This window comes from Ensifer adhaerens (assembly GCF_001270265.1).
Taxonomy (GTDB): Bacteria; Pseudomonadota; Alphaproteobacteria; order Rhizobiales; family Rhizobiaceae; genus Ensifer; species Ensifer adhaerens_B.
In genome coordinates this window covers 1-56,377 of sequence record NZ_LGAP01000026.1, presented here as the reverse complement: position 1 = coordinate 56,377, position 56,377 = coordinate 1, and the positions used below count along the sequence as shown (strand labels likewise).

Genomic DNA, 56,377 nt, shown 5'->3' with positions numbered 1-56,377 from the left:
GCAAGCTGCTCGACGAGCAGCCTGTCCACGTCGTCGGCAAGCGTCGCATCGACCTTGACGTCGGCCTTCAAGGCCCGGGCGAAGAGCTTCTTCGCCATGGCCTTTTCGACCAGCGCCCGCTCCGCCTTGATCCAGCAGCCGCGCCCCGGAAGCTGACGCTTCAGATCGGGAACGATGCGGCCGTCGGGTCCGGCGACGAAGCGGATCAGATCGTCGGGCGAGCCACTCTCGCGCGTGACGATGCAAGTCCGGGTGCTGCCGCTCTTGTCCTTCGGACCCTTGTCCGAAGGCAGAGCGTCAGCGTCAGTCGATGCGGTGGTCGCCATCAGGCGTCCTGTTCCGCGCCTTCGGCAACCTCGATCGCCTCATCTTCTTCCTGCTCGACGGCAAGGTCGTCTTCCGTGATCCAGCCGGCAGCAAGGCGGGCCTGAACGATCATGGCTTCAGCGTCGGCGCGCGAAACCTCGAACTTCGAGAACGTGCCCTCGAAGCGCTTGGTCTCGCCGTCCTTGCGTTCGCTCCAGCCGACCAGGTCGTCGGCGGCGCAACCGGCAAAGTCCTCGATGGTCTTGATGCCTTCCTCGCCGAGCGCGACCAGCATCGGGCTGGTCAGACCATTGATCGTGCGCAGTTCGTCGGCAACGCCGAGTTCCTTGCGCTTGGCATCCATCTCGGCTTCCAGCTTGTCCAGATACTCGCGAGCGCGGGTCTGGATTTCGGTGGCCGTTTCGTCGTCGAAGCCGTCGATCGAGGCAATTTCGTCGAGATCGACATAGGCAAGCTCCTCGACGGCCGCGAAGCCTTCGGAAGCCAGAACCTGGCCGACCATCTCGTCGACGTCGAGCGAATCCATAAACAGGTTGGTGCGCTCGTTGAATTCCTTCTGGCGACGTTCGCTCTCTTCCTGCTCGGTGAGGATGTCGATATCCCAGCCGGTCAGCTGCGAGGCGAGGCGAACGTTCTGGCCGCGGCGGCCGATGGCCAGCGACAGCTGCTCGTCCGGAACCACCACTTCGATGCGCTCAGCATCTTCGTCGAGAACGACCTTGGCGACTTCCGCCGGCTGCAGCGCGTTGACGATGAACGATGCCGGATCCTGCGACCACGGAATGATATCGATCTTTTCGCCCTGCAGTTCGCCTACAACGGCCTGAACGCGCGAACCGCGCATACCGACGCAGGCGCCGACCGGATCGATCGAGCTATCGTTCGAGATCACGGCGATCTTGGCGCGCGAACCCGGATCGCGGGCAACCGACTTGATCTGGATGATGCCGTCGTAGATCTCAGGCACTTCCATGGTGAAGAGCTTGACCATGAACTGCGGATGCGTGCGCGAGAGGAAGATCTGCGGGCCGCGCTGTTCGCGGCGAACGTCGTAGACGAAGGCGCGGACGCGGTCGCCGTAGCGCATGTTTTCGCGCGGGATCATCTCGTCGCGACGGATGATGCCTTCGCCACGGCCGAGATCGACGATGACGTTGCCGTATTCGACGCGCTTGACGGTGCCGTTGACGATCTCGCCGACGCGATCCTTGAATTCGTCGAACTGACGGTCACGCTCGGCTTCGCGAACCTTCTGCACGATGACCTGCTTGGCCGACTGGGCGGCGATACGGCCGAAATCCATCGGCGGCAGCGGGTCGGCGATGAAGTCGCCGAGCTTGGCGTCCGGGTTGCGGTCGCGGGCCAGTTCGAGCGGGATCTGGGTGGAATAGTCTTCCGCCTTCTCGACCACTTCCAGGAGACGCTGCAGGCGGATTTCGCCGGTCTTGGAATTGATGTCGGCGCGGATGTTCGATTCCGAACCATAGCGGGAACGCGCGGCCTTCTGGATCGCATCGGCCATCGCGGCCAGAACGATCTCGCGGTCGATCACCTTTTCGCGTGCCACTGCATCTGCGATCTGCAGAAGCTCGAGCCGGTTAGCACTGACTGCCATCTCATGTCTCCGTCTGGTTGCAGGGGGCCTCAAGCACCGCCCCGGCTTTTATTCTTCGATAGGTGAATCTTCGTCTTCGAAATTCTCGTTCGCGGCGCGCGCTGCCTTGGCCTTCTTGTCGGCTGTCAGGGCGTCACGGATCAGGTCGTCGGTCAGGATCAACCGCGCTTCCGCAAGCGTGGTGAAGGGAATGACCACCGTCGCTTCCTCGCCATAGGCCGGCTGATCGCGCTCGAGCTGGAAGCCATCTGCATCCACCGACACGATCTTGCCACGGAAACGCTTGCGGCCTTCGACCAGCACCGAGGTCTCGCATTTCAGCAGGTGACCCTGCCAGCGGAAGAAATCGGACTTGCGAACCATCGGGCGGTCGATGCCGGGCGACGACACTTCCAGATGATACGCCTTGTCGACCGGATCTTCCACATCGAGAACCGGGGAAATGGCCATCGAGATCGCTTCGCAATCGTCGACGGTCATGGTGCCGTCGTTGCGCTCGGCCATGATCTGCAGCGTCATGCCGTTCTGGCCGGACATGCGCACGCGCACCAGGCGATAGCCCATCGGCGTCAGCACCGGCTCGATGATGTCGGCGATGCGCTGATCAAGACCGGTCTCGGTGATCAGGCGGGGTTCATATTCATTTTCAGCCGTTGTCGGATCGGACAAACGATGTCTCCTCATGGGACCGGCTAATAAAAAAGAGCGGGTCCTGACGGGCCCACTCTTCATCTACCGATCAAGAATTTGAGGCCCATATACGCCTCGTTGCCGCAAATTGCAAGGTGTTCGACCGGTGGCGGCCGAAGCCGCCAGAGAGATGCGGGCGACAGGCAATCGATGCGACGGCAAGTTTCAGCGGCTGGCACTTCGGTCTTCGAGGTTTATAACAGGCAACGAACCGCTTCGATACCGCAATCAAAAGACACGAGAGAGAAGACGAGGTGCCCACCCGAATCTCGCCACTGGCCCCCTTCAAGCATGACATCTTCCGCACCATCTGGATCGCGAGCCTCGCATCCAACTTCGGCGGCCTCATTCAGACGGTCGGCGCCGCCTGGCTGATGACCTCGATTTCCTCGTCGGCCAACATGGTCGCGCTGGTACAGGCCTCGACCTCGCTTCCCATCATGATGTTCTCGCTGGTTTCGGGGGCGCTTGCCGACAATTTCGACCGGCGGCGGATCATGCTGGTGGCGCAGTGTTTCATGCTGACGGTGTCGGTGCTTCTGACCGTCTGCGCCTATCTCGGCATCATCACGCCGTGGCTGCTTCTGCTCTTCACCTTCCTGATCGGCTGCGGCACCGCGCTCAACAATCCCTCCTGGCAGGCTTCGGTCGGCGACATGGTTCCGCGCGACGACCTGCCGGCGGCAGTCGCGCTGAACAGCATGGGCTTCAACATCACCCGCAGCGTCGGCCCGGCAATCGGCGGCGTGATCGTCGCGACCGCGGGTGCGGCGGCAGCCTTTGCCGCCAATTCGCTCAGCTACTTCGCCATCCTCTTTGCGCTGGTGCGCTGGCGGCGCGAAGTGACCATGAGCCCATTGCCGCGCGAAACACTCGGCAGGGCGATCACGGCCGGCCTGCGCTATGTCGTCATGTCGCCCAATATCGGCAAGGTGCTGGTGCGCGGCTTCCTGTTCGGCCTGTCGGCCAGCGCCATTCTCGCGCTTCTGCCGCTGGTGGCGCGCGACCTCGTCCGGGGCGGCCCGCTCACCTACGGCCTGATGCTCGGCGCCTTCGGCCTCGGGGCGATCGGCGGCGCATTGCTCAGCGCAAGGCTGCGTGAAATGATGTCGAGCGAGGCGATCGTTCGCCTGGCCTTCGGCGGCTTTGCCCTGAGCACGCTCGTCATTGCGTTCAGCCCCTATGCGTGGCTCAGCTGTCTCATGCTGCTGGTCTCCGGTGCATCCTGGGTGCTGGCGCTGTCGCTGTTCAACACCACCGTCCAGCTTTCGGCGCCGCGCTGGGTGGTCGGCCGGGCGCTGTCGCTCTACCAGACCATGACCTTCGGCGGCATTGCCGGCGGCAGCTGGCTCTGGGGCACGACGGCCGAGCTCTATGGCGCCACCAACGCGCTTATTGTCTCCTGTCTGCTGATGCTGGCGGGGGCGGCCATCGGCCTGCGCCTGCCCTTGCCTGAGTTCAAATCGCTCAACCTCGACCCGCTCAACCGCTTCAACGAACCGTTGCTTGAGCTGGACCTGAAACCGCGCAGCGGTCCGATCGTCATCATGATCGATTACGAGATCGACGATGCCGACATACCGGAATTCCTGGAGACCATGGCCGAACGGCGGCGCATCCGCATCCGCGACGGCGCCGGCCATTGGGCGCTGATGCGCGACCTGGAAATTCCGACGACCTGGACGGAAACCTACCATGTGCCGACCTGGGTGGAGTATGTGCGCCACAACCAGCGCCGCACGCAAGCCGACGCCTCGGTCGGCGACAAGCTGACGGCGCTGCATCGCGGCGGCGCACCGCCGCGGGTGCACCGCATGATCGAGCGCCAGACGATCGTTCCGACCCATTACGAGCGCTACAAGCGACAGGTGAACGTCGACATGCACTGACGCGCTGTCCCGCGCGGACGCATAGCGCCCGATGCCATGAGACAAGCGGGGGCCGTCGGGAACGGCCACAAACCCGGGCGCCGGTGGGCGGAAAATTACCGAAGCTTCGCCTTCAGCGAAGCGTCGGGAAAGCAGGTCGGCGCCAGGCCGTTCTTGGCCTGCCAGTCACCGAGCGAGCGGCGTGTCTTGTAGCCGGCAAGCCCGTCGGCCTTGCCGACGTCGTAGCCCTTGGCAACCAGGGCCTTCTGCATCGCCAGGACATCGGAGCGCAGCATGTTGCCGACGTCGCCCCAGGTGCCGCGGAAGGTGCCGCCACCCGAGCCGATGCGATCGGCAAGATTGCCGATGAACAACGCATAGAGGTCGGAGTTGTTGTACTCCTTGAGCACGTAGAAATTCGGCGTGACGATGAACTCCGGCCCATGCGTGCCGGCCGGAACCAGCATCATCGAGGGTGCCGAAAGCTCATGCGATGGGAACGCCTTGCCGGAAATGCGGGTGATGCCCTTGGTCGCCCAGTCGGACATCGGCTGGGCAAGATCCGGCCCTTCCTGCGCGCAGGAGACGCCAGCCGGGATCGACACTTCAAAACCCCAGTCACGGCCGCGCTGCCAGCCCTTCTTGACGAGATAGTTGGCGATCGAGGCCAGGCTGTCAGGAACCGAGTTCCAGATGTCGCGGCGGCCGTCGCCGTCGAAATCGACGGCATATTGCAGGAAGCTCGACGGCATGAACTGCGGCTGCCCCATGGCGCCGGCCCAGGAGCCGCGCATCGACGCCTCTTCGACGTCGCCGCTCTCCAGAATGTGCAAGGCGGCGATCAGCTCGCGGCGGAACAGATCTGGCCGGGTCGACATGAAGGCCTTCGTCGCCAGGACGTCGACGACCGGATAGGGAATTTTGGCGCGGCCGAAGCCGGATTCACGGCCCCAGATCGCCACGACCACCGAGGCCGGAACGCCATAGGCCTTCTCGATCCGCTTCAAGGTGGCGGCATGCGTCGAGGCAAGGCTTCGTCCCGTTGCCGCCAGTCCCTGCAGGCGCTTCTCGGAGAAATAGCTGCCGGGCGAGGAAAACTCCGCCTGGCTCTGCTTCTGCTCCTTCGGCTTGGGGAAACCGGGCGGCGCCAGATCGGGCAGGTCCCAGTTCAGCTTCACGTCGGCAAATGCCGCCTTGAACGATCGCGCCGAAACGCCCGACTTCTCGGCTTCCGGCCAGAGATCGCGCTGCAGCCACTGGCGAAACTGGTTCTCGACATCGGCCTTGGAGGCGGCCTGGGCGAAGCCCGCGAAAACGCAGAACAGCAAGGTCGACAGTGATAGAAATCTCAGCATCCGGCTTCCCTATCGGTTGGATCGCAGGCGGTTGGAGCGGTAGGTCCGCTCAGATCAAGGTGCGGGCGCGAAGGGCGGCAGCCAGCGTACCCTCGTCGAGATAATCGAGTTCGCCGCCGACAGGCACACCATGGGCAAGCCGGGTGATCTTCACCTCCATGCCCTCGAGCTGGTCGGTGATATAGTGGGCAGTGGTCTGGCCCTCGACTGTGGCGTTGACGGCGATGATCAGTTCGCGCACGCCGCCATTGGCAACGCGCTGCACCAGTCCCTTGATGTTGAGATCGTCGGGGCCGACGCCGTCGAGCGGCGACAGCGTGCCGCCGAGCACGTGATAGGCGGCGTTCATGGCCGCGGCGCGTTCCAGCGCCCAAAGATCGGCGACATCCTCGACGACGATGATCACCGACTGGTCGCGGCGTTCATCGGCGCAGACCGTGCAGGGATCGATCGTGTCGACATTGCCGCAGCACGAGCAGATGCGCACCTTGCGGTGGGCCTCGCCCATGGCTTCCGCCAGGGGGCCAAGCAGCTGGTCCTTCTTCTTGACCAGGTGGAGCGCCGCGCGCCGCGCCGAACGCGGCCCTAGCCCCGGCACCTTTGCCAGAAGCTGGATCAGTTTTTCGATTTCGGGACCGGTGACTCGCTTTGCCATGCGGCGCTTTTAGCTCATATCGCCGACAAACGGAATCGCCTTGCCGGAATATGACGGGGCGCCGGCCCTCAACAGAGCAGGAACCCGCCGACGCGCGGAAGCAAAAACTCAACGGGTGGCGATGACGACGGCCGCCCCGGCAATGGTTCCGGCACTGGCGCGATTGGCGATGCGCACGGCGCGCTTGCTTTTCAGGAGTTTGCGGGCATTGGCGGCCATGGTTACCCAGCCCAGATCGACCACGACCAGAACCACCAGCATGGTCGCAACCAGCTCCATCCAGCCGATCAAGGTGACCGAGCGCAGGTCGATGATCGAGGGCAACAGGGCGACGTAGAACATCATCACCTTGGGATTGCCGAGCGTCACGGTCAGGCCGGCGAAGAACAGCTTGGAGGCCGAACGCGACTGCGGCAGGCTGTCTCCGGGCAGATCCGGTTCGGCCATCCACATTTTCCAGGCGAGATAGAACAGGTAGGCGACGCCCAGCCACTTGATGGCGACGAACAGCAGATGGAAACTTTCGGCGATCGCTGCAAGGCCCGCCACCGCGAACGACAGCCAGATGGCCTCGCCGATCCAGAGCGCCACGAGGAAAGGCAGCACGTCGCGCGCGCCCTTCGACAGCACACGCGCCACAAGGGCCGCGACGCTCGGCCCGGGCGAGCCGGCCGCAACCAGCAATGCACCGGCAAACATAAGCAGGGACGTCATGGTCATGCGCGATCCTCCTCGGGAGGCGGCAATTTATCATGCTTTGCCATCGGCGCCAGTCTTCCGCCACCGCGAAATCGCGTGCATCGAATATCAACACAATCTAATGTTGTTGTTCGGAGATGGAGGGTGCGATGAACGACACGACTTTCCGCTACGCCAAGCCCAGCGAAGAGTGCGACCTGATCATGAAGGGTGGCATCACCTCCGGCGTGGTGTTTCCGCGCGCCATTACGGAGTTGGCGACCCGTTACCGCTTCATGCGCATTGGCGGAACCTCGGCGGGCGCCATCGCCGCCGTGATGACGGCGGCTGCGGAGTACCGGCGGCAAACCGGCGCGACGGCGGAAGAGAAGAATGCTGGCTTTGCCCTCATCGACGCCATGCCTGGCGAGCTGGCGGCAAACCTCGCAACCTTCTTTCAGCCCTCGCCCGACACGGCCCCTCTCTTTCGCATCGGCATGGCAGCCGTTCGCACACGGCACAGCAGGGCCAGAACCTGCGCCTTGGAGACGCTGCGGGTCTTCGCCGTGCCGGCGCTGCTTGGCGCAGCACCCGGCATTTTGATCTCTGTTGCCGGTGTGCTCAGCCTCGGCGTCGCGACACTGCTGCTTGGCATCGTTATCGCCTTGATCGGCGCAATCGTGATGATCCTCTATCAATTCTACCGGGCGGTAGCGGTGTCCCTGCCGGCCAACGATTTCGGCCTATGCAGCGGCCTGACCCGGCCGGGTACGAAGAACCCGGCTTTCACCAACTGGATCTCGGAAAGAATAGAGGCGATAGCCGGCCCGCTCCGGCAGGATGGTTCGGACAGGCCGTTGACCATCGGCGACCTCGAGGCACACGACATCACACTTAGAAGCGTGACCACCGACCTCTCCTCGCGCCGTCCCTATGAGTTGCCATTCGGCGACCGGGTCCATAACTATCGTAAATCGGAGTTCGAGGCATTGTTTCCGCCCTCGATCATGGCGTACCTGCTCAAGGAGAGCAAACCACGCGACATCGTCGCCGCCGATGGATCGAAGGATTTCTACCAGCTGCCGCCGGCAAGCAAGCTGCCCGTGGCCATTATCGCCCGTATGAGCCTGAGCTTTCCCGGGTTGATCCGCGCCGTGCCGCTTTACCGCTACGACTACTCGCTGAAAAGCAGCGCACGACGCGATCCCGCCACGCACATCCGCTGTCTGTTTTCCGACGGTGGCATCACCAGCAACTTTCCGATCCATCTTTTCGACGGCCTTCTGCCTGGACGACCGACCTTCGGCATCTCGCTTACCAGCTACGATCGGCGACGGCACGGCGATGACGCGGACAGGGCAAGCCGCGTCAATCTTCCGCGCAAGACGTCCGAAGGCAAGGTCGCCCCCATCTACCCGGTCGAAGGACTGTTCGGCTTTGTCGGCGCCATCCTCGACACGGCGCGCAATTGGCAGGACACGCTGCAGAGCCAGTTGCACGGCTACAGCGAGCGGATCGTCGAAGTCAGGCTCGACGATGCCAAGGAGGGTGGGCTCAATCTGGATATGGATCGCGAAACGGTCGCCTATCTCAGCGCACTCGGCGGAAGGGCCGGCGAGACGATTCTTGCCGATTTCGATTTCAACGAACACCGTTGGCGGCGTGCGTTGACGATGCTGCCGACGCTGGCGGAATCGCTGAGAAAGCTCTCGGCACGCTACTATGCGCCGCCGACGGACAGCACCTCCGACTATCCAACGATCCTGACGAACTACGACCCGACCGGACTGGTGGGGTCGTCCAGGGTCGAACGCGCGGCACTCAATAATTTCGCCTCGAAGCTCGCCGAAATCGGCGCGACGCTCGATCAACGACCGATACCGCCGGCCTCCACACAGAAAGCCGATCTGCGCATCACCGCAAGCATGGACACCAATCCGCGCGGCGCCAGCCCGGCGAAGCCGATCGTTCCGGCACCGCCACCCGATTCATACTGCATAATTCCTTAAATCGGATCCGATTTAAGGATAAAATTATGCAGCAAGTTTAAGGCGTTACAGCGTCCATTGCGCGTCACATTTGACGCGCGGCGCTGTAGCAGCGAAGAACAGCCGCTTAGAACGGCAGCTTCATGCCGGGCGGGATCGGCAGGCCGGCGGTAAGTTCGCGGGTCTTTTCGGCCTGGACGGCCTCGGCCTTGTCCTTGGCGTCCTTGTGAGCCGCGACGATCAGGTCTTCGAGAATCTCGACGTCGTCTTCCCTAAACAGCGACGGGTCGATCTTCAGGCTCTTCAGCGTGCCCTTGCCATCGAGACGGACGGTGACGAGGCCGCCACCGGAGACACCATCGACTTCGAGTGCGGCGATTTCCGCCTGCATCTTCTCCATCTTGGCCTGCATTTCCTTGACCTTGCCCATCATCCCCATGATGTCGCGCATCGTCGTCTCCTGTTCTCTAGAAATTTCCGGTCGTTCGTTCCGACGGACTATTCGATATCGTCGCCGGGGACGATATCGCCATCGGCGGATTCGGCTGTGGCCGGAGCAACGCTCTCGGCCTCTTCTTCCTCGACGGCGCGAATACGCACGTCGGTGATCTTTGCACCCGGGAAACGGGCAAGAATGGCGGCGACATCCGGGTCCTGGCGCGCGTCGCTGACACGCTTCTCCTGGGCCCGCTGTTCGGCCTCGATCATCGTCGGCTCGCCAGGCTCGCGGCTGTAGCTGACGATCCAGTGGATACCGGTCCATTCCTTGAGCTTGACGGCGAGTTCGCCGAGCAGCGTCTTCGGCGCGTCGTCGGGCACGTTGACATCAAGACGGCCGGGCTCGATGCGTACCAGCCGCACGAAGCCGCGCACCAGCGTCTTCAGCTTGATGTCCTTATTCTTCGCACAGAGGTCGGCGATATCGCTGACCGAATTGACCGGCACCGACGGCTGCGCCTTCGCGGCCGGGGCGATTGCCGGCCGCTCCTCGATCTGTCCGACACTGATCGGCTGCGGGCTGACATCGGGAACCGCACGCAACATCGTCGCGCCGTTGCCGGTCGGCCGTCCCATCGATGTCGGTTGGGCGGCCTGTGCCTGCAAGGGGGCGCCGGCCGAGGCCTGCATGCCACCGCCATTGCCGCCACCTGGAGCAGGACGGGCGCCGCCATTGTCGCTGCCGGACAGTTCGAGCACGCGTCTCGCCGCCTCTTCGGGCGGTGGAAGATGGGCCGCATGGGCAAGCCGGATCAACACCATTTCGGCAGCACCTGCCGGGCGTGAAGAGCTTTCGGCCTCGGGAATGCCTTTCAGCAGCATCTGCCAGATGCGCGACAGCGTACTGACGGCGACATTGCCGGCAAATTCGGCACCGCGTGTGCGCTCGATCTCGCTCAAGGACTGGTCACCGGCGGCATCCGGCACGTACTTCAGCCGGGTGACGAGGTGGGTGAAATCGGCAAGATCGGTCAGGACCACGGTCGGGTTGGCGCCGGCCTCGTATTGTGCCGCGAATTCGCCGAGTGCTGCAGCAACGTCGCCCCTGACGATATGCTCGAACAGATCGACGATGCGGGCGCGATCGGCAAGGCCGAGCATCGAGCGCACGGTCTCGACCTCGACGGAACCGCCGCCATGGGCGATCGCCTGGTCGAGCAGCGACAGGCCGTCACGGGCCGAACCTTCGGCCGCACGCGCAACCATCGCCAGCGCTTCCGGGTCGAAACGAACACCTTCCTTGCCGAGAATGGTCGAAAACAGGCCGACGAGGTCGGAGCCGCTGATGCGCCTCAGATCGAACCGCTGGCAGCGCGACAGCACGGTGATCGGAACCTTGCGGATTTCGGTGGTGGCGAAGATGAACTTCACATGCTCCGGCGGCTCTTCCAGCGTCTTCAACAGACCGTTGAAGGCCTGCGTCGACAGCATGTGCACTTCGTCGATGATATAGACCTTGTAGCGCGCCGAAACCGGGCGGTAGCGCACCTGCTCGATGATCTCGCGGATATCGTCGATGCCGGTATGGGAGGCGGCGTCCATCTCGATGACGTCGACATGGCGGCCGTCCATGATCGCCTGACAATGTTCGCCGAGAGCGCGCAGGTCGATGGTCGGCCGATCGATTTCGACTGTCTTGTAGTTCAGCGCACGGGCGAGAATGCGGGCAGTCGTGGTCTTGCCCACCCCGCGCACGCCGGTCAGCATGTAGGCTTGAGCGATGCGGCCGGTTTCGAACGCGTTGGTCAGCGTGCGCACCATCGGCTCCTGGCCGACCATCAGGTCGGAGAAATCCTTGGGGCGGTACTTGCGCGCCAGAACGCGGTAGGCGGCTGGTTTCTGTTCGGATGAAATGGACGTTTCGTCGCTCATCGACCCTGCCGCTGCTTGAACTCGTGTCCCGACAGGACGGATTTACGGCACCGCGCGTCGCTTCGGATGCGTCTTCATACCGTAACATTCTGTGGTGCTGCGCGATTGCTGAGAGCGGTTTCGATCTCAGCAATCATGCAGGTGGGAGGCTGGCACGATGACCCGTGCCGGGGCTCGTTAGGGCTGCTTCCTTCCGGACCTGACCCGGTTGGCGAGTGGCTCGTCCACCACCAACCTCCCGGCTCCCATATCGGCAATATCGCAAGCAAATGCAAGCCAAGCCATCAAAAAACTGATATCGATATGCAAAACAAGGCGAATCTGCTCCCGGCCCAAGGAGACCTTCTTGACGACATTCACCCTCGACGAGCGGCTTGAACGCGACGGCATCCCGATCGCCTCGATCGGCCTCTGCCAAATGCGCCTGATGAACGATCGCCGCTGGCCCTGGCTGGTGCTCATACCGCAACGTGGGGGCATGTCCGAGATTTTCGATCTGACACCGCTCGACCAGACGATGCTGACCTTCGAAACCAACATGGTGGCGACCGCCTTGAAAAAGGTCACCGGTGCCGAGAAGATCAATGTCGGGGCGCTCGGCAACATCGTCCGGCAGCTCCATGTGCACATCATCGCCCGCAGCGATGGCGACCCGAACTGGCCCGGACCCGTCTGGGGCTTCGGCAAGCCGGAGCCGTGGGACGAGAAAGAACATCAGGCCTTTGCAGCCCGCATTCTGGAAAATCTCTGAACATGACGAAATCGATCTTTGACCTTCGAAGCCCCCATCCGGAGCCGAGCACCCTCGTCGCCTTTTCCGAGAACCATCTGGAGCGTCAGTCCGAGCACCGCGCCGACGATTGCGTCGAGTTGGCGCTCAAGCATCCGGGCGCCCATTTCCTGGCCTTTTCCGGACCGAAGCTGATCGTCAAACACGACGAGAAGATCATCGATCCGCTGTTTGCACCCTATGAGCTCGACGGGCTCGAGCCGGTACTCGACGAAACGATCCTGCTCGGCTACCTGCCGAACGGAGAGCCGCGGCTCGCCGTGCCGACCGGTCTTCCCGAGGACAATATCGCCGAGCCGTTCAAGATCGCCGACGGGCGCACGCTCTACCGCCAGCAGATGCTGCCTGAAGAACTGCTTGGTCAGTTCGCCCAAGGATCGAGCCTCATCACCTGGAACGCCAACAACCGCTTCTGCGGCCGTTGCGCCGGACCGATGGAAGGCAAGGCCGGCGGCTATCGCCGCGTCTGCACCGCCTGCGGCCACATGGTTTTCCCCCGCACCGATCCCGTCGTCATCATGATGACCATCGACTTGGAACGCGATCTCTGCCTGCTTGGCCGCAGCCCGCATTTCGCGCCGGGCATGTATTCGTGCCTTGCCGGCTTCGTCGAGCCGGGCGAAACCATCGAAAACGCCGTGCGCCGCGAAACCCATGAGGAATCAGGCATCCACATCGGCCGCGTGCGCTATCACGCCTCGCAGCCCTGGCCGCTGCCGCATTCGCTGATGATCGGCTGCTATGCCGAGGCAAAATCGACTGTCATCAAGCGCGACGAACAGGAACTGGAGGACGTGCGCTGGTTCACACGCGAGGAAACCATCGCGATGCTCGAAAGGTCGACCGGCGTCGCCGACACCGGCGATGAGCACATTCCGCCGCCGAAAGGCGCGATCGCCCACCAACTGATGCGCGACTGGCTTGCCTGGGGCGAGCGGGCGTAAGAGCGCTCGGGCTTCGATCAAGAGGAGGCCGGCCTTGTCCCGCTCCGAACGGCTGCTCGATCTTCTGCAGGTACTGCGCCGCTATCGCCAGCCCGTCAGCGGGCGGCGGCTGGCGGAGGAAACCGGGGTCAGCCTGAGAACGCTCTACCGCGATATCGCCAGCCTGCAGGCACAGGGCGCCCATATCGAGGGCGAGCCGGGGCTGGGCTATATCCTGAAGCCCGGCTTCATGCTGCCGCCGATGATGTTCTCGCAGGAGGAGATCGAGGCGCTGGTGCTCGGCTCGCGCTGGGTGGCAAAACGCGCCGACGGCCATCTGGCGGCGGCCGCCGCCGATGCGCTCGCCAAGATCGCCGCGGTTCTGCCGGCAGATCTTCGCGACGAACTCGATGCCTCGACGCTGCTCGTCGGGCCGAGCCCGCCGATGATCGACACCATCGACGTTGCACTGTTGCGCAAGGCCATACGTAACGAGCGCAAGCTCGACCTGAATTACATCGATACGGATGGCGGCGAGACCCATCGTACGGTCTGGCCGTTTGCCCTTGGCTTCTTCGAGAATGTCCGGGTTCTCGTCGCCTGGTGCGAGTTGCGCCAGAGCTTCAGGCATTTCCGGACCGACCGCATCCGGCAGGCCGACATGCGCGAGACGCGCTACGGGCGTCGCAGGCCGGTATTGCTTCGGGAATGGCGGGCGACGCAGAATATTGTCGCGCCTGACAGCGGGCGGGTCGGTTCGACCTAAAGCATTTCCAGGAAAAGTGCGGAGCGGTTTTCCGTCCGGAAAATGCGTAAAAGACTGGCCAATCTATGCTGACAGAAATTGGCAGTGGTGCGCACTAATCTGCAACTCCCAAACAAGGAGACAGATCATGGCCAAGGCAAATCTCATCGTACTCTATGTCGACGATCCGCTCGCAAGCGTCGCCTTCTATCGCAAGCTGCTCGACAAGGAACCGCTCGTCTCCTTCCCGACCTTTTCGTCGTTCGAGTTGCAGGGCGGCTTCGTGCTCGGGCTTTGGGCGCAAAACACGGTGGCGCCGCCGCCGTCGAAGGCGGGCAGCCGCGCGGAATTGGCATTCATGGTGGAAGACGAGGCGGCGGTTCGCACGCACTATGAAAAATGGAAAGGCGCTGGCCTGCCGATTGCGCAGGACCTGACGAAGATGGATTTCGGACCGACCTTCGTGGCGCTTGACCCGGACGGGCACCGCCTGCGCGTGTGCCTCTTTGACGACTAAAGCGCATCGCGATCTTTCAGATGCGCTTGCTACGCTTTAAGTTCTTGTTTTTACGCATGTCGTTATCGCAAAACCGCAGCACACTTTTGCGCGACATGCTCTAGGCCAAGAGCATTGCGCGTATCCCGCCAGCTTCGGTGGCGGGATACGGCGAATGGTGCTGATTAGCGGCCGTAAACGGCGGCCTGGATCTGCGAACGGGAAATACCGATATCGCTCAGGGCGTGGTCGTCGAGCGAATTCAGCTCGCGGATCGCACGGCGCATTTTTGCATATTCAACGATCTTCTGACGGATCTTCATTTTTAACACTCCATATGTGAACGAGTGTCAGATAGGCATTTGCACATTATTTAGGTACCACCGCGATTGCAGATTAGGCATGCACCAGACGCGTAGCCGGTTAACGCATTGGTAAGCCTGATCTGCACCGCAGTCGGGTGGCGGCTTAAAGCACGCCGCGCATCGGATGCGCCTTGTAGGTGCCAAGAATGCGGACCTTCTCGGAGAAGAAGCGCAACTCGTCCATGGCATGACGTACACCCACATCATCCGGGTGACCCTCGATATCCGCATAGAATTGCGTGGCCACGAACTTGCCGCCGAGCTGGTAGCTTTCGAGCTTCGTCATGTTGATGCCGTTGGTGGCAAAGCCACCCATCGCCTTGTAGAGGGCGGCGGGAATGTTGCGCACATTGAACACGAAGGTGGTGATGATCAGTTCGTCATCGGCGCTGCGGGCAAGCCGCTGTTCCTCGCGCGACAGCACCACAAAGCGCGTCACGTTGCTTTCGGTGTCCTCGACATTCTCCGCGACGATCTCGAGGCCGTAGAGATCGGCGGCAAGCCGCGGCGCGAGCGCTGCCATCGAGCGATCCCCCTTTTCCGACACCAGCTTTGCTGCCCCTGCGGTGTCGCCGGCAACCACCGGCTTCCAGCCGTTGGCACGCACGATCTTGCGGCACTGCCCGAGCGCGTGGATATGGCTGTGGACGGTACGGATCTCATCGCGCGTCACACCCGGCAGCACCATCAGCTGGAAACGGATCGGCATGAAATATTCGCCGACGATATGAAGGCGCGATTCGGGCAGCAGATGGTGAATATCGGCGACGCGACCGGCAATGGTGTTTTCGATCGGGATCATCGCGAGATCCGCTTCGCCGTTCTCCACCGCCACGAAGGCGTCTTCGAACGTCTGGCAGGGAAGCGGCTCCATCGACGGAAACATGTCGCGGCAGGCCATGTCGGAATTGGCGCCGTAATCGCCCTGGAAGGAGATCCTGTTGGTCTTCGTGGTCACACTATCTTCCTTCTCAGGCTTTTTCGGAAAGGATGCGGCGGGCTTTTTCCAGCTCGACCGGCGTATCGACGCCGAGCGGCACGGTATCGACGATTTCGACATCGATGCGCATGCCGGCTTCAAGCGCGCGCAACTGCTCGAGCGATTCGCGCTTTTCCAGCGTCGACGGCTTCAGAGCGACGAATTTTTCGAGCGCCGGGCGCCGGTAGGCATAAAGGCCGATGTGGTGATAGAGCGGCCCCTGTCCGTAGGGCGCGGTCGCGCGCGTAAAATAAAGAGCGCGCAGGCGCGTCTCCGACAATGGCGAGCCGACGATCTTGACGATGTTGGGGCTCTTCTTTTCCTCTTCGTCGGTGATCGCCACCGTCAGGGTCGCGATATCGGTCGCGGCGTTGTCGACAAGCGGCTTCAACGAGGCACGAATCGGTGCGGGCTCGATCGTCGGCAGGTCGCCCTGCACGTTGATGACGAACTCCGCCTCGCCGTGCGGATCGGCCTTCAGCAGGGCCTCGTAGATCCGGTCGGATCCGGACTGGTGGTCGACCCGCGTCATGATCGCCTCGAAACCCGCGTCGCGCACGACATCGAAAACACTCTGGTCGTCGACGGCCACGACGACGCGCCCGACATCGGCTTCCGCCGCGCGCTTGGCAACCTGGACGATCATCGGCAGGCCGCAAATGTCGGCGAGCGGTTTGCCCGGCAGACGGGTGGAGGCCATGCGCGCCGGAATGAGCACGATGGCTTTGCCTGAATTTTCGCGATTCATGATGTGGCCTTCAAAAACCCCGCCCAAAGTGTCAAAAAGTCTCAGTTCGGGGCCCATAATCTCTGTTGCAACGCAGAGCCAAAAGACATAGGTTCCGCGCGATTTCAAGATGGGCCGGGTTTTTGTTTACGCCGGTGGCAAAGGGAGCGTTTGCAGATGAACTCATATGTGAACATGGGCGTGGGTGCCTTTCTGGGTACGGTTTTCGTTCTGATGTCCGTATCCATTGCGTCGGAAGGCATTTTCCATTCCGAGGCTCCCGAGAAGGAAGGCTTTGCGATCATCGCTGAAGAAGGCACGTCCGAAGCTGGCGCCGGCGCCCAGGAAGCGGCTGAAGTCGACATCAAGCCCTTGCTCCTCAAGGCAGACGCTGCAGCCGGCGAAACCGTGTTCAAGAAATGCGCAAGCTGTCACACCGTGGATAAGGGAGGGGCCAACAAGGTCGGCCCCAACCTCTGGGGTCTCGTCAACCGCCCGATCGGCTCGCATGAGGGCTTCAGCTACTCGGCTGGCATGAAGACCTTCTCCGAAGGCGGCAAGGTCGTCTGGGACTACGACCACCTCAGCTTCTTCATCGAGGCGCCGAAGAAGCACGTTCCCGGCACCGCGATGGGCTTTGCCGGCGTGAAGAAGCCGGACGAACGCGCCAACCTGATCGCATATCTGCGCGAACAGGCCGATGCTCCGGCCGCTCTCCCGGATGCTGCGGCCGCAGAAGCTGCTCCGGCTGCCGAAGGTACCGCCGAAAAGCCGGCTGAAGGTCAGCAGGCTCCTGCCGAAGCGCCGGCAACGGAAGCCAAGCCGGCCGAAGGCCAGCCCGCACCGGCTCACTAAGCCCAAGCGTTTCAACGATCGAATTTCGAGAAGCCCGGCCATCGCGCCGGGCTTTTTGCTGTCTTGCCCCAGGTCGATCCGGTCTGAATACGCCCGATTTACATCACGCTGACCTACATCAAGAGATAGGCCCAGACCGAAACGCTGACGACGCCAAGCGCCGTCGTCAGCGTAATGGTCGAGGACGCCAGCGCATGACCGACGTTGAAATGATTGGCGATCAGCCATGCGTTAACGCCGGTCGGCACCGCCGAAGTCAGCACGAGCGCGGTCGTCCAACTGTCGTTGAGACCGAGCAGGTGGCAGGCGGCAAAGACGACGCCAGGCAGGACCACGAGCTTCAGAAGGCTCGTGACCGTCGCTAGCCGGAGATTGCCGACAAGGCCGTACTTGTCGAGCGCCATGCCGATTGAGACCAGCGCGGCAGGTGCTGCGGTGGCGGCAAGCTGATCGACGACGCTCTTGACCGGACCGCCGAGCGGCTGGCCGAGCAAATGGAAGGCTGCGCCGCAGGCAAGGCCGATGACCAGCGGGTTGCGCAACAGATTGCGGGCAACGCCGGCCAAGAGCTTCAGAGGGCTTTGCCCCGGTCTGCCGCTGACCTTGCGCTCGGCGCGCTCCATCAGCACCGTGCCGGCAATCATCATCACCGGCAGATGAACGGAAAGCAGGATCGACAGCGCCACGATCCCTTCCTCGCCGACGATGCGCGACACGAGCGGCAGACCGATAAAGACCGTGTTGGCGAAGGCCGAGGAAACGCCGGCCAGAACGCCCATGCGCGCATCGCGGCCAAAGGTGAGCGTCGCCGCGAGATGGCCGATGGTCCAGGTGACGGCGACACCGGAGAAATAGGCGACCCAGAGCGGCCAGGGCGAGTCATCGCGAAAATCCGCCTCGGCGATCGTGCGAAACAGAAGAACCGGCACCGCGACGCGGAAAACGAAATCGCCGAGCGCATCGCCGACGGTCGGCTTCAGGTAGCCGAGCCTGACGATCAGCCAACCGGTCAGGATCAGGATGAAGATGGGCAGAACGTTCAGGAAGATATCGGACATGCGTCAGCCTTGGGATCGGTCCGATAGGAATAGCCCCGTTCCGGCGACCGCCGCAAGGTTGCAAACCAGTCGCACGCCCTTGGCGAAGCGGCGGCCAAAAGCAAAAAGACCGGAACATTCCACTACCCCGGGGCGTTCCCGAACAGTACCGGGATAACAACAATGGCAACAGAGAAGCCCATCTATTCCCATCAGGACGACGATCCTCATCTGAAAGATGACGATCTGGCGGGCAAGGTTCTGCGCTTCATCCGCTACGCGACCTTCGTCGACACCACCGATATCTCGGTGATCGTGCTCGGCGAAATGGTCGTGCTATCGGGCCAGGTCCCAAGCGATTCCGACGTCGCCTGCGCCGGCGACGCGGCAAGATCGGTGATCGGCGTCACCAGCGTCGAGAACCGCCTGACGGTGAAGCCGGCCCAACCGTCATAACCTTTGTCGCACTTCGGCCTGACTACAAGCGGTTGTCGTTTTCTGCCTCGGCTGGTAAATGAAGGGCAGCGCCAACCAAAACGCGCAAGACTTCCTATGGAGACCGGAATGGGGACGACCGAATCAGCAACCAGGTAAGCCGCAACAACACTCACAATCGTTGTTGCGGCGTCTGTCCGGTCATTTCACACCACCGATAACAAGGCAGAGCGCCGCCGAATGTCATTCATTTGAGCGGATGTTCAATCGTGCCCAATCATAGATCACCAACCTGGAACCATTCGGTGCCGGCAGCACTTTTGCTGATGGCCCCCTTCGACATCCTCGCCTCATTGGCGATGGATATCTATCTGCCTGTCGTGCCTGACATGCCCGGCATTCTTGCCACAACGCCGGCGATCATCCAGCTGACGTTAAGCCTCTACATGATCATCCTCGGCGTCGGCCAGATCGTCTTCGGACCGGTTTCCGATCGCATCGGGCGGCGTCCGGTCCTCATCGGCGGCGCGCTGCTGTTTGCCGCCGCATCGCTGCTCATGCCCACCACCGCATCGGCTCCGGCCTTCCTCGCCCTCCGGCTGCTGCAGGCGATCGGCGCATCGGCAGCCCTTGTCGCGACCTTTGCCACGGTTCGCGACGTCTATGCGGAGCGGCCAGAGGGGGTGACCATCTACGGCCTCTTCAGTGCCATGCTCGCCTTCGTCCCGGCCCTCGGACCGATCGCCGGCGCGCTGATTGCCGGCCATTTTGGATGGAGAGCGATCTTCGTCACGCTTGGCGTCCTGGCAATCGCCGCCTCGGCGTACGCGATGCCGCGATGGCGGGAAACGCGGCCACTCGACGCCCAAGGTCAGAGGCGGTCCTTCGGTCCTATCCTTACGAACGGTGCGTTCTGGACCTACACGCTCGGCTTCAGTGCCGCGATGGGCTCGTTCTTCGTCTTCTTCTCGACGGCGCCGCGCGTGCTGATCGATCGGGCGGGTTACTCCGGGCTCGGCTTCAGCCTGGTCTTTGCGACGGCGGCCCTGGTGATGATCCTCACGACCCGCTTCGCCAAACGATTCGTGGCGCTCTGGGGCATCGCCGGCAGCCTCGCCCGCGGGATGGCGCTGCTCGTCCTTGGCTCGGTGCTGCTCATGGTCGGCCAAAGCGTGGCCGCACCGTCGTTCTGGACCTTCGTCCTGCCGATGTGGGTCATCGCCATCGGCATCGTCTTCACCGGCTCGGTCACGGCCAATGGAGCCCTCCAGGCTTTCGGCAACGTGGCGGGAACCGCCGTTGCCCTCTACTTCTGCATTCAGAGCCTGATTGTCGGGGTCCTCGGCACGCTGGCGGTCGTCTTCCTCGGAGGCGACACCGCCTGGCCATTAGCCGGCTACTCATCGGCTATGGCCATCGTTACGTTGACCGCCCTCGGTCTGCTGACAAGGCGGCGCGGGGCAGAAGCCTGATCCGATGAAAGCGCCGCGAGGCGCGCCGAGCCCATCGGCGCGCCTCGCGGCACCACTCGCCCTTCGGAGGCAGCGCGACTGGCAGAAAGGCGTATGTGAGACAAGCGCAGCAGCGATGATTGCCTCTTGACCTCGCCCCAGGGGCAAGCCCCACAGTCCCTGCCATGAGTGATTCTTATCTTCTTGCCGGCCGTTTCGGCGCGGCCACGCGACTGTCCCCGAAGGCACTGCGGCTTTACGCCGAACAGGGCCTGCTGGTGCCTGCCTATACCGATCCGGCCACGGGCTATCGCTACTATGCACCGGAGCAGGCCGCCCGGGCACGGATGATCGCGCGGCTCAGACGCCTCGGACTTCCGGTGGCGCGGGTCGCCCAACTGGTAGAGCTCGACGCGGAGAGCCGGCTTGTCGAATTGCGGTCCTGGCTCGACGCCCAATGCGAGCGGCTGACCGAGCAGACAGAGCTTGTGGAGGCGATCGCGCGGCAGACCGACGGTCGTGATGCTGAGCTGATCTCGAAAATTGCCGTACGCGAGGTTAAGGCCTGCAAGCTGATCACCTGCCAGCGACAGCTCGATATCGAGGCGCTCGATCCATTCATGGCGAGCGCCGAGGCGGATATCCGCGGTCACCTCCGCCGCTGCGGGATCGCCGGCGACGGCGTAATGACCGTGCATTTCCATGAAACCGTCAACCGCGACAGCGAGGGACTGGTGGAAGTCGCCATTGTCTATGAAGGCAGCATCGAGCCGGTCGACGATCTGCGCATCCGCCTTCAGCCCGCACGGCGCGAGGCGTTTCTGCCGGTGCCGGCGGCCTGCGAGAACTTCCCGCTGATCTTACGCGTCTACGACGCCATCGAAACCTGGCTGGACACGCGAAGCGACATCCATTGCGTCGGCAGCCCCTACGAAATCTATCCCGGCAGTACCGGCGCTTCCTTCGATGTCGCCTGCCCCATCACCTAGAGCGCTTCTGCCTTAAACAGAGTCGTGGAAACGCTCTATCTCTTTATTTTCAAGCATTTCCTGACGGAAAGCCGCTCCGCATTTTTCCTGAAAATGCTCTAACAGGACAGACGATCATGATGCATTTTTCCTATACGGGCTCCGGCCCCTATTGTTACGCAAACTCGTTTGCCATGATGTTCGGCGCGCAGGCACCCTCCACCGCGGCGATCGAATTTGCCACCGGCAGCCCGTTCGGCATGCAGCTGATCGGCGGTACCCTGCCGTTCTTCGACCCCTATGGCTGGGATCCGGAAGCCGGATTCGACGGCGCCCTTACGGCGCTCGGCTGGACATCGACGGTCAGCAAGGGTGGCGATGCGGACGACGCGCTTTCCCGCCTGCGCTCCGCACTCAAGGACGGGCCGGTCTGGATCGGCCCCGTCGAGATGGGGCATCTCCGGCACCAGCCGGGCATGAGCGGACCGATCGATGCCGACCACTATGTCGTGGTGCTCGACATGGACGAGGACAGCGTGCTGATGCACGACCCACAGGGTTATCCCTACGCGCGCCTGCCGATCGCCAACTTCATGGCCGCCTGGCGCGCCGACACGCTGAGCTATGGTGACGCCTATACGATGCGGACCGGTTTTACCCGTATCGCCGAGATGTCGGAGATCGAGACGATACGGGCATCAATCCCGGCTGCGATCCACTGGCTGTCGATGGAGACGGACCTGCCTGTTCCTCCGGGAACCCTTGGCAATGCCGAAGCAGCCGAAACGCTCGCCGCACGCATCGAGACCGGTTGCGACAAGGGACTACGCGCGCATCTGATCCACTTCGCCGTCCGTGTCGGCGCCAGACGGGCAGCCGATGCGGCCGCCTGCCTCGCACGGGCAGGTTACCAAGAGGCGGCCCGCATCGCAGACGAGCAGGCACGGCACATCGGCGCGATGCAGCACCCGCTGGTCGTGCGCAAGGATACTGCCGCGGCCGACGCCTTGCGCGCGCTTGCTCCGACCTACGACCGACTGAAGGCTGCGCTGGAAGACGGGCACTGAGGCGCGATCGATCGTTCGGGCCACGGCCGGCGTGTGGCTGCTCCCATGGTTAGACAGGCGGTTAGACGAGCAGCTCGGAAAAACTGCCTGCCCGCTCCGCGTTCTCGCACTTGAGCGGTTCGTAGTGCAAGCCGACGACGCCGTTGTCATAGGTATCCGCGCCCATCAACCGCAGATCATATCTTTGGGGAAGCTCACCGAACCAGGCAGAACCGGGGGACGTGACGGGATAAACGAAGAAGTGGAACGCATCGACGAGACCAAGTCCGATGACAGTCTGGGCGAGGCTGGCGCCGCCGGAGAGGTGAATATCGCCGCCCGGCTGCGCTTTCAGCTGCCGGAGATAGGCGGCAAGCGCCTCATCGTCTGCGGCGACGACCTGCTCGACATTGTTCCATTCGGTCGGCTTCTCGGACCCTGAACGCGTAAAGACCAGCTTGCGATAGTCGTTCATCCGCCGCGCCATCTTGCGGTTGGTTTCGGTTCCAACGTCTTCCGACAGGGCGCCCGGCCAATAGGACGCCATTTCCTCGTAGGTCACGCGCCCGACGAGCACGGTATCATAGGTGGCATAGAGCCGGTCGATCGCCCGGTACTGGTCGTCGCCGACACTGCCGATCCAGGCCAGCGGATCATCCAGGCGCCCGTTGAGCGTCATCATCATCTGCAGGACAATCTTGCGCATGCCCGCGCCTCCTCTACTGGGTTCTGCCCTCCACGAGCCGGGCGAGCTGCTCGATGACCGTGCCCCAGCCATCGTGGAAACCCATCTCCTCGTGCATGTTTCGGTCGGCATTGCTCTTGTGCATGACGTGGGCGGCATAGTCCGTGCCCTCAGGATGATCCTTGAGCGTGATGACCGCCGTCATGAAAGGGTTTTCGGCCGGGCGCCACCCCGCGACCAGCGAGTTGGTGAAGACGATGCGCTCGTGGTCGTCGACCGCTAGGAAGCAGGCATCCAGATGCGGCGCAAACGCGCCGCCGCCTTCACTGATCCGGGTGACGAAGGCGCCGCCCGGCCGCAGGTCCATCTCGACCACCTTGCATCTGGCCGGCGCCGGAACCCACCATTGCTCGAAGCTGGCAGGATCGGTCCAGGCATTCCAGATCACCGACCGCGGCGCCTTGATCAGGCGCGATATCGTCAGGTCGAGATCGGGATTGGCAGAGCGGATCATGTCATTTCTCCTTGTTCTCAGCGGATGTCACGAACTGCTCCAGCCGATCGGTGCGGCCTTCCCAAAGCGCGCGCTGCGCCGACATCCACGCTTCGATGGCGGCAAACCGGCCCTTCTCGATGGTGCATGTGCGCACCCTGCCCTGCTTCTCCGTGCGGATCAGCCCGTTGCCTTCGAGAAAGTGGATGTGTTTCATGAACGACGGCAGCGCCATGTCGAACGGCTTCGCCAGATCGCTGATACTGGCAGAGCCGCTGCCGAGCCTTGCCAGCACGGCGCGGCGCGTCGGATCAGCCAGGGCCTGAAAAATTCCGTCCAAAGGGTTCGAATACTGTTCCATAAGGCTAAGTATCACGCTGAAACACTTAGCGCAATGGATAACTATTTAGCCGCCACCAGCGCCGCACCGACGCCCGCGCGATCGCACGGACAAGCGCTGTGCACATCGGTGCTCTGGGGCCCGGAAGCGACAGTGCCGGAGCCAATTTGTCACACCGGGGCATCGCTTGATCTCAACCGTAGTTGAGGTTTTACAAAGGCGTCACGTTACAAAAGGGGGCCGACGTGAACCTCGAAAATCAAGTTGAGACTGAGACTGTAAGCACGCCGAGCATCATCGCAAGCATATTGGACGCACGCGCTTTCGACCTGCTGGCCCGGGTGCTGCTCACCCTCATCTTCTGATCGAGCGGCCTCGCCAAGCTGTTCGATTTCAGCGCCAACGTCGCCATCATGGAAGGGTTCGGCCTTTCACCCGGCTGGCTCGTCAACACCGCGACGCTCATCCTCCAGATCGGCGCCTCGCTAACGCCGCCTGCTAACGAGGATATCCGAGCCCAACTGGAGCGAATAGTTGGCAGCCCGGAAGTGGCGGACTGGCCGTCGCCGCCTTGACGGCACACGATGCAGAGCGGCGAGCCGCCCGTAAGATACCAGAGGTTACGGGTCTTACTTCCCGACATCGCGTAGTGTTCTTCCGTTCGGAGACCATGTCGTCATGATTAAAGGTCGGCGAATGCATGGAACCAATGGGAGGCATAGTTCGATGAAGAACGCAGCTCGAAAAGCGAAGCAGTTTACTGTGACAGCCCTTACGTCGGCGGCGCTGACGCTGATCATTGTGTCCGGGACGAGTGCGAGGGCTGGCGAGGCGGAGGCCAAGGGCCTGCTCAAGGCAATGTCCGACTATCTGGCGGGGCAAAAGGCCATTTCATTCGCCTACGATACCAATTTTGAGGTCGTCACCAAGGACCATCAGAAGCTGCTGCTGGCGAGCTCGGGCAAGGTTGAAATCGGCCGGCCAGACAAGTTCCGCGCCACGCGCTCCGGCGGATTTGCCAATGTCGAGATGACTTTCGACGGAAAGACCCTGACGCTGCTCGGCAAGGATGACAACCTCTACACGCAGGTCGAGGTGCCCGGGACAATCGATCATCTGATCGACGAGTTGAGAAACAAGTACCAAAGGCCCGTCCCTGGCGCTGATCTCCTCCTGACAAATGTCTACGAGGAGTTGATGCGTGACGTCATCGACGTGAAGGACCTTGGCAGCGGTGTGATTGGCGGCACCGAGTGCGATCATCTTGCGTTTCGGACCAAGGAAGTTGACTGGCAGATATGGATCGCACAGGGCGAGCAACCCTATCCCTGCAGATATGTCATCACTTCCACTCAGGTTGACCAAGGGCCGCAATACAGCGTCCAGATCAGCGACTGGAAGACCGGCACGGACGTCGTTGCGGAGGATTTCGGCTTTAAGAATTCGACTGACGCCAAGCAGGTCGACGACCCGAAGAAACTTGTAAACATCGATGAACTTCCCGATCACTTTGCCGTAGGAGGCACCAAATGACCGTGTCACGAAAACTGAAAATCGTTCTGCTGACCGGAATAGTCGGATTGTTCGGGCTGGAAGCTGGATCAGAGTTCTCGGTCCCGAGCTTATACAGCTTTGTCGGTACCGCCGAAGCCAGGGTCGGACGGCCGCTAACCCCCGTCAGTGTCGCCGGTGTGGCCCGGCGCACGGTACGGCGCTGCGCGGTCGGCGTGTATTACTGTTAGATTTGTGAAGCGGGGGCGCATCCAATGCCGCTGAGTGACAGTCATTACGGATGCTCGCGGTGGGCATTGATCGTAATGTGCATATTCCGGTGATGCCGGACGGCTATTCCATTCCGGCCCCTCCCACCGGACCACGCCCTCAAGCCTCCATAGCGGGCGTCAACAGGGACAGGATCAAAGCCCTGATGCGGCAGTGACCGGTTCAGCGATGTGCGGCCGGGGCCGAATAAGTCCAGCAAGAAATGTGGGGTAAAGCGTGGGGCGCACGCGCCAGCAAGTCGAAAACTTAAGTGATTTCAGCTGCTTCGAAATGGGAAAGATGGCGGACAGAGAGGGATTCGAACCCTCGATACGCTTTCACGTATACACGCGTTCCAGGCGTGCGCCTTCAACCACTCGGCCACCTGTCCATCCGTCAACAGCCGATGGTCATGCGGCTGGATGGGAAGGGCGAGGCCCTTCGTGTCATCCGGCGCGAACCGGCGGACGGGCGGGATATATACCGATGATTTGCCCGGGATCAACTGCTTTCTGACAGATTGTTGACATCTTGTGTAACTTGGCAGCGAACGGTTCGCCATTGCGCTTGTCGCACACGGGGCCTATCTCTTCCTGCGGCGTTGTTCGATGCCTCGCTTCGGGGGGCGACTGGACGCCACGCCATCTCGGATTGCTGCATTCTCCCCATCTCGCCGGCTGGCCCTGAAGGCGAACCGATGCCGCAAGACGGGAGCGACGGCTCTGCCTGGCAGGATGGAATTTGAGGAATGAGGGACCGATGCGTTTCGTGCTGAGACTGGCGAGCTTTGTGGTGCTGCTTGCGGCCGTCCTTGCCGGTGCTGTCGATGCCATCCAGTCCGTCGCCGCATCCGAGCTGATGATGACGTCGCTCGGCGACGATCTCGAAGCGCTCGGCGCCGACACGGCCAGCTGGGTGCAGTTCGCGCAGCGTACCGATACCGGGCCGACGCTCTGGCACTCGATGCTGCACTGGCTTTTGATGCAACCCGCCTTTGCGGTGCTGGCACTTCTCGCCCTTCTTCTGTGGATGGCCGGATACAAGAAGCGGCCGGCAGCCGGCCGCTTCGCCGCCTGACCATACCGGGGCGCTGCCCGCGTCGACGACAAGGAGTTTTAGTGATGTTCCTGATCGACATGTTCAACAAGAAGACCATCCTGCCCGACGCGCAGACGGCACTGCGCGGGCGCGAGGACGCCATTCCGACCGCCGCGACCCATTTTGTCTCCGGACACCCGTTGAAAGGCCCCTATCCCGAAGGCACGGAGAAGATCCTGCTCGGCATGGGCTGCTTCTGGGGCGCCGAACGGCTGCTTTGGAACATACCCGGCGTCTACGTCACGGCGGCCGGCTATTCCGGCGGCCTGACGCCGAACCCCACCTACCAGGAAACCACCACGGGGCTGACCGGCCACACCGAGGTGGTGCTGGTGGTCTACGACCCGAAGGTGGTTCCTTTGTCGAGCCTGCTCAAGACCCTCTTCGAAGAACACGATCCGACCCAGGGCATGCGCCAGGGCAACGATATCGGCACGACCTATCGCTCCGCCATCTATGTCTATGACGATGCGCAGCTGAAAGAGGCGAGGGCCGCGCGCGACACCTTTCAGGCCGCACTGAAGCGATCGGGTCATACCGGCAAGATCACCACCGAAATCGAAAAGGCCGGCCCGTTGTACTTTGCCGAGGACTACCACCAGCAGTATCTGGCGAAGAACCCGAGCGGCTATTGCGGCCTGCGCGGCACCGGCGTCAGCTGCCCGATCGGCGGCTGAATCGTTCTCGCGCTTTCCGGCCACGTGGCGAAAGCGGATAAACACAACCTCGGCGCCCGTGCCACACAGGCGCGGGCGCCGTCCCCAGTCTCAAAAGCGCAAGAGAACCGGTGCCTTACGGGCACTGGCAGCCCAGGCTTGCATTTTTACCATCCGAAAAATTTTGAGTGTTTTTTTTGCCGTGGCCGTGCAAGGATGCGCCACCCTAGCCCCAAGGAGAAGGGGGTGGGTTCCGCAGACAGGCTCCTTTTTCGGGGCCGGCGGGAGGACCCAATAAGATCAATAGCGACAACAGGGCTGCACGATGAAAAAAACCATTCTCGGTCTCTTTGCCTTTTCCATGATGTCCGCGACGGCTCTGGCCGCCGACATCAAGCCGGCCATCATTTACGATCTGGGCGGCAAGTTCGACAAATCGTTCAACGAAGCGGCCTTTAACGGCGCCGAAAAGTTCAAAACCGAATCGGGCGTCGAATACCGCGAGTTCGAAATCGCCAATGACGCACAGCGCGAGCAGGCCCTGCGCCGCTTCGCCAGCGACGGCAACAGCCCGATCGTCATGGCCGGTTTCAACTGGGCGGCCTCGCTCGAAAAGATCGCGCCAGAATATCCTGATATCAAGTTCGCGATCATCGACATGGTCGTCGAGAAGCCGAACGTCAAATCGATCGTCTTCAAGGAACAGGAAGGCTCCTACCTCGTCGGCGTTCTCGCCGGCCTCGCTTCGAAGTCGAAGACCGTCAGCTTCATCGGCGGCATGGACGTTCCGCTGATCCACAAGTTCGCCTGTGGTTATGTCGGCGGCGCCAAGTCGACCGGCGCCGACATCAAGGTCCTGGAAGCCTATACCGGCACGACGCCGGACGCCTGGAACGATCCGGTCAAGGGCGGTGAAATCGCCAAGTCGCAGATCGACCAGGGCGCGGATGTCGTCTATCACGCGGCTGGCGGCACCGGCGTCGGCGTCCTGCAGGCAGCTGCGGATGCCGGCAAGCTCGGTATCGGCGTCGACTCCAACCAGAACGGCCTGCAGCCTGGCAAGGTTCTGACCTCGATGCTGAAGCGCGTCGACGTCGCCGTCTACGAAGCCTTCACGGCTGCCAAGAACGACAAGTTCGAGTTCGGCATCTCCAACCTCGGCCTCAAGGAAGATGGCGTCGGCTACGCGCTCGACGACAACAACAAGGCCCTGGTCACCCCGGAAATGCACGATGCCGTGGAAAAGGTGAAAGCCGAAATCATCGCCGGCAAGGTCCAGGTTCACGACTACATGAGCGACGAAGCCTGCCCCTACTAAGGGCTTCCGACTGAGATCAGAAAGGCCGCCGTTCGCAGGAACGGCGGCCTTTTTTGTTTTTGCCTACGCTGATATCGCGCCTCAGTAGTGCGGCGGGCGGGTGATCGGAGGCGCATCGATCGATTGCTCCTCGAGGCTGAGGAATCGTTCCGTCAGCCGGTCGAGCTTTGCCCGCGTCTGCTCCACGACCTTCCATTGCTCGGCAAGCTGATCGGAAAGCTCTTCGATCGTCTTGGCCTGGTGAGCCACCGTCTCTTCAAGGCGGGTGACGCGGTCTTCGGCATTGTTCATTTCAGCTGCTCCGTCCTGTCGCGGCCATTCGGAAGGGCGACACATACAGCGCCGTGCGTCTTTTCAGACGCACAAAGGTCGCTGTAGCACTTTGAATCGCTGCATGTTTTTATCCTTAAATCAAATAGGATTTAAGGAAACATGCAGCAGGGAATTTGCCGGCAGATTGGCCAGCGGAGGTCCGCTGTCAAGAAGATTGCGCCTCAGGCCTTGGCCGTCGACCCTCGCGTCAGCGAAAATCCGGGATCGCTGGCCGACAGCCTCTTGTGCAGGTGCACCATCATGCCGGCGGCAAAGAGCGGCGTCAGCAGGTTGAGGAGCGGTACTGCCAGAAAGGCGGCAAGGAGCAGCCCGGCCAGAAACACGGTCGAGCGGTGCTTGGCACGGAATAGCCGGGCCTCCGCCGGCGACCGGTAGCGCATGGCGGCGAACTCGAAGAACTCCCGTCCCAGGAGGTAACCGTTGACGAGGAAGAAGGCGATCAGGTTGACGCCGGGCACGAGGAGCAGGAGCAGCGCCAATATGTTGCCGAGAATGACGACGCCGAGAAACTTGGCCGAGCCCACAATCGCTTCTCGGAGTGGCAAGGGCGTGCCGGCCGGCTCGTTCGGGTAGTCGCGCGCCTCGACCACTTCGGCGACATCATCAAGAAAGAAACCGGCGATCAGCGCCGTCACCGGCGCCAGCAGCAGGGCCAGCGCCAGCGCCAGCCCAAGGCTTGCGAAGATGCCAAGCACGAAGGTGAGCCAGCCGGCCCAGGCCGGCGTGCCGGGCATCAAGGCATCAAGCCATGGCAGGGCGAGCCAGACGAAAAGTTCGCGCAGCCCGAACCACAGCGCCGCCAACGCCAGGAGCGTCAGGCCGAGCACCTTCCAGAACACCGAACGGGTCTCCGGTGCAAAAAGATTGGCCAGGGAAAGCCGCGCCGCGTCCAATATCATCAAATGTCTCCAGTGCCGGGCAGGGTATGATGGGGCATGTAGGCAAACGCGCTCGCATCGACAAGGCAGGGCGGCCGGCAGTGTCTGCTTTCGGCAAAATTCCTGCGATGAAGACGGACGAACCGTGGCAAACGCCATGGGGAGCGATATGCTAGAACGAGGGCCTGCCCACGCGGACCGGCCGGACAGACGAGCCGCCCACCGGCGGCAAGCGGACAAGGGGAGAAAATGACCAGACAGAAAACGCTCGCCGGGCTTTCGGTACTCGTCCAGGAAGGCAAGCTCGACCCGGTCACGCTTGCCGAAGAAACGCTTGCCGGCATCGAGGCGCACGGCGATCAGACGATCTTCGTCGAGATCACCCGCGAACGCGCGCTGAAGGAAGCGGCGGCCGCCTCCGCCCGGCTTCGCGCGGGCCGGTCGCTCGGCCTGCTCGATGGCCTTCCGGTCGCCTGGAAGGACCTCTTCAACGTCAAAGGCAGCGTGACCACAGCCGGTTCCGTCGTCCTGCGGGAAGATCCGCCCGCCAGCAATGATGCCGTTGTGGTTGGCGCTATTGCCGGCGCCGGCATGGTCAGCGTCGGGCGAACCAATATGAGCGAGTTCGCCTTCTCCGGCCTCGGCATCAATCCGCATTACGGCACGCCGCACAATCCGGCCTCGACCGATGTCGAGCGCATCCCGGGTGGCTCCTCGTCGGGCTCGGCGGCAGCAGTCGCGGCCGGCCTCGTGCCGGCGGCGATCGGCACCGATACCGGCGGCTCCGTCCGCATCCCGGCGGCAATGACCGGTATCGTCGGCTACAAGGCGACGCGCGGGCGCTATTCGATGAAGGGCGTCTTTCCGCTTGCCGAAAGCCTCGATTCGCTCGGGCCCCTCTGCCATACGGTGCAGGATGCAGTCTGGCTCGATGCGGCCATGCATGGACTGACCGCCCCGGTGGTGCGCCGCGGAGAGATCGCAGGACTGTCGATCGTCATTCCTGAAACGGTGGTTTTTGACGACGCAGAAAGCGAAGTCGTCGAAGCCTTCGAGGATGCAGTGAAGCGGCTGGAAAAGGCCGGTGCCACAGTCACGCGGCGCGCCTTCCCGACGTTCAAGGCGGTGTTCGACCTGATGGAGCGTCACGGCGCGCTCGTCACCGCCGAGGCCTTCGCGCTTCACCGGGAGCGCCTGGCCGGCCCCGAGGCGGAGCGCATCGATCCGCGCGTCGTCGTGCGCACCAGGCTCGGCGAAAAAATCACCATGCCGGACTATATCGCGCTTCTCGATGCGCGCGACCAGTTGATCCACGAGACGGTCGAGAGCCTGAAGCCGGGCGAACTCATCGTGCATCCGACGTTGCCGCATGTCGCGCCGCCGCTGGCGCCGTTGCTTGCCGACGACGACCTGTTCTTTAGCACCAATGCCAAGACGCTGCGCAACACCTTGATCGGCAACTTCCTCGATTTCTGCGGCATCTCGATCCCCTGCGGCATCGGCGCCGGTGAAATGCCGGTCGGTCTGCAATTGGCAGCGCCGCACCATCAGGACGACCGGTTGCTCTCCATCGCCCTTGCCGCCGAAGCCGTGATCCGGGGCGCTGCATGATCGTCTGTTTCGATATCGGCGGATCGGCGATCAAGGGCGCGATCGTCCATTCGCGCGAACGGATCTTTCCGCTGCCGCGCCGCACGACGCCGCTCAACAATTTTCGCCAGTTCGTGCAGACACTCGAAGCCGTGCTCGACGAGGCCGGCGGCCACCCGGAATGCGTGGCGATCTCGATCACCGGCGTCATCGACCCGGAGACCCGCCGGATCAAATGCGCCAACATCCCCTGCATCGACGGCCGCGAACTGGTTGCGGAGCTCGAGAGCGCGCTGCACCTGCCGGTCAGGATCGCCAATGACGCCGACTGCTTCGCGCTTGCCGAGGCCGGCGCCGGCGCCGGTCGGGGCCACCGCATCGTCTTCGGGGCGATTCTCGGCACCGGCGTCGGTGGCGGGCTTGTGGTCGACGGCCAGCTGATCAACGCCGATGGCGGCTTTGCCGGCGAATGGGGCCACGGACCGGCACTTGCCGCGGAGGCGGGCGAGCCGCCGATTGCCATCCCGGCCTATGCCTGCGGCTGCGGCCAGCGGCGCTGTGTCGATACCGTCGGCGGCGCGCGCGGGCTCGAACGATTGCATGACACGGTGCACGGCAAGACCATGTCGAGCCACGAGATCATCGAGGCGTGGCTCATCGGCGACACGGAAGCGAAGCGCACCATCGAGATCCTTGTCGACCTCGTCAGCTCGCCGCTGGCGCTCGTGATCAATACGACAGGGGCGACGATCGTGCCGGTCGGCGGCGGCCTTTCCAACGTCGAGCCGCTGCTCGCCGAGATCGACCGGGCGGTTCGTAGCCGGATTCTGCGGCAATTCAAGCGGCCGCTGGTCGTGCGCGGCGAATGTCAGGTCGAGCCGGGCCTGATCGGCGCCGCGCTGCTCGGCCTTGGAGGAGAAAAGGCATGAACGGCATCGGTCTTGAAGTTTGTGTCGACGACCCTGACGGCCTTGCCGCAGCGATCGAGGGTGGGGCGGATCGGATCGAGCTCTGCGCGGCGCTTTCCGTCGGCGGGCTGACACCAACGGCCGGATTGATGGCGCTCGCCGCGCCGCCACGGGTACCCGTCTATGTCATGATCCGGCCGCGGCCGGGCGACTTCGTCTTCGGCGCCGCCGATCTCGACATGATGCGCCGGGATATCGATGCGGCGCGCGATGCCGGTCTTGCCGGTGTCGTGCTTGGCGCGTCGCTCTCCGATGGCCAGCTCGATGTACCCATGCTCAGAAAGCTGACCGGCCATGCCGCCGGCCTCGGCCTCACGCTGCACCGTGCCTTCGACCTGGTGCCGGATTTCACTGACGCGATCGAACTCGCTGTCGAACTCGGCTTCGAACGGATCCTGACGTCGGGCGGCGCCAGAAGCGCGCCGCAGGCGATCGAAAGACTTGCAGAACTTATCGAACTGGCCGACGGGCGCCTTTCGATCATGCCGGGCTCAGGCGTCACGCTCGATACAGTCGACGCGCTGCTTGCCCGACTGTCCGTCAGCGAAGTGCACTCATCCTGCTCGATTCGTGAGCCGGCTCACGATCCGCGACTGGTCGCCATGGGCTTCGTGACCGACGATCGGCGCCGGACGGATGTGGCGACCGTTCGGGCGATGAAGGCGCAGCTTTCAGAGAAGTAGAACGATCGTTCACTCTTTCAGTTCACGTCAAAGAAAAGGCCCGGCGATCATCTCCGATCGTCGGGCCTCGATTTTCCGCTATTGCCGAGATCAGGCGGCGTAGACCTGGTTGCCGCCGATCCAGGTCGATGCCATGGCAAGCTCTGGGGTCAGCAGCACAAAGTCGGCGTCCGCGCCGGGCAGAAGACGGCCCTTGTGCGAGGAGATGCCCATGGCGTCGGCGGGATAGGCCGATGCCATGCGAAGCGCTTCCTCGACCGGAAGCCTAAGCTTCTCGTGCACGAAGCGCACCGATGAGAGCATGTCGATATCGGCGCCGGCGAGCGTGCCGTCGGCCAGCGTCAGCCGGCCGCCGTGACGCAGGATCTCGCGGCCATTGAGCTCGAAGCTCGTCATATCCGTCCCGATCGGCGACATCGCGTCGGTCACCAGGAAGATCTGGCCCGGGCCGTTCTTGGCCCGCAGCGCCACGCCCATCGAAGCGGGGTCGACATGGTAGCCATCGGCGATCAGGCCCGCATGCAGAGTTCCGGTCGCAAGTGCTGCACCGACGACGCCCGGCTCGCGGTGGCCGAGGCCGCTCATGGCGTTGAACAGATGGGTCACCGTCCTCGCGCCGGCCTTGGCGTAGGACACGGCGGTTTCATAGCCGACATCCGTATGACCGAGGCTGACGACGGCGCCGGCGTCGGCGAGCGCCCGAACCTGCTCCTTCGTCGCATTTTCCGGTGCGACCGTGACCATGAGAATGCCGAGCGCCCTGGCGCAATCGAGCATCTCTTTCAGGTCGGCGTCGTCCATCGGCCGGATGAGCGCCGGATCATGCGCGCCCTTGCGGGCGACCGAGAGGTGCGGCCCCTCGAGATGCAGACCGAGGAAGCCGGGCACGCCAGCCGCCTTCGCCTGAAGGCCGGCGGCGATGGTCGCGGAACGCACTTCGCGTGTATCGGTGATCAGCGTCGGCAAAAGCGCCGTGGTGCCGAACTTCGCATGCGCCGAACAGATCTGGCGAATGCTTTCAAGCGTCGGTTGCGCGTTGAGCAGTGCCCCACCGCCGCCATTGACCTGAAGATCAATGAAGCCGGGTACCAGCAACAGGCCGTGCGCGTCGACGAACGTGGCATCGGCCGGCACGTCACCGGCGGCCACGATAGCCTTGACGCGACCGGTCTCGACCAGCAGGGCTGCGCCATCGTGCCATTCGATACCATCGAACAGGCGGGCGCCGATGATTGCCTTCTTCTCGGTCATCTCGTCTCCGTTACCTTCTTGAGGCTCGCCGGTGCGTCGGGGTTGAGGCCGCGCGAGCGCGACCAGGCTTCGACGAAGCCGTAGAACGGCAGGATCAGGGTCAGCGCGTCGGTGATCGGATGTCCGGTCTCAACGAACGGCAGACGCTTGGCCTTGCCGGCGCGGCTCGAGGTAATATGCACCACGGCGCCCTTCTCGGCCATGCCGTCGGCGATCTCGGCGACGGAACCTTCGGCCGCATCGCGCGCCGCAAGGGTCAGTACCGGGAACTTGGCACCGACGAGCGCGACCGGCCCATGCAGCACCTCGGCTGCGGAATAGGCCTCGGCATGCATGCCCGAGGTTTCCTTGAATTTCAGCGCCGCTTCGCTTGCGATTGCCAGCGCCGGGCCGCGGCCGAGCACGTAGAGCGATTCGGCCTCGCCGAGGTCGGCGGCGAACTCGTGCCAGTCAAGCTTCACCGCCTTGGCGAACTGGTTCGGCAGATCGGCAACGGCGCGCTGCAGCGCTGCGTCGCCGGTCCATTCGCCAAGAACGGCAAGGCCGGCGACGATCGAGTTGACGTAGGACTTGGTCGCGGCAACGGCGATTTCCGGGCCGGCGAGAATGTCGAGCGGATGGGTGCAGGCCTTCGAGATCGGCGACGGCAAGGTGTTGGTGAGCGCGATCGATACCGCACCCGCATCGGTTGCCGCCTGCGCCATAGCGACGATATCCGGGCTCTTGCCGGATTGCGAAATGGCGATTGCGGCAGCGCCGCCGAGCTTCAGCTTGGCGCCATAGATCGACGCGAGCGACGGCCCGAGCGAGGCGACCGGGCGACCGGCCTGCAGCTCGATCGCGTATTTCAGGAACAGGGCGGCATGGTCGGAAGAACCGCGCGCGATCGTCACCAGGAAAGCCGGGTCCTTGGCGCGCAGCGCTGTGCCGGCCTGCTTGAGGGCTTCGGACGAACGGTCGAGCAGTCGGGCGGCGGCTTCGGGGATCTCGTCGATTTCTCGGCGCATGTTGGTCTGCATGGTCAATTCCTCTCTTGCGGAGCGTCGGTCAGGATTCCGACAGGGTCAGTTCCGCGACAAAATCATAGGCATCGCCCCGGTAGAGCGAGCGGGTGAATTCGACGACGCGCCCCGATGCGAGATAGGAGACACGTTCGATGGAAAGGCCGGCAGAGCCGACGGCGACGCCGAGCATGGAGGCGTCCGGATCCTTGATGTTGCAGGCGGAGATGCGCTGCACGGCGCGGACCGGCCGGGAGCGGGTCTTGTCGAGCGCGGTATAGAGCGACGACGTGACGGCCTGCGGATCCGGAAGGAATTCGGCCGAGATACTCGCGCGCTCGATTGCCAGCGGCATGTCGTCGGCGATACGCAAACGCCCGAGCCTCGCCACCAGCGCGTCGGCCGGCAGGCCCAGCGCCATCATCTCGTCCGGCGACGGATGATAGAGGCCTCGTTCGAGCCAGCGGGCATGGGTGTTCAAGCCGCGGCGCGCCATGTCCTCGGTAAACGAGGTCAGCCGCGACAGCGATTGCTGCACCTTGGACACCGGTTTGACGACGAAGGTGCCGGAGCCGTGGCGCCGCACCAGTAAGCCGTCGCGCACAAGATCGTCGACCGCCTTGCGCACGGTGACGCGGCTGATATTGGCATAGTCGGCGAGATCGCGCTCCGGCGGCAAGGCGTCGCCGTGATTGAGCTTGCCCGATTGGATCGCGTCCTCCAGCGATTGCCGCAGCTTGAGATAGAGCGGCCCGGAGCCGCCCGCCTGCAGGCCTTCGAGCGGCAGAATGGCGGCGAGATGATCCGTCATGCGCCGACCTCCGAGCGGGAGCCGAAGCGCTGGGCAGCCAGCGCGACGGCACCGGTGAGCGCGTCGGCCTCGGCTTCGACGAAAAGCGGCTGGTGGCGTTCCGCAAGCCAGGGGTGATAGAGCGGCGCCAGGCCGCCGAGCAGGCAGAGCTTGCGCCCTCCCCGGGCGACCACGACGTCAAGCGCCTCGTCGACCGTGATCGCCGCAGTCTTCAGCAAGCGCACCGCGACCGGATCACCAGCCTGCGCAGCTTCGAAGACACGCGGGGCATAGCGACCGAACTCGCCTGGCTTTGCCAGACGCGCGAAATCGACGACATCACGCGGATCGTTCCTGAACTCGGCCAAGACGGAATCGGTCACCGGCGACGCCTCATGGATGCCATCAAAGGCAAGCAGGCTCTCCTGCAGAAGGGCATGGCCGATGCGTGCACCGCTGCCATGGTCACCAATCGTGAAGCCCCAGCCGCCGACATAGCTGATCGTGTCGCCCTGGCGCAGGATGTAGATGCTGCCGGTGCCGAGAATGGCGACGGCGCCGTCCTCGTTGCCGAGGGCGCCCTGCAGGGCGATCAGTCCGTCGGACTCGATCTCGGCCGCCGCAAAAGGCAGGCGCCTCTTTACATAGTGCACGGCGTCGCCAACGTTGTGCCCGGCCACGCCGACGATGGCACGTGCCTCGGCGATGCCGGATGGATCAAGACCGGCTTCTTCGAATGCCGCCCGTGCTGCGCCGGCGATATTGGCGAGTGCCGTTTCCGGATCCGTCAAAATGTTGGCTGCACCGGCCTTGCCGCGGCCGAGAATACGTCCATCCCCCGCAGCCACAGCCGCCCGGCAGCTTGTTCCGCCGCCATCGATTCCTATCAGGTAGTTTGGCATGAGCACCTCCGCATGCTGAAGATACCAAAAAAATACCAATAACCAAGTCCGAATTGGTCTCAACATCCAATTTTGAAATAATGCATTGAATAACAACGGATAATTTCAGCATTTGCTTTTTTCTGACGCCAAAATGTAATTTCTCCTAGACAATTGGTATTTTTTTGGCATTAATTCGCTCAGAGGAGACACAACCTATGCCTTCAGTGAAGACCGAAGAGCGTCACGACAACGCCAAAGGCCTGGATGTCATGCATCCGGCGCTCGCGCTTCGGCTGCTCGCGTCCGGGCAACAGGCGGCAGCAAAGGTCGTGGACGCCGCGATCGAACCGATATCCGCCGCCGCTGCCCTGGCTGCAGAAGCGCTTGGCTCCGGTAAGCGCCTCGCCTATGCCGGCGCCGGCAGCTCCGGCCTGATGGCCATGGCCGATGCGCTGGAACTTCCCGGCACCTACGGCATCCCCCAGGACCAGATCGTCATCCTGCTTGCAGGCGGCGCCGCCAGTCTCAGCGACCTCGCCGGCGGCTATGAAGACGATATGGACCTGGCGCGCGAAGACGTGCGCAAGGCCGGCATCACCGCCGGCGACTGCCTGATTTCGGTGTCGGCCAGCGGCTCGACACCCTACGCGCTGGCCGCAGCCGACGAGGCGCGCAAGCTCGGCGCCAAGGTGATCGCCGTCGCCAACAATCCGGGTGCCGCCCTTTTCAAGGACGCGGACGTCGCCATTCTGCTGCAGACGCCGCCGGAAGTCGTTTCCGGCTCGACGCGCATGGGTGCAGGCACGGCGCAGAAGATCGCCTTCAACATGTTCTCGACGCTCGTCGGCATCCATCTCGGCCACGTGCTCGACGGCCACATGGTCAATCTGCGCGCCGACAACATCAAGCTGCACGGCCGGGCGGTGCGCATCGTCACCGACATTACCGGCGTTAGCGCGTCTGAGGCCGGTCGGCTGATCAACGCCGCATCCGGCTCGGTCAAGATCGCCATCCTGCTGGCGTCGGGCGCGAAGGACGTGGCGACAGCCGAAGCGGCGCTCAACCAGACCAAACAGAATTTGCGCCAGGCGATCGATATCGTCGCGGCCTGACATAAACCTGGGATTCAAACCGCGCCAGAACGGCGCATATAAGAGGGAGAAGCTAAATGACCCATACGACTATCAAGGGCCTGCTGCTCGCGTCGAGCATTCTCGGCTCGGCCGGCCTGGCCCACGCGGAGGACGTCACCCTGACGATCGAAAGCTGGCGCAACGACGACCTGGCGATCTGGCAGGAAAAGCTGATCCCGGCCTTCGAAGCCAAGAACCCCGGCATCAAGGTCAAGTTCGCTCCGACCGCTCCGACCGAATACAACGCGGCGCTGAACGCCAAGCTCGACGCCGGCTCGGCTGGCGACCTGATCACCTGCCGCCCGTTCGACGCCTCGCTCGAACTCTACAACAAGAAGCACCTGGCTGACCTGACAGCGCTTCCGGGCATGGAGAATTTTTCGCCGGTCGCCAAGTCGGCCTGGACGACGGACGATGGCTCGGCCACCTTCTGCGTGCCGATGGCTTCGGTCATCCACGGCTTCATCTACAACAAGGACGCCTTCGACCAGCTCGGCATCCAGATCCCGACGACGGAAGCGGAATTCTTTGCGGCCCTCGACAAGATCAAGGCCGACGGCAACTACATCCCGATGGCGATGGGCACGAAGGACCTCTGGGAAGCCGCGACCATGGGCTACCAGAACATCGGCCCGACCTATTGGAAGGGTGAAGAAGGCCGCGCCGCGCTGATCAAGGGCGAGCAGAAGCTGACCGACGATGCGTGGGTCGAGCCCTATCGCGTTCTCGCCAAGTGGAAGGACTACCTCGGCGACGGTTTCGAAGCCCAGACCTACCCGGACAGCCAGAACCTGTTCACGCTCGGCCGCGCGGCGATCTATCCGGCCGGCTCGTGGGAAATCGGCCTGTTCAACACCCAGGCCCAGTTCAAGATGGGCGCCTTCCCGCCTCCGGTTAAGAACGCCGGCGACGCTTGCTACATCTCCGACCACAACGACATCGGCGTCGGCCTCAACGCCAAGAGCGCCCATGCCGAAGAAGCCAAGAAGCTCCTGACCTGGATCTCGTCGCCGGAATTCGCCGACATCTACGCCAACGCGCTGCCGGGCTTCTTCAGCCTGAACTCGACCGCCGTGAAGATGGCCGATCCGCTCGCTCAGGAATTCGTTTCCTGGCGCGAAAAGTGCAAGCCGACGATCCGCTCGACCTACCAGATCCTGTCGCGCGGTACGCCGAACCTCGAAAACGAGACTTGGGTCGAATCTGCCAACGTCATCAACGGCACGGATACGCCTGAGGTTGCTGCCGAAAAGCTGCAGAAGGGTCTCGACGGCTGGTACAAGCCGGCAAAGTAAGCGCAACTGGTTCCCTCCCCTTCAAGGGGAGGGTCGGCCCTACGGCGCCGCGCGTCCTGTCGGACGCGCAGAGGTCGCTGTAGCACTTTGAATTGCTGCATGTTTTGTCCTTAAATCGGATAGGATCTGAGGAAACATGCAGCAAGGGCCGGGCGGGGCGACATTGTCCAAGGAGGCACTCCCCCAGCCGCAGCGTCATCGACCTCCCCTTGATGGGGAGGTCACCGACGCAGTCGTTTGCAAAAGAACGCGATAGCCTTAACCTTCGTCATGAGCCCGGATCGGGGCAGGCGGTATGCGGCAGGACCGGCCGTATGGCGTCGACGTGCATCATGATGCCTTGGGGAACCGGTCGAACAAGCGGGTACGATCAATGAGCAACGCCACTTCACTGCAAGAGGAACAGCCGACCGTGAAACGGCCGAAGCGCTGGCACATCCTCGTCTTTCTGCTGCCGGCCCTTCTGGTCTACACGGCGGTCATGATCCTGCCGCTGATCGAGACGCTGCGTCTCTCGCTGTTCAACACGGTCGACGGTCAGCCGACCTTCGTTGGCCTCGCAAACTTCCAGGTGCTGTTCGGCGACGAGCGCTGGGCGCACGATTTCTGGAACGCGCTGAAGAACAACGTCATCTTCTTCATCATTCACATGTGCGTGCAGAACCCGATCGGCGTTGCGCTGGCGGCGATGCTGTCCATTCCGAAGCTGCGTTTCGTCACGTTCTACCGCACGGCGATCTTCCTGCCGACGCTGCTGTCCTTCGTCATCGTCGGCTTCATCTGGAAGCTGATCCTTTCGCCGATCTGGGGCGTTGCGCCTGGGATGCTCGATCTCGTCGGCCTGAAGTCGATGTTTGCACCCTGGCTCGGCAAGCCCGGCTCGGCTCTGATCGCCGTATCGCTGATCTCGGTCTGGCAATATGTCGGCATCCCGATGATGCTGATCTATGCCGCGCTGCTCAACATTCCCGATGAGGTGATCGAGGCCGCCGAATGCGACGGCGTCACCGGCTGGAGCCAGTTCTGGAAGATCAAGCTGCCGCTGATCCTGCCCGCGATCGGCATCATCTCGATCCTGACCTTCGTCGGCAACTTCAACGCCTTCGACCTGGTCTATACGGTGCAGGGCGCGCTTGCCGGTCCTGATGGTTCGACCGACATTCTCGGCACGCTGCTCTACCGCACCTTCTTCGGCTTCCAGCTGCAGCTCGGCGACCGCTCGATGGGCGCGACGATCGCGACGGTGATGTTCCTGATCATCCTCGCCGGCGTATCGCTCTACCTCTTCGTCATCCAGCGCCGCATGCGCCGCTATCAGTTCTAAGGGAGGCCGAGATGTCGCAAGCACGCCACTCCATTTTCCGCACCGGCTTCGTCCACATCGCGCTGATCGCCTATACGCTCATCTCGCTGTTTCCGGTGTTCCTGACGATCATCAACTCGTTCAAGGATCGCAACGCGATCTTCCGGGCGCCATTGACGGTCCCCACGCCCCAGACCTTCAGCCTGATCGGCTACCAGACGGTGCTCGGCCAGGGCGATTTCGTGACCTACTTCCAGAACAGCTTCATCGTCACGATCGTCGCGATCGCGCTGGTGCTCTTGTTTGGCGCCATGGCCGCCTTCGCGCTGTCGGAATACCGCTTCCGCGGCAACACGCTGATGGGGCTCTATCTCGCGATCGGCATCATGATCCCGATCCGGCTCGGCACCGTCGCCATCCTTCAGGGCATGGTCGCGGCCAACCTCGTCAACACGCTGACGGCGCTGATCCTGGTCTATACCGCGCAAGGTTTGCCGCTCGCGGTGTTCATCCTGTCGGAGTTCATGCGTACCGTTTCCGATGACCTGAAGAACGCCGGTCGCATCGACGGGCTGTCGGAATACTCGATCTTTTTCCGCCTCGTGCTGCCGTTGATCCGGCCGGCGATGGCGACCGTCGCCGTGTTCACGATGATCCCGATCTGGAACGATCTCTGGTTCCCGCTGATCCTGGCGCCGGCAGAAGCGACCAAGACGGTGACACTCGGCTCGCAGATTTTCATCGGCCAGTTCGTCACCAACTGGAACGCGGTGCTTGCGGCCCTGTCGCTCGCCATCCTCCCGGTTCTCGTCCTCTATGTCATCTTCTCGCGGCAGCTGATCCGCGGCATCACCGCAGGAGCAGTCAAGTGAGTTCATCCAGCAAACCGGTCCGGGTCCTCGTCGCGGGCCTCGGCAATATGGGCCGCAGCCATGCGCTGGCCTATCACAACAATCCCGGCTTCGAGATCGTCGGCCTGGTCAATCGCTCCAAGGTCGAGCTTCCTGAAGAGCTTCGCGGCTATACGATCCATCCGGATTTCAAGGCGGCAGTTGCAGAGTTGAAACCCGAGCTCTGCTCGGTCTGCACCTATTCCGACAGTCATGCCGACTATGCGGTCGCTGCCTTCGAAGCAGGCTGCGACGTCTTCGTGGAAAAGCCGCTGGCAACGACGGTCGCCGACGCCGAACGGGTCGTTGCCGCCGCCAGGAAGCATGGCCGCAAGCTGATCATCGGCTATATCCTGCGCCATCGTCCGTCCTGGATCCGGCTGATCGCCGAAGCCCGCAAACTCGGCGGTCCCTACGTCTTCCGCATGAACCTGAACCAGCAGTCGAGCGGCCCGACCTGGGAAACGCACAAGTCGCTGATGCAGACGACGCCGCCGATCGTCGACTGCGGCGTGCATTATGTCGACGTCATGTGCCAGATCACCGACGCCAAGCCGGTGGAGGTGCGCGGCATGGGTCTGCGTCTTTCCGACGAAATCGCTTCGGACATGTACAATTACGGCCATCTCCAGGTGATCTTCGAAGACGGGTCGGCCGGCTGGTACGAAGCCGGCTGGGGGCCGATGATTTCGGAGACCGCCTTCTTCGTGAAGGACGTGATGTCGCCGAAGGGCTCCGTGTCGATCGTCATGGATCCGAACGCCAAGTCGGACGATATCGACACCCACACCAAGACCTCGGTCATTCGCGTGCATAATGCGGAAACCGGCCCCAACGGCCGCTTCCTGAAACCGGACGAAGACCTGACAATGGACGGAGAGCCGGGCCATCAGGAACTCTGCGATCGTGAGCAGGCCTATGTGCTGAAGGCCATCCGCGAAGATATCAATCTCGACCGCCACATGAACGACGCCGTCCAGTCGCTGCGCATCTGCCTTGCGGCTGATGAAAGCGTCCGCACCGGCCAGCCGGTCAAACTTTAAGAGGGGCAACCAGGTGGGATCACTTCAACTCAAATCCATCCGCAAGGCCTACGGAAGCCATGAGGTTCTCAAGGGCATCGACCTGGAAGTGAAGGACGGCGAGTTCGTCATCTTCGTTGGTCCTTCCGGCTGCGGCAAGTCGACATTGCTGCGCACCATCGCCGGCCTTGAGGACGCAACCTCCGGCAGCGTCCAGATCGACGGCGTCGAAGTCGGACACGTGGCGCCCGCCAAACGCGGCATCGCCATGGTGTTCCAGTCCTATGCGCTCTATCCGCACCTGACGGTGAAGGACAATATGGGCCTGGGCCTGAAGCAGGCGGGCAAGCCGAAGGCGGAAATCGAAGACAAGGTCGGCAAGGCCGCCAACATGCTGTCGCTCGACCCCTATCTCGCCCGGCGTCCGGCGGAGCTTTCCGGCGGCCAACGCCAGCGCGTCGCCATCGGCCGTGCCATCGTGCGCGAACCAAAACTGTTCCTGTTCGACGAGCCCTTGTCGAACCTCGATGCGGCCTTGCGCGTCAACACCCGGCTCGAGATCGCCCGGCTGCACCGCAGTCTGAAGGCAACGATGATCTACGTGACCCACGATCAGGTCGAGGCCATGACGCTCGCCGACAAGATCGTGGTGCTGAACGCCGGCCAGATCGAGCAGATCGGCTCGCCGATGGACCTCTATAACCGGCCGGCCAACGTCTTCGTCGCCGGCTTCATCGGCTCGCCGCAGATGAACTTCATCGACGGCGCTCGCCTCGGCAATGCGCGCGCCAAGACGATCGGCATCCGGCCGGAACATATCGGTCTGTCGCGCGAGAGCGGCGACTGGAAGGGCAAGGTCGTGCATGTCGAGCACCTGGGTGCCGACACGATCGTCTATCTCGAGTCCGAACAGGTCGGCCTGATCACCGTTCGGCTGTTTGGCGAACACCGCCACGCGCCTGATGATATCGTCTATGCGACGCCGATGGTCGGCAGCATGCACCGCTTCGGTGCCGACGACCGCATCCTCGCCTGAGACAACCCATCCGGCACATCGCCGGATCACAGCTGCGTGATGATCAGCCGCCGTGGTGCCCAAAGCACTGCGGCGGTTGATTTTTTTCATCGAAAGAACGCACTGCATCACGGTGTTGCACTGCGGCGCAAATTAACATACATTTGTGTTTGTATATTAGCGTTCCGGTATTTTCCGATCCCGATACTGGTCTTGCTTCCCTTCACTTCCGGACCGCGCAGCCCTGCGATACGCCCTGGCTGCGCACGGTCACCGAATATGGACATCGCTATGCGCATGAACCGACCGACACTGGCCGCCGCCTTGGCAACCGTGATTCTCCTTTCCGGCTGCCAGAAACAAGAAGAACAGGCCGCTCCCGCCTTCCCGCCATCGGCCGTCGCCGTCTTCACGACCGCATCCGAGACGCTGCCGATCACCAACGAACTGCCGGGCCGCATCACCGCGACGCGCGTCGCCGAAGTTCGCCCGCGCGTTTCCGGCATCGTCGTCGAACGCGTCTTCCAGCAGGGCTCGAAGGTCAAGGAGGGTGACGTGCTCTACCGCATCGATCCGGCTCCCTTCCAGGTCCAGGTCGAGAGGGCCGAGGCGACGCTGCGCCGCGCCAAGGCCGTGCACCTCCAGGCAGAGCAGAAAGCTGCCCGACAGGAAGCGCTGAAAAAGGCCAACGTCGTCGCCGCCCAGCAGTTCGACGATGCGACCGCCTTGCTCGCCCAAGCCGACGCCGACGTCGCGATCGCCGAAGCGGGCCTCGCCGCAGCCAAGCTCGACCTGCAATATGCCAACGTGACCGCCCCGATCACCGGCCAGATCGGCCGCGCTCTCATCACCGAGGGCGCGCTCGTCAGCGCCAACAGCTCGGAAAACCTCGCCACGATCCAGCAGCTCGATCCGCTCTATGCCGACTTTACCCAGTCGGCGACCGACCTCATCCGCCTGCGCAAGGCGCTCGAGGACGGCCAGATGATGAGCGCCGATCTGGAAGCCGAGGTTCAGCTGATCCTCGACGACGGCACGACTTACGAGCACAAGGGCAAGCTCCTGTTCTCGGAAGCGGCCGTCGACGCGACGACCGGCCAGGTCACGCTGCGCGGCGAGTTCCCCAACCCCGACGGCGACCTCTTGCCGGGCATGTATGTCCGCGTGCTTGTCCAGCAGGGCGTCGAAAAGGACGCGATCACCGTGCCGCAGCAGGCTGTCCAGCGCAACAATGCCGGCCAGTCGCAGGTCTATGTCGTGGCCGCCGACAAGAAGGTCGAGTTCCGCAACGTCACGCTTGGACGGACAGTCGGAACCCGCTGGCAGGTGACCACCGGGTTGAAGCCCGGTGAAAAGGTCATCGTCGAAGGCTTCCAGAAGATCGGCCCCGGTGCACCGGTGGAACCGACCGACTGGGACCCGAACGCCAAGCCTGTGACCGAAGCAGCCCAGACGACCGCGGCGGCCGAAGAAAAGCCCGCTGAAGCCACAAAGTGAGTGCTGATTAATGCCTAGTTTTTTCATCGACAGGCCTATTTTTGCCTGGGTGGTGGCGATTTTCATCATGATCGCCGGCATCATTGCGATACCGCTCTTGCCGGTATCGCAATATCCTGATGTCGCACCGCCGCAGATCTCCATCAACACGAGCTACCCCGGCGCGTCGTCGCAGGACACCTATCAGAGCGTCACCCGTCTGATCGAAAACGAGCTGAACGGCGTCGAAGGCCTGCTCTATTTCGAATCGACCTCCAGCGCTTCCGGCTCGGTCGACATCAGCGCTACCTTTGCGCCCGGTACCGATCCGGGACAGGCGGCCGTCGACATTCAGAACCGCGTTCGCCGCGTCGAACCGCGCCTGCCCGATTCGGTCAAGCGCCAGGGCGTGCAGGTCGATGAAGCGGGTTCCGGCTTCCTGATGATCGTCGCGCTCACCTCGACCGACGGTTCGATGGACGCCATCGGTCTCGGCGACTATCTCAGCCGCAACGTGCTGAACGAAGTCCAGCGCGTGCCCGGCGTCGGCCGCGCGCAGCTGTTTGCGACCGAACGCTCGATGCGCGTCTGGCTCGATCCGGACAAGATGCTCGGCCTCAACCTGACGGCCGCCGACGTGACGAATGCCGTCCAGGCCCAGAACGCCCAGATCGCATCCGGCTCGATCGGCGCTCAGCCGAACCCGATCACGCAGCAGATCAGTGCTCCCGTTGTCGTCAAGGGTCAGCTGTCCAGTGCCGAGGAATTCGGAGCAATCGTGCTTCGCGCCAATCCGGACGGCTCCTCCGTTCGTCTGCGCGACGTCGCCCGCGTCGAAATCGGTGGCGAAAGCTACGCGTTTTCGACCCGCCTGAACGGCAAGCCATCCGCGGCTATCGCCATACAGCTGTCGCCAAGCGGCAACGCGATGTCGACCTCGGCGGCGATCAAGGAGCGCATGGACGAACTGTCGAAGTTCTTCCCTGATGGGCTCGAATATTCGGTTCCCTACGACACTTCGCCGTTCGTTGCCGTCTCCATCGAGAAGGTGCTTTCGACGCTGGTCGAAGCGGTCGCGCTCGTCTTCATCGTGATGTTCCTGTTCCTGCAGAACATCCGCTACACCATCATCCCGACGCTGGTCGTGCCGGTCGCTCTTTTGGGCACCTGCGCGGTGATGCTGGCGATGGGCTTCTCGATCAACGTTCTGACCATGTTCGGCATGGTGCTGGCGATCGGCATCCTCGTCGACGATGCGATCATCGTCGTCGAGAACGTCGAGCGCATCATGTCCGAAGAGGGGCTGACGCCAAAGCAAGCCACCCGCAAGGCGATGAAGCAGATCACCGGCGCCGTCATCGGCATCACGCTGGTTCTGGCTTCGGTGTTCATTCCGATGGCCTTCTTCCCGGGCGCCGTCGGCGTGATCTATCGCCAGTTCTCGCTGACGATGGTCGTGTCGATCCTGTTCTCGGCGCTGCTCGCGCTGTCGCTGACGCCGGCGCTGTGCGCCAGCTTCCTGAAGCAGGTTCCCAAGGGTCACCACCACGCCAAGCGCGGCTTCTTCGGCTGGTTCAACCGCAGCTTCGACAAGACCTCGCACGGCTATAGCGGCATCGTGAAGCGCCTGGTCCACCGGACCGGTCGCTACATGATCGTCTACGTCGCCGTTTTGGCCGGCCTCGGCTGGCTGTTCATGAAGTTGCCGTCGTCGTTCCTTCCGGACGAAGACCAGGGCTTCGTGATCGTCATGATGCAGCTCCCCTCCGAGGCGACGGGCAACCGCACGACCGAGGTGGTGGAACAGGCTGAGAAGATCTTCGGCCAGGAGCCCGCTGTCGAACGCATCATCGCGATCAACGGCTTCTCCTTCTTCGGCACCGGACAGAACGCAGCGCTCGCCTTCGTGACGCTGAAGGACTGGAAGGAACGCGACGCCGACAATGCGGCCCAGTCGATCGCCATGCGTGCCACCATGGCGATGAGCCAGATCAAGGATGCGATCAGCTTCGCGCTGTCGCCGCCGGCGATCCAGGGCCTCGGCACCACCGGGGGCTTCTCGTTCCGCCTGCAGGATCGCGGCGGCCTCGGCGAAGCTGCCCTCTCGCAGGCACGCGACCAGCTTCTCGGCCTTGCGGCTGAGAGCAAGATCGTCACCGGCGTTCGCTTCGAAGGCATGCCCGACGCGGCCCAGGTCAGCGTGACCATCGACCGCGAAAAGGCCAACACCTTCGGCGTGACCTTCGCGGACATCAACTCGACGATCTCGACCAACCTTGGCTCGTCCTATGTCAACGACTTCCCGAATGCCGGCCGCATGCAGCGCGTGACGGTGCAGGCAGACGAGGGTCAGCGCATGCAGACTGCGGATCTGTTGAACCTCAACGTCCGCAACGCCAATGGCGGCATGGTTCCGCTCTCCGCCTTTGCGACGGTGGAATGGGTCAAGGCCTCGACGCAGACGATCGGCTACAACGGCTATCCGTCGGTGCGCATCAGCGGCGAAGCGGCTCCGGGGTATTCCTCCGGTGACGCGATCAACGAGATGCAGCGGCTTGCGGGCGAGTTGCCGGCAGGCTTCGGTTACGAATGGACCGGCCAGTCCCTGCAGGAAATCCAGTCGGGTACCCAAGCGCCTCTCTTGATCGCGCTGTCGTGCCTGCTCGTCTTCCTGTGCCTGGCCGCGCTCTATGAGAGCTGGTCGATCCCGGTGGCGGTGATCATGGTGGTTCCGCTCGGCGTCATCGGTTCGGTGCTCGCCGTGACCATGCGCGACATGCCGAACGACGTGTACTTCAAGGTCGGCCTGATCGCGATCATCGGCCTGTCGGCGAAGAACGCCATCCTGATCATCGAGTTCGCCAAGGAACTGCGTGAACAGGGCAAGTCGCTGATCGATGCGACGCTGGAGGCAGCGCACTTACGCTTCCGCCCGATCCTGATGACGTCGCTCGCCTTCACGCTCGGCGTTCTGCCGCTGGCAATCGCCACAGGCGCAAGCTCCGGCAGCCAGCGCGCCATCGGTACCGGCGTGATGGGTGGCATGATTTCGGCAACGGTGCTGGCGATCTTCTTCGTTCCGGTGTTCTTCGTGTTCGTCACGAAGCTGTTCGCACGCAGGAAGGCCGAAGCCACACCGGCTGCAACCGAGAACCCGACACCCGCCGAGTAACGCGACAATCGACGGCCCGCCCCCCTCGGCGGGCCGTTCTGCAAGGAGGAATGAATGCGCCGAACGAAAGCCGATGCGGAGGCAACCCGGCAGAAGATCCTGAGTGCTGCCGAGCGTGTGTTCTACGCAAAGGGTGTTTCAAACACGACACTGGAGGAAGTGGCAAAGGAGGCGGGCGTCACCCGCGGCGCCATCTACTGGCACTTCGCCAACAAGACCGATCTTTTCCTGGCCCTGCACGATGCCGTGCCGCTGCCGCAGGAAGACATGGTTGCCCAGGAAATCGAGGCCGAAGCCGCCGATACGCTGGCGATCGTCGAGGACGCGATGGGCGCCTGGCTCGTTATCCTGGCCGCCGACGAGCAGCGCCAGCGCATTCTCACCATCATGCTGCGCACCAACTACGACGGGGACATGAGCGAGGTCCTGACCCGACACAAGGAGCTCGACGAGCACCACAATGCCCTGCTGGAACTGGCCTTTTCCCGTGCGCTTGCCAAAGGCTACATGCAGGACAGCTGGACGCCCACGTCGGCGACCCGTGCGCTTCACTGGGTGATGCTCGGTCTCTGCACCGAGTGGCTGCTCTTCGGTCGCCGCTTCGACATCGTTACCGAAGGGCGTGACGGGCTGAGGCGACTGTTTTCCAGCTTTCGCACGCCGCCCGCCGCCCGTCCCGCGCTGTCCACCGTCAGCTGAAGACGACGGTCTTATGGCCGTTGAGCATGACGCGCCGTTCCAGGTGCAGCTTGACGGCGCGTGCCAGCACGCGGCTCTCGATGTCGCGGCCGCTGGCGACGAAATCTTCCGCCGTCAGCGCGTGGCTGACGCGTTCGGTTTCCTGCTCGATGATCGGCCCCTCATCGAGATCCGAGGTGACGTAATGGGCCGTGGCGCCGATCAGCTTGACGCCGCGCTCATGCGCCTGGTGATAGGGCTTGGCCCCCTTGAACGACGGCAGGAACGAGTGATGGATGTTGATGGCCTTGCCGTAGAGGCGCTTCGACAGATTGTCTGAAAAGACCTGCATATACCGCGCCAGGATCACCAAATCCGCACCGGTCTCCTGCGCCAGGCGCAACAGCTTCTCCTCCTGCTCCGCCTTGTTGGCCTTCGATACCGGCCAATGATGATAGGGGATCGCCTCGAGTTCCGCCGTCCTTCGGCTGTCCTCGTGATTGGAGACGATGGCGACGACCTCGGCGTTCAGCCAGCCGACGCGGATCTGGTAGAGCAGATGCAGAAGCGCATGGTCGAACTTCGACACCAGGATGACAATCTTCGGCTTGCGCGCGGCCTCCGTCAGCGTGATACGCATCTGGAACCTCTCGACGGCCGGCCGCAGCGCCCGCTCGACATCGTCCCGTGCCGTGCCATCAGGCGCCTGGAAGGCGATGCGCATGAAGAAGCTGTTGGTGTGCCGATCCCAGAACTGACTGCTCTCGGCAATATTGGCGCCAAGGCTGGCCAACTCCGTCGTGACCGCAGCAACGATGCCGGGCTTGTCGTCACAGGACAGCACAAGGATGAATGTGTTGATGGCCATGGTCTCCTCCGATTGGCGGCTCTGCCGGGCGCTTATGCGCCCTCCCCAGAGGCTGCCTAGGGGGAGACGAGGACGGCCGCAACCGCTGTGGCGGGGGCGGCATACGCTTTCTATCATTGTGATAGGCAGACAGACAGAAGGCGGCCGTGGTGGCCGCCTTCTGCAAGAATAACTGCAGCTGTCGATGCGAGACTACTGATGGAATCCCTCAGAGAAACCTCAGTGTGCCTCGTCCCAGTTCATCGCGGCGCGGGCATCGACCTTGAGGGGCACGCGCATGTCGAGCGCCGGCATCGCCGCATTCTCCATCACCGACACGACGATCGGAATGGTCCGCTCGACTTCGGCGTCCTCGACCTCAAAGATCAGTTCGTCGTGCACCTGCAGCAGCATGCGGGCGGAAAGCTTCGCCTCGCTCAGCGCCGGCTCGATCTTCACCATGGCACGGCGGATGATGTCTGCGGCAGACCCCTGGATCGGCGCATTGATCGAAGCGCGTTCGTTGAAGGCGCGATGCGACGGGATCGACGAGCGAATGTCGGGATAGTGGGCACGGCGACCAAAAATCGTTTCGACATAACCATGCTCACGGGCAAAGGCCTTGGTGTTTTCCATGTAGTCGCGAATGCCGGGAAAACGCTCGAAATACTTCTTGATGTAGTCGCTGGCTTCCGAGCGCTCGATCGACAACTGGTTGGCAAGCCCAAAGGCGGAGATGCCGTAGATGATGCCGAAGTTGATGGCCTTCGCCCGCCTGCGGATTTCGCTCGGCATGCCCTCGACCGGCACGCCGAACATCTCGGAGGCGGTCATGGCGTGAATGTCGACGCCATCGGCGAAGGCCTGGCGAAGCTGCGGGATGTCGGCCACATGGGCCAGCACGCGCAACTCGATCTGGCTGTAGTCGGCGGAAACCAGCTTGTGACCTGATGTGGCGATGAAAGCCGTGCGGATCTTGCGGCCTTCGGCGGTGCGCACCGGAATGTTCTGCAGGTTCGGGTCGGACGAGGACAGGCGTCCAGTGGTTGTCGCCGCCAGGGCATAGGAGGTGTGGACGCGCCTGGTTTCCGGATGGACGAAACCCGGCAGGGCGTCGGTATAGGTCGACTTCAGCTTCGTCATCTGGCGCCAGTCGACGATCTTGCGCGGCAACTCGTGGCCCTCGGCGGCGAGGTCCTCGAGCACCTGCGCCGAGGTCGACCATTGCCCGGTCTTGGTCTTCGAACCGCCGGGCAACCCCATCTTGCCGAAGAGGATATCGCCGAGCTGCTTGGGCGAACCGACGGTAAACGTTTCGCCGGCTAACTTATAGATCTCGTCTTCGAGCGCCGCGGCCCCTTGCGCCAGTTCGCCGGAGAGACGCGACAGAATCTGGCGGTCGATGGTGATGCCACGCTCTTCCATGTGCGCCAGCACCGGCACGAGCGGGCGCTCCAGCCGTTCATAGACGCGCACCAGCCCCTTGGCCACGAGCCGCGGCTTCAGCACGTGCCAGAGCCGCAGCGTGATGTCGGCATCCTCGGCGGCGTAGGCGGTGGCGCGGTCGATGTCGACATAATCGAAGGTCACCGACGACTTGCCGCTGCCGGTCATATCCTTGTAGGCGATCGGCTTGTGGCCGAGCCAACGCTCCGACAGCGAATCCATCCCGTGCGTGCCGTTGCCGGCGTCGGCGACGTAGGACATCAGCATGGTGTCGTCGAAGCTCTGGACGGTGATGCCGTGCCGCTTCATGACGAGATAGTCGTATTTCAGGTTCTGGGCGACCTTCAGCACCGACGGATCTTCGAGCAGCACCTTCAGCCGGCTCAACGCCTCGCGCACCGGGATCTGGTTTTCGGCATGGCCGCCGCCGAGAAGATCGCCAACCCCTGTTTTATGGATCAACGGCACATAGGCAGCGCGGATCATCGTTCCCGAGGGGTCCTTGGCATAGTCCGCAAGCGCCAGCGAGAAGCCAACGAGCTCTGCCTGCATGGCGTCGAGCGACGTCGTTTCGGTGTCGAAGGCGACAAGGCCAGCGTCCTTCGCGTCTGCGATCCAGGCGTCGAGCGTCGGCAGATCGCGGATCGCGACATACCGCGAGTGGTCGATGGCGGCGCCGGCAAAAAGGGCAGCGCGCGACTGCGCGAGCGCCTCTGGCGTCGCCTCGGTGGCCTCGGCCGTGGAGGCTGGCTGGCCCATGGCGGCAGGCGCAACCTCTCCGGCACTCGACGGCGCCGGGGCAACCGCAGCCTTGTCGAGATCCGGTCCGCGCGCATCCGCGCCCCACTCGACCGGCACGGCAGCCGGCTCGACCGCATCGGCGTCGGTGTCCGTCGCGGCAGCAACGCGACGGGTGAGCGTCGTAAACTCCATCGCCTTCAGGAAAGCGACGAGACGCGGTCCATCCTGCGGTTCGAGCTGAAAGTCTTCGAGAGGGACGTCGAGCGGCGTGTCCGTCCGCAGCGTCACCAGTTGGCGCGACAGGCGGGCGAGATCGGCATTGGCGATGATGTTTTCGCGGCGCTTGGCCTGCTTGATCTCGCCGGCGCGGGCGAGGAGCGTATCGAGATCGCCATATTCCTCCAGCAATTGCGCCGCGGTCTTCGGGCCGATGCCGGGGATGCCGGGCACGTTGTCGGTGGAATCGCCGGTCATCGCCTGGAGATCGATCATCTTTTCCGGCGGGACGCCCCATTTCTCGATCACTTCCGGGATCGAGATCTGCTTGTCCTTCATGCTGTCGTACATCGAGACATTCGACGTCACGAGCTGCATCAGGTCCTTGTCGGAGGAGATGATGGTGACGCTGGCGCCCGCCTTTTCGGCAAGGCGCGCATAGGTCGCGATCAGGTCGTCGGCTTCGAAGCCTTCCTTCTCGATGCAGGGCAGATTGAAGGCGCGCGTGGCATGGCGGATCAGCCCGAACTGCGGGATGAGATCCTCCGGCGGAGCCGTCCTATTGGCCTTGTAGAGGTCATAGAGTTCGTTGCGGAAGGTCTTCGAGGAATAGTCGAAAATGACGGCGAAATGCGTCGGCGTGACGCCGACGGAGGTGTCGCGCGCGTCGGTGAGCAACTTCCACAGCATGTTGCAGAAACCGGACACCGCATTGACCGGAAGGCCATCGGATTTGCGGTTGAGCGGCGGGATGGCGTGGAACGCTCGGAAGATGAATCCGGAGCCGTCGACGAGGAAGAGGTGATCACCGTTTTTCATGGGCAATGGATAGCGCGGGGTGAGTCAAACGTCCATTGTGGTTTTCCCGCTGAGCACTACAATCTCCATTTGTCACAGAGGAGGCAACGATGCCGCATGACGCGCAATATGCCCTGAGGCAGTACCTTGTTCTTTCAGGGTTTGGCGGAGTCTGCTTCGTCATTTCCTGGCTCTTGTCGAGCGATCCGGCATTCCTTGTCGTCATCAAGACCCTCTTTGCGCCCATCTATCTGCTTGCGACGACGGGGCTCGATACCCATTTCAGACGGGCGGACGCGGCGCCGTGGCCACGTTGGCAGAAGGTCGAATACACGATCGCTCGGACCGCACTTTTCGTCGCCTTCATTATCGTCATGTGCATCGGGCCGGATCAATCGGTCGGCGATGTGGCGAAATCGGCGTTGACGATTGCAATCGCGGTCGGCTCGGTGGAGGTCATTTTTGCCTTGCGGAACCGGCGCTCGACAGGCGCCTAAGCAATGTCCGGCTTTCACGGAAACGTTACGCATTTGTAATGTGCGATTCATTGGCCCAATCCTTGAAAAGCCACATTTGACTCCTCAAATCTTACCCAACGGCACCGAGTGATGCCGTCTTCTGGTGATTGGCCTGTCCCCCGCCCGCACCAGATGAGGACAAAGGCCTTATCCCCCTCTCCGGGCCTTTGTCCCGTTTTCAGAGAACCGCCACGGCGCCGCCTCCGCGCCGTGGCGGTTTCTCGTTGGTCGGGTCAAATCCTTGCGAGACAAGGCTTTCTCAAGTGCATCGCTTGCTTTGTAACTTGTCTTCGCGCCGCTTCGGGCGTACCCATTGGGGCATGGCCTTCAATCGTATGGAATCTGCGACCTATCTGGCCAGCCTGCTGGCCAAGAATTTCTCGCGTGCCCTTCACGAGCGCGGCCAGAAGCTCGGCTTCGCGCCCGGGCAATTTCCCGTCCTGTTGGAATTGTGGGCGGAGGAAGGCCTGACGCAAAAGCAGCTTCTCGACAGGCTCGACATCGAACAGGCGACCATGGCCAACACGCTGGCGCGGATGGAGCGCGACGGACTGATCATCCGCCGCAAACATCCGCAGGACAAACGATCGCAGCAGATCTTTCTGACCGAGAGAGCCAGGCAAATTGAGGCCGCGGCCAAGGAGGCAGCCCTTGCTGCCGATCAATCGCTCCTGTCCGGCCTACGGCAATTCGAACGCGAACTGATGCTCGAATATATGCGCATGGCGCTTGCCCATGCCGCACGCGACGGCGGCGCCGCATGAGGCGGGCCACACCCTCTGATCGTTCCATCAAAAAATTTGGCTTAAACGCGCCCGCCTGAGGCTCTACTGCATAATTCCTTAAATCGATCCGATTTAAGGAGAAAATTATGCAGCAAGTTTAAAGCGTTACAGCGTCCTTTGCGCGTCATATTTGACGTGCGGCGCTGTAAAGCAACCTGAGCGGGTTCGTTCGGACACGCCAAAGTCGCTGCCGCCCGTTGAACGGCTGCGTGATTTCGCTGCTGAAATCGATTCCGATTTGCGACGTCATGCAGTAGGTTCCGGCAAAACTTGAAGCAAGGATATGCATGATGGCAGATATCACCCCCATTCTCGAGCGCGCAGACGCAAACCTGCCGAAGAGCCTGGACAGGCTTTTCGACCTCGTGCGCATCAAGTCGATCTCGACCGATCCGGCCTTCAAGGCCGATTGCCGCAAGGCCGCCGAATGGCTGGTCGCGGAATTGAACGGTCTCGGTTTCACCGCCTCGATCCGCGACACGCCCGGGCATCCGATGGTGGTCGCCCATCACGCCGGCGCCACCGCCGATGCGCCGCATGTGCTGTTCTACGGACACTATGACGTCCAGCCGGTCGATCCGCTGAACCTCTGGGATACCGATCCGTTCGAGCCCGGCGTCAAGGAGCTGGAGCCCGGCCGCAAGGTCATCACCGGCCGCGGCACCGCCGACGACAAGGGCCAGTTGCTGACCTTCGTCGAGGCGGCGCGCGCCTACAAGGAAGTTCACGGCTCGCTGCCCTGCCGCGTCACGATCCTGTTCGAAGGTGAGGAAGAGTCCGGCTCGCCGTCGCTAAAACCCTTCCTCGAAGCCAATGCGGCGGAACTCAAAGCCGACTATGCACTCGTCTGCGACACCAGCATGTGGGACCGGGACACGCCTGCGATCTCGGCTGGCTTGCGCGGTCTCGTCGGCGAGGAAGTCATCATCAAGGCGGCCGATCGCGACCTGCATTCGGGCTATTTCGGCGGTGCTGCCGCCAACCCGATCCGCATCCTCACCGGCATCCTCGCCGGGCTTCACGACGAAAACAGCCGCGTGACGCTTGAAGGCTTCTACGAAGGCGTCGAGGAAACTCCGGCCCAGATCAAGGTGGCATGGGAAACCCTCGGCCAGACGGCAGAAAAGTTCCTCGGCGAAATCGGTCTTTCGATCCCGTCGGGTGAAAAGAACCGCTCGGTTCTCGAATTGACCTGGGCCCGCCCCACCGCCGAGATCAACGGCATCACCGGCGGCTATACCGGCGAGGGCTTTAAGACGGTGATCGCCGCACAGGCCTCCGCCAAGGTCTCCTTCCGCCTGGTCGGCAACCAGAATCCGGAAAAGATCCGCGAAGCCTTCCGCGCCTATGTGCGCTCGAAGGTGCCGGCGGATTGCACCGTCGAATTCCACGCCCATGGCGGTTCGCCGGCCATCCAGCTGCCTTACGATTCGAACCTGCTCAACACGGCAAAGCTCGCCCTTTCCGACGAGTGGCCGAAGCCGGCGGTGGTCATCGGCATGGGCGGCTCGATCCCGATCGTCGGCGACTTCCAGAAGATGCTCGGCATGGAATCGCTGCTCGTCGGCTTCGGCCTTTCGGACGACCGCATCCATTCGCCCAACGAGAAGTATGAGCTGCAGTCCTATCACAAGGGCATTCGTTCCTGGATCCGCATCCTGAACGCGCTTGCCGCCTGATATTGCAGCGCCGCGCGCCAAATATGGCGTGCTAAGGTAAACGACGTCGGGGCGGGTCCCCCGCCACGACGATCACGCCGCGTTCGAGATCATCACGACAAAGTCGGCAATCAGCGCTGCGAATACGCCGCTGCCGGTAACCACCACGCCGATGAAGAAGATGCGCGTCGCCTGATCGTAGATTTTCGGCTGCAGCGAGCGCAGCTGGAGAAAATCCCAGAGCGCATGCATCTGCAAAAGGATGCCGATCGCCAACAAGGAGACGGCGGGG

General features: G+C 62.8%; 54 protein-coding genes, 1 tRNA gene, 1 other RNA gene and 1 pseudogene (1 of these 57 cut by a window edge). 31 read left to right on the top strand and 26 right to left on the bottom strand.

What is annotated here, in order from left to right; genetic code table 11:
* The 3 genes in view from AC244_RS26775 to rimP are tightly spaced (at most 48 nt apart) and all read right to left on the bottom strand, a layout consistent with a single transcriptional unit that may run on beyond the window.
* Positions 1-326 carry the start of an RNA-binding protein gene (locus AC244_RS26775; protein ID WP_053251870.1) on the bottom strand. Its footprint begins 373 nt before the window's first position, so 326 of the gene's 699 nt are visible here — the first part of the coding sequence; the start codon lies at positions 324-326; its stop codon lies off the left edge, out of view.
* Positions 326-1,942 carry a transcription termination factor NusA gene (nusA, locus tag AC244_RS26770; protein ID WP_053251869.1) on the bottom strand — a complete coding sequence of 539 codons (1,617 nt, stop codon included), beginning with the start codon at positions 1,940-1,942 and terminating at the stop codon, positions 326-328. The genes AC244_RS26775 and nusA overlap by 1 nt, the downstream gene beginning before the upstream one ends.
* A gap of 48 nt (positions 1,943-1,990) precedes the next feature.
* Positions 1,991-2,611 carry a ribosome maturation factor RimP gene (rimP, locus tag AC244_RS26765; RefSeq protein ID WP_053251868.1) on the bottom strand — a complete coding sequence of 207 codons (621 nt, stop codon included), beginning with the start codon at positions 2,609-2,611 and terminating at the stop codon, positions 1,991-1,993.
* A 275-nt stretch (positions 2,612-2,886) separates the two neighbouring features.
* Between rimP and AC244_RS26760 the strand changes: the two genes are divergently transcribed.
* The gene (locus AC244_RS26760; protein ID WP_053251867.1) at positions 2,887-4,521 is read left to right on the top strand and encodes an MFS transporter; all 1,635 of its coding nucleotides are present in this window, start codon (positions 2,887-2,889) and stop codon (positions 4,519-4,521) included.
* Between the two features lie 95 nt (positions 4,522-4,616).
* Here the strand turns inward: AC244_RS26760 and AC244_RS26755 are convergent, their stop codons facing one another.
* The 3 genes from AC244_RS26755 to AC244_RS26745 all read right to left on the bottom strand — a co-directional run bounded on the left by AC244_RS26755 (position 4,617) and on the right by AC244_RS26745 (position 7,230).
* Positions 4,617-5,855 (bottom strand): lytic murein transglycosylase, encoded by a 1,239-nt coding sequence (locus AC244_RS26755; protein WP_053251866.1) that lies wholly within the window; start codon positions 5,853-5,855, stop codon positions 4,617-4,619.
* 49 nt (positions 5,856-5,904) lie between these two features.
* The gene (recR, locus tag AC244_RS26750; protein WP_053251865.1) at positions 5,905-6,510 is read right to left on the bottom strand and encodes a recombination mediator RecR; all 606 of its coding nucleotides are present in this window, start codon (positions 6,508-6,510) and stop codon (positions 5,905-5,907) included.
* A gap of 108 nt (positions 6,511-6,618) precedes the next feature.
* Positions 6,619-7,230 (bottom strand): LysE family translocator, encoded by a 612-nt coding sequence (locus tag AC244_RS26745; RefSeq protein WP_053251864.1) that lies wholly within the window; start codon positions 7,228-7,230, stop codon positions 6,619-6,621.
* Between the two features lie 128 nt (positions 7,231-7,358).
* Here AC244_RS26745 and AC244_RS26740 point away from each other — a divergent pair, with 128 nt between their 5' ends.
* On the top strand, positions 7,359-9,197 hold the full coding sequence (locus AC244_RS26740) for a patatin-like phospholipase family protein (protein ID WP_053251863.1): 1,839 nt from the start codon (positions 7,359-7,361) through the stop codon (positions 9,195-9,197).
* Between the two features lie 106 nt (positions 9,198-9,303).
* Here the strand turns inward: AC244_RS26740 and AC244_RS26735 are convergent, their stop codons facing one another.
* The 3 genes from AC244_RS26735 to ffs all read right to left on the bottom strand — a co-directional run bounded on the left by AC244_RS26735 (position 9,304) and on the right by ffs (position 11,785).
* Positions 9,304-9,627, bottom strand: a complete 324-nt coding sequence (locus AC244_RS26735; protein ID WP_053251862.1) for a YbaB/EbfC family nucleoid-associated protein — start codon at positions 9,625-9,627, stop codon at positions 9,304-9,306.
* A gap of 47 nt (positions 9,628-9,674) precedes the next feature.
* Positions 9,675-11,546, bottom strand: coding sequence for a DNA polymerase III subunit gamma/tau (locus AC244_RS26730; protein WP_053251861.1), 1,872 nt, complete (start codon positions 11,544-11,546; stop codon positions 9,675-9,677).
* A 141-nt stretch (positions 11,547-11,687) separates the two neighbouring features.
* Positions 11,688-11,785, bottom strand: an RNA gene (gene ffs / locus AC244_RS34895) — signal recognition particle sRNA small type.
* A gap of 107 nt (positions 11,786-11,892) precedes the next feature.
* On the opposite strand from ffs, the gene AC244_RS26720 reads away from it, so the two are divergent.
* The 4 genes from AC244_RS26720 to AC244_RS26705 all read left to right on the top strand — a co-directional run bounded on the left by AC244_RS26720 (position 11,893) and on the right by AC244_RS26705 (position 14,521).
* Positions 11,893-12,297 (top strand): HIT domain-containing protein, encoded by a 405-nt coding sequence (locus AC244_RS26720; protein ID WP_053251859.1) that lies wholly within the window; start codon positions 11,893-11,895, stop codon positions 12,295-12,297.
* 2 nt (positions 12,298-12,299) lie between these two features.
* Positions 12,300-13,280: an NAD(+) diphosphatase gene (gene nudC / locus AC244_RS26715; protein ID WP_053251858.1), complete on the top strand. Its 981-nt coding sequence runs from the start codon at positions 12,300-12,302 to the stop codon at positions 13,278-13,280.
* 34 nt (positions 13,281-13,314) lie between these two features.
* Positions 13,315-14,025 carry a helix-turn-helix transcriptional regulator gene (locus AC244_RS26710; RefSeq protein WP_053251857.1) on the top strand — a complete coding sequence of 237 codons (711 nt, stop codon included), beginning with the start codon at positions 13,315-13,317 and terminating at the stop codon, positions 14,023-14,025.
* A gap of 127 nt (positions 14,026-14,152) precedes the next feature.
* Complete coding sequence (locus AC244_RS26705; RefSeq protein ID WP_053251856.1) at positions 14,153-14,521, top strand: VOC family protein; 369 nt, start codon at positions 14,153-14,155, stop codon at positions 14,519-14,521.
* Positions 14,522-14,685: 164 nt separating this feature from the next.
* Here AC244_RS26705 and AC244_RS35715 read toward each other — a convergent pair whose 3' ends face one another.
* The 3 genes from AC244_RS35715 to AC244_RS26695 all read right to left on the bottom strand — a co-directional run bounded on the left by AC244_RS35715 (position 14,686) and on the right by AC244_RS26695 (position 16,592).
* Positions 14,686-14,823, bottom strand: a complete 138-nt coding sequence (locus AC244_RS35715) for a DUF1127 domain-containing protein (RefSeq protein WP_065784874.1) — start codon at positions 14,821-14,823, stop codon at positions 14,686-14,688.
* Between the two features lie 145 nt (positions 14,824-14,968).
* Entirely contained in the window at positions 14,969-15,823 is an 855-nt protein-coding gene (locus tag AC244_RS26700) for a prephenate dehydratase (protein WP_082367152.1), read from the bottom strand.
* A 13-nt stretch (positions 15,824-15,836) separates the two neighbouring features.
* Positions 15,837-16,592, bottom strand: a complete 756-nt coding sequence (locus tag AC244_RS26695) for a 3-deoxy-manno-octulosonate cytidylyltransferase (protein WP_053251855.1) — start codon at positions 16,590-16,592, stop codon at positions 15,837-15,839.
* Between the two features lie 156 nt (positions 16,593-16,748).
* On the opposite strand from AC244_RS26695, the gene AC244_RS26690 reads away from it, so the two are divergent.
* Positions 16,749-17,426, top strand: a complete 678-nt coding sequence (locus AC244_RS26690; RefSeq protein WP_053251854.1) for a c-type cytochrome — start codon at positions 16,749-16,751, stop codon at positions 17,424-17,426.
* Positions 17,427-17,539: 113 nt separating this feature from the next.
* Here the strand turns inward: AC244_RS26690 and AC244_RS26685 are convergent, their stop codons facing one another.
* Complete coding sequence (locus tag AC244_RS26685) at positions 17,540-18,484, bottom strand: AEC family transporter (RefSeq protein ID WP_053251853.1); 945 nt, start codon at positions 18,482-18,484, stop codon at positions 17,540-17,542.
* Between the two features lie 162 nt (positions 18,485-18,646).
* On the opposite strand from AC244_RS26685, the gene AC244_RS26680 reads away from it, so the two are divergent.
* From AC244_RS26680 to AC244_RS26665, 4 genes are all read left to right on the top strand, one after another.
* On the top strand, positions 18,647-18,919 hold the full coding sequence (locus AC244_RS26680) for a BON domain-containing protein (protein ID WP_053251852.1): 273 nt from the start codon (positions 18,647-18,649) through the stop codon (positions 18,917-18,919).
* A gap of 248 nt (positions 18,920-19,167) precedes the next feature.
* Positions 19,168-20,370 carry a CmlA/FloR family chloramphenicol efflux MFS transporter gene (cml, locus tag AC244_RS26675; protein WP_053251851.1) on the top strand — a complete coding sequence of 401 codons (1,203 nt, stop codon included), beginning with the start codon at positions 19,168-19,170 and terminating at the stop codon, positions 20,368-20,370.
* Positions 20,371-20,534: 164 nt separating this feature from the next.
* A complete protein-coding gene (locus AC244_RS26670; protein WP_053251850.1) occupies positions 20,535-21,338 on the top strand; it encodes a MerR family transcriptional regulator in 804 nt (267 codons plus the stop codon).
* A gap of 116 nt (positions 21,339-21,454) precedes the next feature.
* On the top strand, positions 21,455-22,384 hold the full coding sequence (locus AC244_RS26665; RefSeq protein ID WP_053251849.1) for a hypothetical protein: 930 nt from the start codon (positions 21,455-21,457) through the stop codon (positions 22,382-22,384).
* A 61-nt stretch (positions 22,385-22,445) separates the two neighbouring features.
* Here the strand turns inward: AC244_RS26665 and AC244_RS26660 are convergent, their stop codons facing one another.
* The 3 genes from AC244_RS26660 to AC244_RS26650 are packed head-to-tail and all read right to left on the bottom strand — an operon-like array spanning position 22,446 to position 23,902.
* Positions 22,446-23,069: a dihydrofolate reductase family protein gene (locus AC244_RS26660; protein ID WP_053251848.1), complete on the bottom strand. Its 624-nt coding sequence runs from the start codon at positions 23,067-23,069 to the stop codon at positions 22,446-22,448.
* Between the two features lie 13 nt (positions 23,070-23,082).
* Positions 23,083-23,562: an SRPBCC family protein gene (locus tag AC244_RS26655; RefSeq protein ID WP_053251847.1), complete on the bottom strand. Its 480-nt coding sequence runs from the start codon at positions 23,560-23,562 to the stop codon at positions 23,083-23,085.
* Position 23,563: 1 nt separating this feature from the next.
* A complete protein-coding gene (locus tag AC244_RS26650) occupies positions 23,564-23,902 on the bottom strand; it encodes an ArsR/SmtB family transcription factor (protein ID WP_053251846.1) in 339 nt (112 codons plus the stop codon).
* A 705-nt stretch (positions 23,903-24,607) separates the two neighbouring features.
* On the opposite strand from AC244_RS26650, the gene AC244_RS26640 reads away from it, so the two are divergent.
* Both AC244_RS26640 and AC244_RS38325 read left to right on the top strand, forming a co-directional pair.
* Positions 24,608-25,414, top strand: a complete 807-nt coding sequence (locus AC244_RS26640) for a DUF2092 domain-containing protein (protein WP_053251844.1) — start codon at positions 24,608-24,610, stop codon at positions 25,412-25,414.
* Entirely contained in the window at positions 25,411-25,623 is a 213-nt protein-coding gene (locus AC244_RS38325; protein WP_082367150.1) for a hypothetical protein, read from the top strand. Before AC244_RS26640 ends, AC244_RS38325 begins: the two co-directional genes overlap by 4 nt.
* 320 nt (positions 25,624-25,943) lie before the next feature.
* Here AC244_RS38325 and AC244_RS26635 read toward each other — a convergent pair.
* A tRNA-Ser gene (locus AC244_RS26635) sits at positions 25,944-26,033 on the bottom strand.
* A gap of 368 nt (positions 26,034-26,401) precedes the next feature.
* On the opposite strand from AC244_RS26635, the gene AC244_RS26630 reads away from it, so the two are divergent.
* The 3 genes from AC244_RS26630 (at position 26,402) to AC244_RS26620 (ending at position 28,714) form a co-directional block, all read left to right on the top strand.
* The gene (locus tag AC244_RS26630; protein WP_053251843.1) at positions 26,402-26,719 is read left to right on the top strand and encodes a hypothetical protein; all 318 of its coding nucleotides are present in this window, start codon (positions 26,402-26,404) and stop codon (positions 26,717-26,719) included.
* Between the two features lie 44 nt (positions 26,720-26,763).
* The gene (gene msrA, locus AC244_RS26625) at positions 26,764-27,417 is read left to right on the top strand and encodes a peptide-methionine (S)-S-oxide reductase MsrA (protein ID WP_053251842.1); all 654 of its coding nucleotides are present in this window, start codon (positions 26,764-26,766) and stop codon (positions 27,415-27,417) included.
* 304 nt (positions 27,418-27,721) lie between these two features.
* Positions 27,722-28,714 (top strand): BMP family lipoprotein, encoded by a 993-nt coding sequence (locus tag AC244_RS26620; protein WP_053251841.1) that lies wholly within the window; start codon positions 27,722-27,724, stop codon positions 28,712-28,714.
* 81 nt (positions 28,715-28,795) lie between these two features.
* Here the strand turns inward: AC244_RS26620 and AC244_RS26615 are convergent, their stop codons facing one another.
* Positions 28,796-29,005: a SlyX family protein gene (locus tag AC244_RS26615; RefSeq protein ID WP_025425461.1), complete on the bottom strand. Its 210-nt coding sequence runs from the start codon at positions 29,003-29,005 to the stop codon at positions 28,796-28,798.
* 203 nt (positions 29,006-29,208) lie between these two features.
* Positions 29,209-29,946, bottom strand: a complete 738-nt coding sequence (locus AC244_RS26610) for a sulfate transporter family protein (protein ID WP_053251840.1) — start codon at positions 29,944-29,946, stop codon at positions 29,209-29,211.
* Positions 29,947-30,174: 228 nt separating this feature from the next.
* On the opposite strand from AC244_RS26610, the gene AC244_RS26605 reads away from it, so the two are divergent.
* The 3 genes from AC244_RS26605 to AC244_RS26595 are packed head-to-tail and all read left to right on the top strand — an operon-like array spanning position 30,175 to position 33,166.
* A complete protein-coding gene (locus AC244_RS26605) occupies positions 30,175-31,536 on the top strand; it encodes an amidase (RefSeq protein ID WP_053251839.1) in 1,362 nt (453 codons plus the stop codon).
* Positions 31,533-32,444 carry an ROK family protein gene (locus AC244_RS26600; protein ID WP_053251838.1) on the top strand — a complete coding sequence of 304 codons (912 nt, stop codon included), beginning with the start codon at positions 31,533-31,535 and terminating at the stop codon, positions 32,442-32,444. The genes AC244_RS26605 and AC244_RS26600 overlap by 4 nt, the downstream gene beginning before the upstream one ends.
* A complete protein-coding gene (locus tag AC244_RS26595; RefSeq protein ID WP_053251837.1) occupies positions 32,441-33,166 on the top strand; it encodes a copper homeostasis protein CutC in 726 nt (241 codons plus the stop codon). The genes AC244_RS26600 and AC244_RS26595 overlap by 4 nt, the downstream gene beginning before the upstream one ends.
* 90 nt (positions 33,167-33,256) lie before the next feature.
* On the opposite strand, the gene nagA is transcribed toward AC244_RS26595, so the two are convergent.
* From nagA to AC244_RS26575, 4 genes are read right to left on the bottom strand one after another with little or no spacing between them, the layout of a single operon-like run.
* Positions 33,257-34,417, bottom strand: coding sequence for an N-acetylglucosamine-6-phosphate deacetylase (gene nagA, locus AC244_RS26590; RefSeq protein ID WP_053251836.1), 1,161 nt, complete (start codon positions 34,415-34,417; stop codon positions 33,257-33,259).
* Positions 34,414-35,436, bottom strand: coding sequence for an SIS domain-containing protein (locus AC244_RS26585; RefSeq protein WP_053251835.1), 1,023 nt, complete (start codon positions 35,434-35,436; stop codon positions 34,414-34,416). The genes nagA and AC244_RS26585 overlap by 4 nt, the downstream gene beginning before the upstream one ends.
* A gap of 28 nt (positions 35,437-35,464) precedes the next feature.
* Entirely contained in the window at positions 35,465-36,229 is a 765-nt protein-coding gene (locus AC244_RS26580) for a GntR family transcriptional regulator (protein WP_025425454.1), read from the bottom strand.
* Entirely contained in the window at positions 36,226-37,110 is an 885-nt protein-coding gene (locus AC244_RS26575) for an N-acetylglucosamine kinase (RefSeq protein ID WP_053251834.1), read from the bottom strand. The genes AC244_RS26580 and AC244_RS26575 overlap by 4 nt, the downstream gene beginning before the upstream one ends.
* Before the next feature lie 197 nt (positions 37,111-37,307).
* Between AC244_RS26575 and AC244_RS26570 the strand changes: the two genes are divergently transcribed.
* The 9 genes from AC244_RS26570 (at position 37,308) to AC244_RS26530 (ending at position 49,097) form a co-directional block, all read left to right on the top strand.
* Positions 37,308-38,204, top strand: coding sequence for an N-acetylmuramic acid 6-phosphate etherase (locus AC244_RS26570; RefSeq protein WP_053251833.1), 897 nt, complete (start codon positions 37,308-37,310; stop codon positions 38,202-38,204).
* 56 nt (positions 38,205-38,260) lie between these two features.
* Positions 38,261-39,520 carry an ABC transporter substrate-binding protein gene (locus AC244_RS26565; protein ID WP_053251832.1) on the top strand — a complete coding sequence of 420 codons (1,260 nt, stop codon included), beginning with the start codon at positions 38,261-38,263 and terminating at the stop codon, positions 39,518-39,520.
* Between the two features lie 373 nt (positions 39,521-39,893).
* On the top strand, positions 39,894-40,844 hold the full coding sequence (locus tag AC244_RS26560) for a carbohydrate ABC transporter permease (RefSeq protein WP_053251831.1): 951 nt from the start codon (positions 39,894-39,896) through the stop codon (positions 40,842-40,844).
* An 11-nt stretch (positions 40,845-40,855) separates the two neighbouring features.
* The gene (locus AC244_RS26555; protein ID WP_053251830.1) at positions 40,856-41,695 is read left to right on the top strand and encodes a carbohydrate ABC transporter permease; all 840 of its coding nucleotides are present in this window, start codon (positions 40,856-40,858) and stop codon (positions 41,693-41,695) included.
* A complete protein-coding gene (locus tag AC244_RS26550; RefSeq protein ID WP_053251829.1) occupies positions 41,692-42,756 on the top strand; it encodes a Gfo/Idh/MocA family protein in 1,065 nt (354 codons plus the stop codon). Before AC244_RS26555 ends, AC244_RS26550 begins: the two co-directional genes overlap by 4 nt.
* A 13-nt stretch (positions 42,757-42,769) precedes the next feature.
* Positions 42,770-43,771 (top strand): ABC transporter ATP-binding protein, encoded by a 1,002-nt coding sequence (locus AC244_RS26545; protein WP_053251828.1) that lies wholly within the window; start codon positions 42,770-42,772, stop codon positions 43,769-43,771.
* 258 nt (positions 43,772-44,029) lie between these two features.
* Positions 44,030-45,247 (top strand): efflux RND transporter periplasmic adaptor subunit, encoded by a 1,218-nt coding sequence (locus tag AC244_RS26540; RefSeq protein WP_053251827.1) that lies wholly within the window; start codon positions 44,030-44,032, stop codon positions 45,245-45,247.
* Between the two features lie 10 nt (positions 45,248-45,257).
* A complete protein-coding gene (locus AC244_RS26535) occupies positions 45,258-48,398 on the top strand; it encodes an efflux RND transporter permease subunit (RefSeq protein WP_053251826.1) in 3,141 nt (1,046 codons plus the stop codon).
* Between the two features lie 54 nt (positions 48,399-48,452).
* Complete coding sequence (locus tag AC244_RS26530; protein ID WP_053251825.1) at positions 48,453-49,097, top strand: TetR family transcriptional regulator; 645 nt, start codon at positions 48,453-48,455, stop codon at positions 49,095-49,097.
* Here AC244_RS26530 and purU read toward each other — a convergent pair.
* On the bottom strand, positions 49,090-49,944 hold the full coding sequence (gene purU / locus AC244_RS26525; RefSeq protein WP_053251824.1) for a formyltetrahydrofolate deformylase: 855 nt from the start codon (positions 49,942-49,944) through the stop codon (positions 49,090-49,092). The genes AC244_RS26530 and purU overlap by 8 nt on opposite strands.
* A 219-nt stretch (positions 49,945-50,163) precedes the next feature.
* Positions 50,164-53,145, bottom strand: coding sequence for a DNA polymerase I (gene polA, locus AC244_RS26520; RefSeq protein WP_053251823.1), 2,982 nt, complete (start codon positions 53,143-53,145; stop codon positions 50,164-50,166).
* 89 nt (positions 53,146-53,234) lie between these two features.
* On the opposite strand from polA, the gene AC244_RS26515 reads away from it, so the two are divergent.
* The 3 genes from AC244_RS26515 to AC244_RS26505 all read left to right on the top strand — a co-directional run bounded on the left by AC244_RS26515 (position 53,235) and on the right by AC244_RS26505 (position 56,106).
* A complete protein-coding gene (locus AC244_RS26515; protein ID WP_053251822.1) occupies positions 53,235-53,621 on the top strand; it encodes a hypothetical protein in 387 nt (128 codons plus the stop codon).
* 341 nt (positions 53,622-53,962) lie between these two features.
* A complete protein-coding gene (locus AC244_RS26510; protein ID WP_053251821.1) occupies positions 53,963-54,406 on the top strand; it encodes a MarR family winged helix-turn-helix transcriptional regulator in 444 nt (147 codons plus the stop codon).
* Positions 54,407-54,714: 308 nt separating this feature from the next.
* Positions 54,715-56,106 carry a M20/M25/M40 family metallo-hydrolase gene (locus tag AC244_RS26505; RefSeq protein ID WP_152976117.1) on the top strand — a complete coding sequence of 464 codons (1,392 nt, stop codon included), beginning with the start codon at positions 54,715-54,717 and terminating at the stop codon, positions 56,104-56,106.
* A 72-nt stretch (positions 56,107-56,178) separates the two neighbouring features.
* Here the strand turns inward: AC244_RS26505 and AC244_RS37255 are convergent.
* Positions 56,179-56,377, bottom strand: a pseudogene (locus AC244_RS37255) (hypothetical protein); the annotation flags it as partial.

Bases quoted from the DNA above. Each gene is read 5' to 3' on its own strand.
- nusA (WP_053251869.1), bottom strand. From the start codon at position 1,942: ATGGCAGTCAGTGCTAACCGGCTCGAGCTTCTGCAGATCGCAGATGCA.
- AC244_RS26755 (WP_053251866.1), bottom strand. From the start codon at position 5,855: ATGCTGAGATTTCTATCACTGTCGACCTTGCTGTTCTGCGTTTTCGCG.
- recR (WP_053251865.1), bottom strand. From the start codon at position 6,510: ATGGCAAAGCGAGTCACCGGTCCCGAAATCGAAAAACTGATCCAGCTT.
- AC244_RS26745 (WP_053251864.1), bottom strand. From the start codon at position 7,230: ATGACCATGACGTCCCTGCTTATGTTTGCCGGTGCATTGCTGGTTGCG.
- AC244_RS26740 (WP_053251863.1), top strand. From the start codon at position 7,359: ATGAACGACACGACTTTCCGCTACGCCAAGCCCAGCGAAGAGTGCGAC.
- AC244_RS26735 (WP_053251862.1), bottom strand. From the start codon at position 9,627: ATGCGCGACATCATGGGGATGATGGGCAAGGTCAAGGAAATGCAGGCC.
- AC244_RS26730 (WP_053251861.1), bottom strand. From the start codon at position 11,546: ATGAGCGACGAAACGTCCATTTCATCCGAACAGAAACCAGCCGCCTAC.
- nudC (WP_053251858.1), top strand. From the start codon at position 12,300: ATGACGAAATCGATCTTTGACCTTCGAAGCCCCCATCCGGAGCCGAGC.
- AC244_RS26705 (WP_053251856.1), top strand. From the start codon at position 14,153: ATGGCCAAGGCAAATCTCATCGTACTCTATGTCGACGATCCGCTCGCA.
- AC244_RS35715 (WP_065784874.1), bottom strand. From the start codon at position 14,823: ATGAAGATCCGTCAGAAGATCGTTGAATATGCAAAAATGCGCCGTGCG.
- AC244_RS26695 (WP_053251855.1), bottom strand. From the start codon at position 16,592: ATGAATCGCGAAAATTCAGGCAAAGCCATCGTGCTCATTCCGGCGCGC.
- AC244_RS26690 (WP_053251854.1), top strand. From the start codon at position 16,749: ATGAACTCATATGTGAACATGGGCGTGGGTGCCTTTCTGGGTACGGTT.
- AC244_RS26685 (WP_053251853.1), bottom strand. From the start codon at position 18,484: ATGTCCGATATCTTCCTGAACGTTCTGCCCATCTTCATCCTGATCCTG.
- AC244_RS26680 (WP_053251852.1), top strand. From the start codon at position 18,647: ATGGCAACAGAGAAGCCCATCTATTCCCATCAGGACGACGATCCTCAT.
- AC244_RS26670 (WP_053251850.1), top strand. From the start codon at position 20,535: ATGAGTGATTCTTATCTTCTTGCCGGCCGTTTCGGCGCGGCCACGCGA.
- AC244_RS26665 (WP_053251849.1), top strand. From the start codon at position 21,455: ATGATGCATTTTTCCTATACGGGCTCCGGCCCCTATTGTTACGCAAAC.
- AC244_RS26660 (WP_053251848.1), bottom strand. From the start codon at position 23,069: ATGCGCAAGATTGTCCTGCAGATGATGATGACGCTCAACGGGCGCCTG.
- AC244_RS26655 (WP_053251847.1), bottom strand. From the start codon at position 23,562: ATGATCCGCTCTGCCAATCCCGATCTCGACCTGACGATATCGCGCCTG.
- AC244_RS26650 (WP_053251846.1), bottom strand. From the start codon at position 23,902: ATGGAACAGTATTCGAACCCTTTGGACGGAATTTTTCAGGCCCTGGCT.
- AC244_RS26640 (WP_053251844.1), top strand. From the start codon at position 24,608: ATGAAGAACGCAGCTCGAAAAGCGAAGCAGTTTACTGTGACAGCCCTT.
- AC244_RS38325 (WP_082367150.1), top strand. From the start codon at position 25,411: ATGACCGTGTCACGAAAACTGAAAATCGTTCTGCTGACCGGAATAGTC.
- AC244_RS26630 (WP_053251843.1), top strand. From the start codon at position 26,402: ATGCGTTTCGTGCTGAGACTGGCGAGCTTTGTGGTGCTGCTTGCGGCC.
- msrA (WP_053251842.1), top strand. From the start codon at position 26,764: ATGTTCCTGATCGACATGTTCAACAAGAAGACCATCCTGCCCGACGCG.
- AC244_RS26620 (WP_053251841.1), top strand. From the start codon at position 27,722: ATGAAAAAAACCATTCTCGGTCTCTTTGCCTTTTCCATGATGTCCGCG.
- AC244_RS26615 (WP_025425461.1), bottom strand. From the start codon at position 29,005: ATGAACAATGCCGAAGACCGCGTCACCCGCCTTGAAGAGACGGTGGCT.
- AC244_RS26610 (WP_053251840.1), bottom strand. From the start codon at position 29,946: ATGATATTGGACGCGGCGCGGCTTTCCCTGGCCAATCTTTTTGCACCG.
- AC244_RS26605 (WP_053251839.1), top strand. From the start codon at position 30,175: ATGACCAGACAGAAAACGCTCGCCGGGCTTTCGGTACTCGTCCAGGAA.
- AC244_RS26600 (WP_053251838.1), top strand. From the start codon at position 31,533: ATGATCGTCTGTTTCGATATCGGCGGATCGGCGATCAAGGGCGCGATC.
- AC244_RS26595 (WP_053251837.1), top strand. From the start codon at position 32,441: ATGAACGGCATCGGTCTTGAAGTTTGTGTCGACGACCCTGACGGCCTT.
- nagA (WP_053251836.1), bottom strand. From the start codon at position 34,417: ATGACCGAGAAGAAGGCAATCATCGGCGCCCGCCTGTTCGATGGTATC.
- AC244_RS26585 (WP_053251835.1), bottom strand. From the start codon at position 35,436: ATGCAGACCAACATGCGCCGAGAAATCGACGAGATCCCCGAAGCCGCC.
- AC244_RS26580 (WP_025425454.1), bottom strand. From the start codon at position 36,229: ATGACGGATCATCTCGCCGCCATTCTGCCGCTCGAAGGCCTGCAGGCG.
- AC244_RS26575 (WP_053251834.1), bottom strand. From the start codon at position 37,110: ATGCCAAACTACCTGATAGGAATCGATGGCGGCGGAACAAGCTGCCGG.
- AC244_RS26570 (WP_053251833.1), top strand. From the start codon at position 37,308: ATGCCTTCAGTGAAGACCGAAGAGCGTCACGACAACGCCAAAGGCCTG.
- AC244_RS26565 (WP_053251832.1), top strand. From the start codon at position 38,261: ATGACCCATACGACTATCAAGGGCCTGCTGCTCGCGTCGAGCATTCTC.
- AC244_RS26560 (WP_053251831.1), top strand. From the start codon at position 39,894: ATGAGCAACGCCACTTCACTGCAAGAGGAACAGCCGACCGTGAAACGG.
- AC244_RS26555 (WP_053251830.1), top strand. From the start codon at position 40,856: ATGTCGCAAGCACGCCACTCCATTTTCCGCACCGGCTTCGTCCACATC.
- AC244_RS26540 (WP_053251827.1), top strand. From the start codon at position 44,030: ATGGACATCGCTATGCGCATGAACCGACCGACACTGGCCGCCGCCTTG.
- AC244_RS26535 (WP_053251826.1), top strand. From the start codon at position 45,258: ATGCCTAGTTTTTTCATCGACAGGCCTATTTTTGCCTGGGTGGTGGCG.
- AC244_RS26530 (WP_053251825.1), top strand. From the start codon at position 48,453: ATGCGCCGAACGAAAGCCGATGCGGAGGCAACCCGGCAGAAGATCCTG.
- purU (WP_053251824.1), bottom strand. From the start codon at position 49,944: ATGGCCATCAACACATTCATCCTTGTGCTGTCCTGTGACGACAAGCCC.
- polA (WP_053251823.1), bottom strand. From the start codon at position 53,145: ATGAAAAACGGTGATCACCTCTTCCTCGTCGACGGCTCCGGATTCATC.
- AC244_RS26515 (WP_053251822.1), top strand. From the start codon at position 53,235: ATGCCGCATGACGCGCAATATGCCCTGAGGCAGTACCTTGTTCTTTCA.
- AC244_RS26510 (WP_053251821.1), top strand. From the start codon at position 53,963: ATGGCCTTCAATCGTATGGAATCTGCGACCTATCTGGCCAGCCTGCTG.
- AC244_RS26505 (WP_152976117.1), top strand. From the start codon at position 54,715: ATGATGGCAGATATCACCCCCATTCTCGAGCGCGCAGACGCAAACCTG.